At 56.1% G+C, this 57671-nt stretch carries 49 protein-coding genes (2 of these 49 only partly in view); 18 read left to right on the top strand and 31 right to left on the bottom strand.

Annotation, left to right across the window (positions count from 1 at the left end):
- Positions 1-290, top strand: partial view of a sigma-54-dependent Fis family transcriptional regulator gene (locus FCL49_RS02655; RefSeq protein ID WP_174352314.1) — the 3' end only. 1507 nt of this gene lie to the left of the window's left edge; only the last 290 of its 1797 coding nucleotides appear in the window; its start codon lies off the left edge, out of view; the stop codon is at positions 288-290.
- Between the two features lie 43 nt (positions 291-333).
- Here the strand turns inward: FCL49_RS02655 and FCL49_RS02650 are convergent, their stop codons facing one another.
- Positions 334-1260: an ABC transporter substrate-binding protein gene (locus tag FCL49_RS02650; RefSeq protein ID WP_174352313.1), complete on the bottom strand. Its 927-nt coding sequence runs from the start codon at positions 1258-1260 to the stop codon at positions 334-336.
- Between the two features lie 169 nt (positions 1261-1429).
- Here FCL49_RS02650 and FCL49_RS02645 point away from each other — a divergent pair, with 169 nt between their 5' ends.
- Complete coding sequence (locus FCL49_RS02645; protein WP_174352312.1) at positions 1430-2626, top strand: styrene monooxygenase/indole monooxygenase family protein; 1197 nt, start codon at positions 1430-1432, stop codon at positions 2624-2626.
- Between the two features lie 64 nt (positions 2627-2690).
- Here the strand turns inward: FCL49_RS02645 and FCL49_RS02640 are convergent, their stop codons facing one another.
- The 3 genes from FCL49_RS02640 to FCL49_RS02630 all read right to left on the bottom strand — a co-directional run bounded on the left by FCL49_RS02640 (position 2691) and on the right by FCL49_RS02630 (position 10096).
- Positions 2691-5225 carry a heavy metal translocating P-type ATPase gene (locus FCL49_RS02640; protein ID WP_174352311.1) on the bottom strand — a complete coding sequence of 845 codons (2535 nt, stop codon included), beginning with the start codon at positions 5223-5225 and terminating at the stop codon, positions 2691-2693.
- A gap of 60 nt (positions 5226-5285) precedes the next feature.
- The gene (locus FCL49_RS02635; protein ID WP_174352310.1) at positions 5286-7379 is read right to left on the bottom strand and encodes a bifunctional diguanylate cyclase/phosphodiesterase; all 2094 of its coding nucleotides are present in this window, start codon (positions 7377-7379) and stop codon (positions 5286-5288) included.
- 281 nt (positions 7380-7660) lie between these two features.
- Entirely contained in the window at positions 7661-10096 is a 2436-nt protein-coding gene (locus FCL49_RS02630; protein WP_174352309.1) for a glucose/quinate/shikimate family membrane-bound PQQ-dependent dehydrogenase, read from the bottom strand.
- A 319-nt stretch (positions 10097-10415) separates the two neighbouring features.
- On the opposite strand from FCL49_RS02630, the gene FCL49_RS02625 reads away from it, so the two are divergent.
- On the top strand, positions 10416-11957 hold the full coding sequence (locus FCL49_RS02625; RefSeq protein WP_174352308.1) for an alpha/beta hydrolase: 1542 nt from the start codon (positions 10416-10418) through the stop codon (positions 11955-11957).
- 338 nt (positions 11958-12295) lie between these two features.
- On the opposite strand, the gene FCL49_RS02620 is transcribed toward FCL49_RS02625, so the two are convergent.
- Positions 12296-13228, bottom strand: a complete 933-nt coding sequence (locus tag FCL49_RS02620) for a LysR family transcriptional regulator (RefSeq protein ID WP_174352307.1) — start codon at positions 13226-13228, stop codon at positions 12296-12298.
- 137 nt (positions 13229-13365) lie between these two features.
- On the opposite strand from FCL49_RS02620, the gene FCL49_RS02615 reads away from it, so the two are divergent.
- Complete coding sequence (locus FCL49_RS02615; RefSeq protein ID WP_174352306.1) at positions 13366-14073, top strand: SDR family NAD(P)-dependent oxidoreductase; 708 nt, start codon at positions 13366-13368, stop codon at positions 14071-14073.
- A 67-nt stretch (positions 14074-14140) separates the two neighbouring features.
- On the opposite strand, the gene FCL49_RS02610 is transcribed toward FCL49_RS02615, so the two are convergent.
- The 5 genes from FCL49_RS02610 to FCL49_RS02590 all read right to left on the bottom strand — a co-directional run bounded on the left by FCL49_RS02610 (position 14141) and on the right by FCL49_RS02590 (position 21321).
- Positions 14141-15613, bottom strand: a complete 1473-nt coding sequence (locus tag FCL49_RS02610; protein WP_174352305.1) for a pyridoxal phosphate-dependent decarboxylase family protein — start codon at positions 15611-15613, stop codon at positions 14141-14143.
- Between the two features lie 5 nt (positions 15614-15618).
- Complete coding sequence (locus FCL49_RS02605; RefSeq protein WP_174353442.1) at positions 15619-17010, bottom strand: diaminobutyrate--2-oxoglutarate transaminase; 1392 nt, start codon at positions 17008-17010, stop codon at positions 15619-15621.
- Positions 17011-17413: 403 nt separating this feature from the next.
- On the bottom strand, positions 17414-18133 hold the full coding sequence (locus tag FCL49_RS02600; protein WP_174352304.1) for an SDR family oxidoreductase: 720 nt from the start codon (positions 18131-18133) through the stop codon (positions 17414-17416).
- Positions 18134-18135: 2 nt separating this feature from the next.
- Positions 18136-19794, bottom strand: coding sequence for a GMC family oxidoreductase (locus FCL49_RS02595; RefSeq protein ID WP_174352303.1), 1659 nt, complete (start codon positions 19792-19794; stop codon positions 18136-18138).
- 9 nt (positions 19795-19803) lie between these two features.
- Positions 19804-21321, bottom strand: coding sequence for an aldehyde dehydrogenase family protein (locus FCL49_RS02590; protein ID WP_174352302.1), 1518 nt, complete (start codon positions 21319-21321; stop codon positions 19804-19806).
- A gap of 168 nt (positions 21322-21489) precedes the next feature.
- Between FCL49_RS02590 and FCL49_RS02585 the strand changes: the two genes are divergently transcribed.
- Entirely contained in the window at positions 21490-22437 is a 948-nt protein-coding gene (locus FCL49_RS02585; RefSeq protein WP_174352301.1) for a LysR family transcriptional regulator, read from the top strand.
- A 13-nt stretch (positions 22438-22450) separates the two neighbouring features.
- Here the strand turns inward: FCL49_RS02585 and FCL49_RS02580 are convergent, their stop codons facing one another.
- From FCL49_RS02580 to FCL49_RS02565, 4 genes are read right to left on the bottom strand one after another with little or no spacing between them, the layout of a single operon-like run.
- Positions 22451-22639: a hypothetical protein gene (locus FCL49_RS02580; RefSeq protein WP_174352300.1), complete on the bottom strand. Its 189-nt coding sequence runs from the start codon at positions 22637-22639 to the stop codon at positions 22451-22453.
- 4 nt (positions 22640-22643) lie between these two features.
- Positions 22644-24341 carry an FAD-dependent monooxygenase gene (locus FCL49_RS02575; protein ID WP_174352299.1) on the bottom strand — a complete coding sequence of 566 codons (1698 nt, stop codon included), beginning with the start codon at positions 24339-24341 and terminating at the stop codon, positions 22644-22646.
- A 22-nt stretch (positions 24342-24363) separates the two neighbouring features.
- Positions 24364-25020, bottom strand: coding sequence for a polysaccharide deacetylase family protein (locus tag FCL49_RS02570; RefSeq protein WP_174352298.1), 657 nt, complete (start codon positions 25018-25020; stop codon positions 24364-24366).
- On the bottom strand, positions 25013-26635 hold the full coding sequence (locus FCL49_RS02565) for a GMC family oxidoreductase (protein WP_174352297.1): 1623 nt from the start codon (positions 26633-26635) through the stop codon (positions 25013-25015). The genes FCL49_RS02570 and FCL49_RS02565 overlap by 8 nt, the downstream gene beginning before the upstream one ends.
- Positions 26636-26802: 167 nt before the next feature.
- Here FCL49_RS02565 and FCL49_RS02560 point away from each other — a divergent pair, with 167 nt between their 5' ends.
- From FCL49_RS02560 to FCL49_RS02540, 5 genes are all read left to right on the top strand, one after another.
- A complete protein-coding gene (locus FCL49_RS02560) occupies positions 26803-27582 on the top strand; it encodes an SDR family oxidoreductase (protein ID WP_174352296.1) in 780 nt (259 codons plus the stop codon).
- A 23-nt stretch (positions 27583-27605) separates the two neighbouring features.
- Entirely contained in the window at positions 27606-28319 is a 714-nt protein-coding gene (locus FCL49_RS02555) for a GntR family transcriptional regulator (RefSeq protein ID WP_174352295.1), read from the top strand.
- Positions 28316-29167: a fumarylacetoacetate hydrolase family protein gene (locus FCL49_RS02550; protein ID WP_174352294.1), complete on the top strand. Its 852-nt coding sequence runs from the start codon at positions 28316-28318 to the stop codon at positions 29165-29167. Before FCL49_RS02555 ends, FCL49_RS02550 begins: the two co-directional genes overlap by 4 nt.
- Before the next feature lie 34 nt (positions 29168-29201).
- Positions 29202-30203, top strand: a complete 1002-nt coding sequence (locus tag FCL49_RS02545) for a VOC family protein (RefSeq protein WP_174352293.1) — start codon at positions 29202-29204, stop codon at positions 30201-30203.
- Positions 30204-30441: 238 nt separating this feature from the next.
- Positions 30442-32316, top strand: coding sequence for a PAS domain S-box protein (locus FCL49_RS02540; RefSeq protein ID WP_174352292.1), 1875 nt, complete (start codon positions 30442-30444; stop codon positions 32314-32316).
- Between the two features lie 75 nt (positions 32317-32391).
- On the opposite strand, the gene FCL49_RS02535 is transcribed toward FCL49_RS02540, so the two are convergent.
- From FCL49_RS02535 to hycA, 15 genes are all read right to left on the bottom strand, one after another.
- Positions 32392-32898, bottom strand: a complete 507-nt coding sequence (locus FCL49_RS02535; protein WP_174352291.1) for a hypothetical protein — start codon at positions 32896-32898, stop codon at positions 32392-32394.
- Positions 32899-32975: 77 nt separating this feature from the next.
- Entirely contained in the window at positions 32976-33479 is a 504-nt protein-coding gene (locus FCL49_RS02530; RefSeq protein ID WP_174352290.1) for a hypothetical protein, read from the bottom strand.
- A gap of 314 nt (positions 33480-33793) precedes the next feature.
- Positions 33794-34825: a HoxN/HupN/NixA family nickel/cobalt transporter gene (locus tag FCL49_RS02525; RefSeq protein ID WP_174352289.1), complete on the bottom strand. Its 1032-nt coding sequence runs from the start codon at positions 34823-34825 to the stop codon at positions 33794-33796.
- A gap of 1 nt (position 34826) precedes the next feature.
- Positions 34827-37124: a carbamoyltransferase HypF gene (gene hypF / locus FCL49_RS02520; RefSeq protein WP_174352288.1), complete on the bottom strand. Its 2298-nt coding sequence runs from the start codon at positions 37122-37124 to the stop codon at positions 34827-34829.
- Between the two features lie 67 nt (positions 37125-37191).
- Positions 37192-39348 carry a formate dehydrogenase subunit alpha gene (fdhF, locus tag FCL49_RS02515; protein WP_174352287.1) on the bottom strand — a complete coding sequence of 719 codons (2157 nt, stop codon included), beginning with the start codon at positions 39346-39348 and terminating at the stop codon, positions 37192-37194.
- Positions 39349-39359: 11 nt separating this feature from the next.
- Positions 39360-39902 carry an electron transport protein HydN gene (gene hydN, locus FCL49_RS02510; protein WP_174352286.1) on the bottom strand — a complete coding sequence of 181 codons (543 nt, stop codon included), beginning with the start codon at positions 39900-39902 and terminating at the stop codon, positions 39360-39362.
- Positions 39903-40064: 162 nt separating this feature from the next.
- Positions 40065-40535 (bottom strand): hydrogenase maturation peptidase HycI, encoded by a 471-nt coding sequence (gene hycI, locus FCL49_RS02505; protein WP_174352285.1) that lies wholly within the window; start codon positions 40533-40535, stop codon positions 40065-40067.
- Positions 40528-40944 carry a formate hydrogenlyase maturation HycH family protein gene (locus FCL49_RS02500; RefSeq protein WP_174352284.1) on the bottom strand — a complete coding sequence of 139 codons (417 nt, stop codon included), beginning with the start codon at positions 40942-40944 and terminating at the stop codon, positions 40528-40530. Before FCL49_RS02500 ends, hycI begins: the two co-directional genes overlap by 8 nt.
- Complete coding sequence (locus FCL49_RS02495; protein WP_174352283.1) at positions 40941-41738, bottom strand: NADH-quinone oxidoreductase subunit B family protein; 798 nt, start codon at positions 41736-41738, stop codon at positions 40941-40943. The genes FCL49_RS02500 and FCL49_RS02495 overlap by 4 nt, the downstream gene beginning before the upstream one ends.
- Positions 41735-42280, bottom strand: coding sequence for a formate hydrogenlyase complex iron-sulfur subunit (locus FCL49_RS02490; protein ID WP_174352282.1), 546 nt, complete (start codon positions 42278-42280; stop codon positions 41735-41737). The genes FCL49_RS02495 and FCL49_RS02490 overlap by 4 nt, the downstream gene beginning before the upstream one ends.
- Positions 42281-42292: 12 nt before the next feature.
- Positions 42293-43996, bottom strand: a complete 1704-nt coding sequence (locus tag FCL49_RS02485; protein ID WP_174352281.1) for a hydrogenase large subunit — start codon at positions 43994-43996, stop codon at positions 42293-42295.
- A gap of 22 nt (positions 43997-44018) precedes the next feature.
- Positions 44019-44954, bottom strand: coding sequence for a respiratory chain complex I subunit 1 family protein (locus tag FCL49_RS02480; RefSeq protein WP_174352280.1), 936 nt, complete (start codon positions 44952-44954; stop codon positions 44019-44021).
- 10 nt (positions 44955-44964) lie between these two features.
- Positions 44965-46833, bottom strand: a complete 1869-nt coding sequence (locus tag FCL49_RS02475; protein WP_174352279.1) for a proton-conducting transporter transmembrane domain-containing protein — start codon at positions 46831-46833, stop codon at positions 44965-44967.
- A complete protein-coding gene (locus FCL49_RS02470) occupies positions 46833-47447 on the bottom strand; it encodes a 4Fe-4S dicluster domain-containing protein (protein WP_174352278.1) in 615 nt (204 codons plus the stop codon). The genes FCL49_RS02475 and FCL49_RS02470 overlap by 1 nt, the downstream gene beginning before the upstream one ends.
- An 87-nt stretch (positions 47448-47534) precedes the next feature.
- Positions 47535-48002, bottom strand: coding sequence for a formate hydrogenlyase regulator HycA (hycA, locus tag FCL49_RS02465; protein WP_174352277.1), 468 nt, complete (start codon positions 48000-48002; stop codon positions 47535-47537).
- 262 nt (positions 48003-48264) lie between these two features.
- On the opposite strand from hycA, the gene hypA reads away from it, so the two are divergent.
- The 6 genes from hypA (at position 48265) to flhA (ending at position 53984) form a co-directional block, all read left to right on the top strand.
- Positions 48265-48609, top strand: a complete 345-nt coding sequence (hypA, locus tag FCL49_RS02460; RefSeq protein WP_174352276.1) for a hydrogenase maturation nickel metallochaperone HypA — start codon at positions 48265-48267, stop codon at positions 48607-48609.
- A gap of 15 nt (positions 48610-48624) precedes the next feature.
- Positions 48625-49419, top strand: a complete 795-nt coding sequence (gene hypB, locus FCL49_RS02455; RefSeq protein WP_174352275.1) for a hydrogenase nickel incorporation protein HypB — start codon at positions 48625-48627, stop codon at positions 49417-49419.
- Positions 49410-49703, top strand: a complete 294-nt coding sequence (locus FCL49_RS02450; RefSeq protein WP_174352274.1) for a HypC/HybG/HupF family hydrogenase formation chaperone — start codon at positions 49410-49412, stop codon at positions 49701-49703. The genes hypB and FCL49_RS02450 overlap by 10 nt, the downstream gene beginning before the upstream one ends.
- Positions 49690-50817 (top strand): hydrogenase formation protein HypD, encoded by a 1128-nt coding sequence (gene hypD, locus FCL49_RS02445; RefSeq protein WP_174352273.1) that lies wholly within the window; start codon positions 49690-49692, stop codon positions 50815-50817. The genes FCL49_RS02450 and hypD overlap by 14 nt, the downstream gene beginning before the upstream one ends.
- Complete coding sequence (gene hypE / locus FCL49_RS02440) at positions 50814-51827, top strand: hydrogenase expression/formation protein HypE (RefSeq protein ID WP_174352272.1); 1014 nt, start codon at positions 50814-50816, stop codon at positions 51825-51827. The genes hypD and hypE overlap by 4 nt, the downstream gene beginning before the upstream one ends.
- A 90-nt stretch (positions 51828-51917) precedes the next feature.
- Complete coding sequence (gene flhA / locus FCL49_RS02435; RefSeq protein WP_174352271.1) at positions 51918-53984, top strand: formate hydrogenlyase transcriptional activator FlhA; 2067 nt, start codon at positions 51918-51920, stop codon at positions 53982-53984.
- Between the two features lie 64 nt (positions 53985-54048).
- Here flhA and FCL49_RS02430 read toward each other — a convergent pair whose 3' ends face one another.
- Together FCL49_RS02430 and FCL49_RS02425 are read right to left on the bottom strand one after the other, a co-directional pair.
- Positions 54049-54282: a hypothetical protein gene (locus FCL49_RS02430; protein ID WP_254611025.1), complete on the bottom strand. Its 234-nt coding sequence runs from the start codon at positions 54280-54282 to the stop codon at positions 54049-54051.
- Between the two features lie 2 nt (positions 54283-54284).
- Positions 54285-55259 (bottom strand): hypothetical protein, encoded by a 975-nt coding sequence (locus tag FCL49_RS02425; protein WP_174352269.1) that lies wholly within the window; start codon positions 55257-55259, stop codon positions 54285-54287.
- 238 nt (positions 55260-55497) lie between these two features.
- On the opposite strand from FCL49_RS02425, the gene FCL49_RS02420 reads away from it, so the two are divergent.
- Entirely contained in the window at positions 55498-56991 is a 1494-nt protein-coding gene (locus FCL49_RS02420; protein WP_174352268.1) for a PAS domain S-box protein, read from the top strand.
- 172 nt (positions 56992-57163) lie between these two features.
- Positions 57164-57671, top strand: partial view of a Dyp-type peroxidase gene (locus FCL49_RS02415; protein ID WP_174352267.1) — the 5' portion only. It continues 467 nt past the right edge of the window; only the first 508 of its 975 coding nucleotides appear in the window; the start codon lies at positions 57164-57166; its stop codon lies beyond the right edge, outside the window.

Raw genomic sequence — 57671 nt, 5'->3', positions numbered from 1 at the left:
TCGCGGTGCTGGCTCGCTATCCGTGGCCCGGCAACGTTCGGCAGTTGTTGAGCACGCTGAAGGTGCTGTTGGCCCTGGCGGATGATGGCGAGCTGATTACGCCTGACGCACTGCCCGAACAGTTCGGTGTTGTAGCGACCGCTCCTGACTCCTGTGCCGCACCGCAGGAGATGCTGGACGCTATCCGTCACGCTAATGGCAATATCAGCCTGGCGGCGAAACGGCTGGGTGTTTCACGCAGCACGCTTTATCGCAAGATGGAGAAAAACCGGGGGCGGGCGGTAGAATGACAGCTCAATAGCCAAGGCCCATTTCAGGGCCTTGCCCGGAAGGTCAGTTGTCGCCCAGTCCCTGTGGATTAATTTCAGAATGTTCGATTTTCTCGTCGCTTTCCGCCCAACGATCCAACACCTTCAGATAGCTGCCATTGGCGATAGCACTATTGAGCGAAGCCTGCACCGCATCCACCAGACCATTGCCTTTTTTCACCGTAACGGCAATGTTGGCGCTGCGTGGCCAGCCGCCCGGCACGATGCCGACCAAGGTGGTTTTCCCGTTGAGTTTTGCCTGATAAGCACCGGAGACGTTCGGCCCAAAGGTGGCGTCAGCCCGGCCGGACTGAATGGCCAGCGTGGCGGCCGCCTTGTCGGTCACATAGATCGGTTGTAGGGCAGGCAGCCCTTTGGCCTGATTCTCTTTATCCCAGGCCAGCAACACGGCTTCCTGATTGGTGCCGGAGTCGACGATAATCTTCTTGCCGGCAATATCCGGTGCCGATTTTATCGAAGTGATTTTACTGCCGCTCTTGACGTAGAACCCCAGCGTATCCTGGCGATAAGTGGCGAAGTCGAATTTGGTCTTACGCTCCCGGGTAACGGTAATGTTATAAATCGCCGCGTCGTATTTGCCGGAAGTGACACCCAGCGGCCAGTCCTCCCACGAAGTCGGTACCAGCTTGAGTTTCAGCCCCAGGCCATCGGCCACCAGGCGGGCAATATCCGACTCACTGCCAATCACCGTTTTATTATCACGGGCGTAGAGCCCAAACGGCGGGCCACTGCCCAGTATCGACACGGCCACGGTCAGCGTGCCCGGCTCGACAAATTTAAATCCGGCCGGGATCCTGGCCGCCGCTTCAGGGCTTTTTTGCGTATGGATCGGCGTTTCGTTGGCGACCAGGTCTATGCCCGGTGCGGCATGGGCCAGGGCAGAAAGACTAAGGAGTGCCGCCGCTGCGGTGAGTTTTGCGCTATACATCATTATTATTACCTGCATTATTAGGTGGTTGGGGCGGTCGACTCACTATCCTTTATGCCGCCAAAGCTGTGAACGAACAAAATTGGCTAAGTAATTTTAGAAAAGTCACTTTGTGTCCGCCCCGTGGTGCAGGGACGGAAGAGTTACCTTTAACTGGAAAAGAGAAAGCATCATGAGAACTATTGCCATTGTGGGGGCCGGGCAGTCCGGTCTGCAGCTGGCGTTGAGCCTGTTGGCCGCCGACTACCCGGTTACGCTGCTGACTAACCGCGACGCGAAAAGCCTGCGCGGCGGCAGAGTTATGTCCAGCCAGTGCATGTTTCACGATGCGCTGGAGACTGAACGTGAAAAACAGCTCAACTTTTGGGAGGCAGATGCTCCCTGCATCGAAGGTATTAGCCTGACGCTGGCCGATCCGCAACAGGCAGAACAACCGATCTTAAATTGGCGAGGCGGGTTGGACCAGTACGCCCAATCCGTTGATCAACGGCTTAAAATGGCCGGATGGATGGAGGAGTTTGAACGTCTCGGCGGCAAACTGATCATCGCCGAGGCCGGCGTCAGTGAATTGGAACGGCTATCTGCCAGCCATGACTTAGTGCTATTGGCGGCGGGCAAAGGTGACATTATCAGTCAGTTCTCGGTCAATACCCAGCGCAGTCGATTCGACCGGCCACAGCGGGCGCTGGCGCTGACCTATATTCATGGCATGCGCCCGATGGAAAGCGGGGATCAGATCAACTTCAACCTGATCCCCGGTGTGGGGGAGTACTTTACTTTCCCTGCCTATACCCTCAGTGGTGTCTGCGACATCATGGTGTTTGAAGGTATTCCCGGTGGCCCGATGGACTGCTGGGAGAACGTGAACACCGCGGGGCAACATCTGCAAAACAGCCTGAATATCCTTCAACGCTGGCTCCCCTGGGAAGCAGATCGCTGTAGCGATATTGAACTTACCGATGCGCAGGGTTTTATGGCCGGTCGTTTTACACCCTGCGTACGCGAACCTGTGTTGACGTTACCCTCCGGTCGTCGGGTATTGGGTATGGCGGATGCGCTGGTGTTAAACGATCCGATCACCGGTCAGGGTTCCAACAGTGCAGCCAAATGCGCGCATCTTTATCTGCAACAGATCCTGGCCCGCGGCGATGCGGCTTTTGATGAAAATTGGATGGTGCAGACTTTTGAGCATTACTGGGATTATGCCCGTCACGTAGTTAATTGGACCAACAGCATGTTATTGCCGCCGTCACCGCATGTGATGGAGTTGATGTTTAATGCGGCCAATTCCGAAGAGCTCGCCGGTCAGATCGTCAATGGTTTTAACCATCCCGCCCAGTTTGATCCCTGGTGGTTCCAGCAAAAGTAACGACTTGCGCGACAAGAAAAAAACCGACCGCCGGCAGTATTGCCGGGCGGTCGGTTAGGGGGGATTACTGAGTGTCAGCGCTTATCTTTTCTTCAACTGCCATCGGGGCCTGAAAGCCTCTGAGCCGCAGTGCGTTGCCGAGAACGAAGACGCTGGAGAGCGCCATGGCCGCCGCGGCGAAGATCGGTGAAAGCAATGTGCCGTTCAGCGGGTAGAGCACACCGGCCGCGACCGGGATCAGCACCCCGTTGTAGGCGAAGGCCCAGAACAGATTCTGCTTGATGTTACGGATGGTCGCCTGGCTGAGTGCAATGGCATTGGGGACGCCGCGCAGGTCGCCCGACATCAGCACCACGTCAGCGGCCTCAATGGCCACATCGGTTCCGGTGCCGATGGCCAGGCCAACGTCGGCTTCGGCGAGTGCCGGGGCATCGTTGATACCATCGCCCACAAAGGCCACCCGGGCACCGCCGCTGCGGAATTTCTTCAGCGCCGCAACCTTGCCGTCGGGCAGAACCTCGGCGGCGACTTCATCAATTCCCAGCTGTTTGGCGATCGCCGCAGCGGTAGCCGCGTTGTCGCCGGTGATCATCGCCACCTTAAGGCCAAGCGCATGCAGCGCCTTGATGGCTTCTGGCGTACTTTCCTTGATTGGGTCAGCGACCGCGATCACCGCCGCCAGACGGCCGTCGATGGCCGCATAAAGCGGGCTTTTACCCTGTTCACCCAGACGCTGAGCGGACTGCTGGAAGCTGCTTACGTCAAGGCCGAGCTGGGTCATAAAGCGGTCTGCACCGACGGCGATGGTGCGTCCGGCGACGCTGGCAGAGACGCCGAAGCCCGGAGTGGCCTCAAAGCTTTCTATCGCGGCGAGCGCCATGTTCCGCTGCCGGGCCGCCGCCACAATTGCTTCGGCAATCGGGTGTTCGGAGCGAGTTTCCACTGCCGCCACCAGAGCCAGAACCTCATCGTATTCAAAGCCTTCGGCGGGCACCAGGTCAGTCAGTTCAGGGCGACCTTTGGTCAGGGTGCCCGTTTTGTCGAGGGCAATAACGCTGACGTCGCGCAGTGCCTGCAAGGCTTCACCCTTGCGGAACAACACGCCAAGCTCGGCGGCGCGGCCGGTCCCGACCATGATGGAGGTTGGTGTAGCCAATCCCATGGCGCAAGGACAGGCAATAATCAGCACCGCCACCGCATTAATCAGCGCAAAGGTCAGTGCCGGGGAGGGGCCAAACACCAGCCAAACCAGGAAGGTCAGCGCGGCGGCGGCCATTACTGCCGGCACGAACCACATGGTGACCTTGTCAACCAGCGCCTGGATCGGCAGTTTGGAGCCCTGAGCCTCTTCGACCAGACGAATGATTTGCGCAAGCACCGTATTGGCACCGATTTTGGTGACGCGTAAACTGAAAGCCCCGGTTTTGTTAATGGTGCCACCAACAACATCGGCACCCACACCTTTTTGTACCGGCACCGGTTCGCCGGTGATCATGCTCTCGTCTACGTAAGAGGTTCCTTCGACGACTTCGCCGTCAACCGGCACCTTTTCGCCCGGACGAACCAGCACGGTGTCACCGAGGGTCACCTGATCGAGCGGGATTTCGACGGTTTCGCCATTGCGCTCGACGCGGGCAGTCTTGGCCTGCAGGCCGACCAGCCGCTTGATGGCCTGCGAGGTCCGCCCCTTGGCGCGAGCCTCTAACGTTCGGCCAAGCAGGATCAGGGTGACGATGACCGCAGCGGCTTCGTAATAGACGTTGGCGGTGCCCTGTGGCAGCACCTCGGGAATGAAAGTCGTCACCACCGAATAGCCGTACGCCGCCACCGTGCCGACCGACACCAGCGAGTTCATATCGGGAGCGCCGCGCAGTAGCGCCGGGATCCCCTTGCGGAAGAAACGCAGCCCCGGCCCAAACAGCACCAGGGTGGTGAGAACAAATTGCAGATACCAGCTGGTTTGTTCACCCAGCACGCCCAGCACCCAGTGATGCATGGCGGGGATCAGGTGCGACCCCATATCGAGAATAAACACCGGCAAGGTGAGGATGGCAGCAATCAGCAACGAGCGCCGTAGCCCACGGGCCTCATGCTCACGTCGCTCGGTATCCTGATCCTCTGTGCTGACGGTGGCGGTGGACAGGCGCCGTGGCTGGTAGCCGGCTTTTTCAACGGCGGCCTCAAGGTCAGTTATAGAGACGACACCGGCAAGGTGACGCACCCGCGCACGCTCGGTAGCCAGATTGACATTGGCCTCAAGCACGCCGGGTATTTGGTTCAGGGCTTTTTCTACCCGGCCGACGCAGGACGCGCAGGTCATTTCCTCGATTGCCAGCTCGGTGGTCTCTTCACGCACGTTATATCCGGCATTCTCAATAGCGCGAACCGCCGCCTGCGAGTCAGCATTGCCGGTGAAGGTGAGGTCGGCGCGTTCGGTAGCCAAATTGACCGAAGCGCTATCCACGCCGGGTACGGCCTTCAGCGCGCGTTCGACACGGCCAACGCACGAGGCGCAGGTCATGCCGTCGACCGGCAGGCTCAGGCGGGCGACCTTGGGCATCGCCGGGTTGGCGGCGGGTTTGAGAGAAACGGAAGTCATTGAACAATCCCTTTATGATGTCTGTTGGCGGAAAGCTTAAAGCTTCCCACCACGGGAAGGTCAAGCGGTTATTTTGGAGGAAGGGCTCTTTAACAACATGCTGAGCGCGTGGGGCGCCTCTACGGCCTGGCTAAACAGAAAACCCTGGCCCAAATGATATCCGGAATTGCACAGCGTTTGCCGCTGCTGTTCGGTTTCAATCCCTTCGGCAATGATATCGATGGACAACTTTTTCCCCAGAATGCCCATGCTTTCCACAATGCCCAAAATAGCTGCTTCGTGGTTCATGCGGCGGATAAAGTCGCGATCGAGTTTTATGCAGTCCAGTGGGTAGTTCATCAGGTGGGTTAAGGAAGAGTGCCCGGTACCAAAATCATCGAGCGCAATTCGGATCCCCATTTCCTTGAGCATCTGCAAAGCCCGCAGCACATATTTCGAACCGTGCTTATTGAAGGCGTGTTCGGTCACTTCCAGCTCAATCAGATGGTGAGGGATGTTAAACATCTGCAAGCGCTGCAGGAATGTTTCGGCGTAGCTATCGCGTAAAAACTCGATAGGGGAAGCGTTCAGCGACACGGGCAAAACTTCTACGCCAGAGGCAAGCCAGGCCGAGATATCGGCAAACACCTTCATCTGTATGGTTTCACCAATTTTGGTTGCCAATTCGTAGTCGTTAAACGCTTCGCAGACGCTATCCGGCATCTGGATGCCGTTTTGCGGGCAATACCAGCGCAGCAGGGCCTCAAAGCCCACGAGGGTGCCGGTTGTCAGGTTGACCTTGGGCTGATAGCTGGGGCGGATCTGGTTGTTACGCACAATCTGACGGGCGTGATTAAGCTGTGTCGCACGTTCCCTGGCTTTATCCATCATCTGCGGATTAAACATATAAACGCCGCCACGGCCGCCGTCCTTGAGTTCGTACAGGGCGGTATCGGCACATTTCATCAATTCTGACGCGTCGCGAGCATCCTGCGGGTAGAGGGCTCCGCCAATACTCATGCCACAATGAAGTGCTTTACCGCCATGGGTGACCGGTGTTTCAAGCTGCAGCAGAAAGTTATTGGCGATTTTGAAAATATCCTGCTCGTTTTCTACGTCGCTGATCACCACCGCAAACTCATCGCCACCCAGTCGGGAGACAAATGAGTTGGGGTTTAAATCAGCCTTGAGCCGCCGGGCCAATACACGCAACAGATGATCGCCGGCATCGTGTCCCAGGGTATCGTTCACCAGCTTAAAGTGGTCGAGATCCAGCAAAATCAGCCCAAGGGATTTATTATTGGCCAGCGAGCGTTTCATTTCCTGTTTTAATCTTTTCTTGAATAACCGCCGGTTGGGCAGACCGGTCAGTTCGTCATATTCACTGGCGATCAGCAAGCGTTTTTCAGCTATCCGTTGAGAGGTGACATCGCGCGAAACGCACAATATATTTTGTATCCGGGAGTTCTTGTCGATCACCGGAGTGAGGATATTATCCCAATGCTGCAATCTGCCATCCGGGGTGGCGCTAAGGCCGGCGAATCTGGCATTTTTCCCGCTTAAAACTTTGCGTAGCGCTTTTTGGCCTCGCTGGCGAACTTCCGGCTGCAGCAAACCCAACCAGGGCATGCCAAACTGTTGCCGGTTCACATCTACGCCCAAAGCGATGCTACCCGCTTTGTTCATATGCAGTAATGAACCGTCATTATTAATCACTTTGATACAGTCGACGCTGGCATCAAGCATATTTTTTTGCGCCGCCAACGTCTCGGCAATGATTTGTTTTTCCAGCATTTGCTGATGGATGTCGGTGCAGCTGAGAAACCAACGGAATTGTGCGGAATCCGGGGCTTTTTTTACGCCGAACGACAGTAAAAACCAACGATATTCACCGCTGTAATGGCGCAGACGGGCCTGATAAATGAACGAGGTGATGGCGGTTATCGACCGTTGCCACAACGAATCGATGTGCGCGTAGTCATCCGGATGCAGGGCTTTCAACCAGCAGGCGCCCTGGTTATCAAATGAAGCAAGGCCGGTATATTCACACCATAACCTATTGAAATGTCCCCCGAGGCTATTACCTACGCCAATGAGATTCGGCAAGCCGTCAAATATTTCATTAGCCATATCAACAGGATGATTGTCATCACTGCGCTCGGGTAAAACACTCATTTGTCATTTCCTCTGAAAACCGCTCGGCATTCACGCCAAAAATATTTTTTGCCAGCGGAAATCATCATGTAGCCTGGCCTGTGCAATAAAAAACCACCAGAGAGGATGAGATATAATCCCGGGCAACACATTAGGAATACTCTCGTATTTATGTTTTTTAACTCATCCAATTTTCTCCCGCTGTTTTCACTGTTAAATATTATTAAACCGTTATATCGGCAGATATAAAAAAGCCCCCGTGATTAAGCGGGGGCTGGTGTAATTATAGCTTATGGGTGAATTTATTTATCAAGCGCATAGGCAATAACGTAGTCACCACGATCTGGCGACTGGCGTGCGCCACCGGCGGAGATCACAATGTACTGTTTACCAGTGACCGGTGAAACGTAGCTCATTGGCGTGCCGCCGCTGCCGACAGGCAAGCGTGCTTTCCAGACTTCTTCACCGGTGGAAGAGTCAAATGCCCGCAGGTAGTAATCCTGAGTGCCGGCGATGAACACCAGGCCGCCCTGAGTGGCTAGCGTGCCGCCCAGCGTTGGCATGCCCACCGGCATTGGTGCGCGCATTTTGATGCCGAATGGCCCGGTATCCTGCACCGTACCGGCCGGGACTTGCCACACTACCTTCTGCGTTTTCAGATCGATAGCGGACAGGGTGCCGAAAGGCGGTTTCTGGCAGGGAATGCCCAGCGGTGACATAAAGCGGTTCTTGTTCACGCCGTAAGGGGTTCCTTTCAGCGGCACGGCACCCATCCCGGCGTTGACCGACTCACCGCCGTTGCTGGCTGGCGCATTTGCATCGGTTTTCTGCGGGATCATCTGTACCCACAGGCCCAGACGCATATCATTGGCAAAGATATAGTGGTTGTTAGGATCGGTCGACAGACCACCCCAGTTCATGCCACCCAGCGAACCGGGGAAGCTGAGCGAGATATCGGTGTCTGGGGCGGTGAACAGCCCGTCATAACGCATCGATTTAAAGCTGATGCGACACATCAGTTGATCGAACGGCGTTGCCCCCCACATGTCGGATTCGGTGAGTTTCTGATTGCCAATCTGCGGCATGCCGACAGAAAACGGCTGAGTGGCCGAGTATTGCTCGCCAGGGATGGTGCGGGTTTTCACCGGCAGCTCTTTAACTTCGGTCAAAGGTTTACCGGTATGGCGATCCAACACGAAGAGCTGGCCGGTTTTGGCACCAATCACCAGCGCCGGTTTGCTGGTGCCATCCTTCATTGGGAAATCGATCAGGCTCGGCTGCATGGGCAGATCGAAGTCCCACAGGTCGTTATGAACGGTTTGATAAACCCATTTTTCTTTACCGGTGGTGGCGTCCAGCGCCAGGATAGAGGCACCGTATTTGTGATCCAGTGCGTTGCGGTTAGCGCCCCACAGGTCAACCGAAGAGCTGCCCATTGGCAGGAACACGGTATTCATTGCCGGATCGTAGGACATCGGCGCCCAGGAGTTCGGCGTACTGCGCACGAAGGTCTGCCCTGGTTTCAAGGCCGAATTCGGATCTTGATTGCCCGGATCGAACGCCCAGCGCATTTCACCGGTGATCACGTCGAAACCACGCAGTACGCCGCCAGGCATATCGGTTTGCACGTTGTCGGCTACGCGGCCGCCGACCACGATGGTGGTACCGGCCAGCGTAGGGGCAGAGGTCAGTTGGTATTTGGGATCTGACGCGTCACCCAGACCGGCTTTCAGATCGACCACGCCCTGGTTGCCAAAGTTCTGGCAGAATTCACCGTTATCGGCGTTGATCGCCACCAGGCGTGCATCGATGGTGTTCATCAGAATACGGCGCTGGCAACTGTCACCGGCCGCCAAAGCAGCGGGTATGGCAGGGGTTGAACCCGGCACCGTCGGTGCCGGTATTGGCTTGGTGACATCAAAGTAGGCCAGGCCGCGACAACGGTTCCAGACCTGAGATTTCGCGTTGATCTCACGCTTCCAAATCTCTTTACCGCTGTCGGCATCGACGGCGATGACATTGTTATGTGGCGTACACAGGAAGACGCGGTTACCAATTTGCAGCGGCGTTTGTTGATCTTCTGCACCGTTGCCATCCGGGCTTAGCGGAGTATCGCCAGTGTGGAAGGTCCAGGCGACTTTCAGTTCTTTCACATTGTCGCGGGTAATTTGGTCCAGCGCCACGAAGCGGCTGCCGCCTGGGGTGTTGCCGTAGTTGTCCCAGTCTTTTTGCTGTTTGGCTTTATCCACCGGGATCAACGGCAAGGGTTTTCCGCTGAAAGCGACGGTAGGGTGTGGTTGGAACATCTGCACAAAGGTGCCAACCATGCCCACCGCCAGTACCGCGCTGAGCAGGTAGGACAGCTTCGCCAGTGGTGCCTTGCCTTCCGATTTACGCAGTGTCGGCCAGCCAAGCAAGGCCAGCAGCATCAAACCGGCAGGGACCATTAACCGTGAAACCAGTGGCCAGAAATCGAAACCGGCATCGTACACCGACCAAATCAGCGTGCCGATAAACACCAGCAGGAACAACAGCACCGCTGAAGATTTACGGCGGAAGAATTGCACCGCACAAAGCAGGGTGACGATACCGGCAATCAGGAAGTAGCTGCTGCCCCCCAACGAGACCAGTTTGCCACCGGCAATGGCAAAGAATAAGCCGACTGCGGTAAGGATTATCCCCAATAAACAACACCATAGTTTAAGTTTTATACCCGGACGGGTAGTTGATTCAGGCATGGCTGACAGACTCCAAGATAATGTTTTTCTTCATGTTTACCTCGATGACCACGATCATGCGTCCTCCCGATCAAAACGGAGTTGCAAAGCGAGGATCAAACGACGGAATAATCATATTGTACCATTTGATTCGTTAGCAAGTTAAGGATATGTTGCTTTTTGGCGGTAATTGTTAGTCTGGAGTCTCGTTAAGACGAGTTGACGGCATCCATGGTATGAGCTGGCATAAAACGAATCTGTTGACCAAATCTTGAATGTTCACCGACATAATAAGGAGCCTGGAGTTAGGCAATCGTGTTTTTTAAGCTGAGGGTTTACCGTGAGTTTTTTGAAAGTCGCTTTTATAGCCATTATTTTCTCTCCCTATGCAGCTTTGGCCACCAGTCTGGCATCCGTTCCGGTTAAGGCGATAGATTGGCAATCCTGTGATAACGGCCAATTTGGTCAATGGTTTGGTCAGGAAGAGATCCCCGATCGTCTGCAATGTGGTTATCTTGAAGCACCATTGTCTTATGACGATGATAATACTCGTGAAACCGTCAGATTGGCGGTAACGCGTTTACCGGCCACCGGTGAAAAACAGGGTAGTCTGGTGAACGTTGCCGGCGGCCCTGGCTTGCCAGGGATACGGGTTTCCCTGGTAGCAGAAACAGTAAACGAAAACTTCGATATTATTGGCTATGACCCACGAGGTGTCGGGCAGTCCAGACCCGGGATACTTTGTCCGTCACCCGAGTCGGATGTAGACGTTGATAGGGACACTGCTGAAAAGCAAAATGCGGACTGGGTACAGGGCTGCACTATTAATACCGGACTTAAGGTGCTGAAACATATAGGTACCGATGAGGCGGTCAATGATCTTGAGGTACTGCGAAACGCTTTGGGGGGCGACAAATTAAATGTTATTGGTTATTCCTACGGCACCCAGGTAGCGCAAATTTATGCCGAACGATTCCCCAATAAAGTCAGAGCCATGGTATTGGACGGCGTGGTGGACATAACGGAAGACGGCGTCACCAGTGATTATAAACAGGCGCTGTCCTTTCAGCAGTCGTTCGAAAGATTTGCCGGCTACTGCGAAAAGGAGCAGGTCTGTCAGTTAAATAAAAAGAATGCTACTGCGATCTATCACCAACTGCTTAAAAAAGTGGATGCTCTGGGGCTGACCGATAATAACGATGAAGAAATAGGATCAGGCGATATTATTTTGGCCACGACCAATACACTGTATTCATCAGAGGATTGGCCAGCATTGGCGAAACTGTTGCGCTCAATAGATAGCGATAACTTCGATTACCCAACGCTGGCAAAATTGGAAAAAACTGAAGAGGGTGAAGCGGCTCCAGATCAAAACTATAGGCCAAGGGCGCAAAACAGGGTACAGCCAGGCCCACTGGCTTATCATAAGGATGGCTCGGATACCAAAAGTCAGGCCGAGCAAGAGGCTGATAACTTACTGGTGATCGCCTGTGCAGACTCGGCTAATCCAGACGCTGATATTCACCAGAGCCGGCTACTGGCGCAGAGGCAAGTGGAAGCTTCGGGGTTCAGTAATTATCCCGCCAAGACCGAGTCTCCGCGTAATACTTGCGACTTCTGGCCGTTCAAAGGGAAGCTGCATCCCCATGTTCCGGTCGTTTCTCCTGAACTGCCTCCCTTATTATTTGTTGAACAGCTTTATGACCCTGCCACGCCATACGCTGGGGCGGCAAAGATGGCAAAGTATTTTAATAGCCCATTGATTACGGTAAAAGGGGATGGGCATACCATTGCGCTTTACGACGTTAATCAATGTGTGGATGATGAAGTTGTTGATTACCTATTAAACCCTGATGTGGCCAGGGATAATAAGGGTTGCTAACTTTTATGCGCAGGGAATAGTCTATTTTGCGCTTATATTTTGAGTGGCTGTTATTCCGAGTGAATCAATTGTCACCTTTTCGGTTTCTTTAGTTACATAAGGTTAGAGATTTTAATTCAGTACGTTAATATTCGCCTTCCACTTTGCAGTGTTTCGATTGATTGGGCGTCATCGTTTTACCTGCACTGCATAGTGGACGCTAACCCGATTAAGACCCCTTTAAAGCTAAAGGTGAAAAATCTTGGGGTGAGTTTAATAAGCATTTTCCCATTTCACATGGTTAGCCAATCGGCTCAACGTTCCCTCCGGCATTAATGAATGCGCCCGACATCGAATCCTTAAAACTTCCGAATTTCAAAGCGCTGTTTAACCACCCGCAAAACTAACTGTCGCAGCCAGCGATGAGCCGCATCGGCTTCCAAGCGTGGATGCCACATTTGCGAAACGGTAATGCCCTGCGTTTTTACCGGCAGTTCAAAAGCATAAAGTGTGGAAGCATCGTCATTGCCTACGGGGTGGTTGATCAAAAAGGAGGCCGGGACCAATGCCACCAAATCAGAGGCCTGCGCCACCGCCAGCGCGGCGGGGAAGCTCGGCACCACGGCGGCAATCTTGCGCTCCAGTCCCAATTCGGCCAGCGCCTGGTCTACCGGCCCGGTTAATAGTCCACGGCGTGAGGCCACCACATGACCACAGGCGGCATACTGTTGGGCCGTAATCTCGGTCTGTTGTTCAAACGGATGACCTTTGCGGACTACCGCGACAAATCGGTCACGGAACAGGGCCTGCAAACGAATCTCCGGCCCCATTACCCCCAGCACGCCAATCTCAAGATCGACCAGACCTTCGCGCAAATGGGTGGAGCTTTTCTCTGGCTTGGGGGCAAAACACAGGCGTACCGAAGGGGCTTCCTGTGCCGCCGCTGCGATCAGCACGGCACCAAAGGCCTCGACAAAACCTTCGTTGGCGCGCAGGGTAAAGGTTCTCTCCAGGCTGGATAAACTCAGATCTGATACCGCAGGGCGAAGTACCGCACGGGCTTCGAACACCACGTTTTGCGTTCGCTCGCGAATCTCTTCGGCATAGGGTGTCAACACCATCTTGCGGCCGGCACGCACCAATAAAGGATCGCCAGTGACCGCTCGCAGGCGGCTAAGCGTGCGGCTCATCGCAGAAGCACTTAGCTTAAGCCTGCGGGCAGCACCCGCCACGCTGCCCAGGGTAAGCAGGGCATCGAGAGCAATCAGTAAATTGAGATCGGGGTCTGTCATATCGGGCATCCTGAACTATCAATGAAGGCAGGCGTTGGGTGCATGTTATAAGTGCAAATGCTGCGTCTTCCGCAATCTATTCTGCATAGTTATATTTTCTGCATCACAAAACAACTGAAATGCTAAGGAAATGATCCATGCCAACACCTCATTTATCATCAAAGACCGTTCTGCTGATCGGCGCATCCCGGGGGCTGGGCTTTGCGATGGCAGAAGAACTGCTGAAACGTGGCGATAAAGTGGTCGCCACCGGCCGCGAGTCATCTAAAGAGCCGCTTTATCGTCTGGCAGGAAAATACCCTGACAGCCTTGAGGTGGAGACGGCCGATATCACGCTGCCTGAGCAGGTAAAAGCGTTACATAAGCGCCTTTCTGAACGGCATTTTGATCTGTTGTTTGTTAACGCCGGGGTAAAAAATGACGATCGCGAGACCATAGCGGACGTTTCGACCGAAGAGTTCAACCGGGTGATGGTCACTAATGCGCTCAGCCCGATGCGGGTGATTGAGACCTTTAAGGATTTGGTAACGCCAGCCGGGACCCTCGGTGTGATGTCCTCCGGGCAAGGTAGCCTGACTAACAACACCAATGGCAAGTTCGAGGTTTATCGGGCCAGTAAATCTGCACTAAATATGCTGATGCGTAGTTACGCCGCGCGTAATAGTGATGATCCGCGAACCTTGTTGTTGATGGCTCCAGGCTGGGTGCGTACCGAATTGGGCGGTTCAGAAGGGCGTTTGAGCATCGACGAGAGCATTCCGAACCTGCTTAACACCATTGAAACTTATGCCGGGCGTTCGGGACTGCATTACCTCGACTACCTGGGGAAAGTCGTGCCTTGGTGATGGGCAAATAAAAAGCCGATAACCCACAAAGGTTATCGGCTTTTCGCTGCTGGTCAGGGCAGGTGGATTAGGCGGCAGGCAATTGCTGCGCGGTTTTTTCCACCAGTGCCAGCAGGACTTTGATATCGTCCAGGCTGACCGTTGGGTTTAACAACGTCATTTTCAGGCAGGTTACGCCATTAAATTCGGTTACCCCAACGTTGGCGCGACCTGACTCCAGGAGTGCATCGCCAATCCGCTGGTTCAGCAGTGCCACGGCAGCATCGCCGCTGGCGGCTAATGACTGCGGACGGTAGCGGAACAGCACGCTGGCCAACTGTGGCTGCATCACCAGTTCCAACGCCGGTTGGTCGCCGATATAGTGGGCAACCTGTTGCGCCAGCGTCACACCGTGATCGATGATCGCAGCGTATTGCTGTTGACCTAATGCCTCCAGCCCCATCCACAGTTTTAACGCATCAAAACGGCGGGTGGTCTGCAAGGATTTGGACACCAGGTTAGGCACGCCCTGAGCTTCGTCGAATTCGGAGTTCAGGTAGGCCGCCTGATAGCGCATCAGCTCATAGTGACGGGCCTCTTTCAACAGGAAGGCGCCGCAGCTGATTGTCTGGAAGAATTGTTTATGGAAGTCCAGAGTAATGGAATCCACCAATTCAATGCCGTCCAGATAGTCACGGTACTTCTCTGAAAGCAGCAACGCGCCGCCCCAGGCTGCATCAACATGCACCCAAACTTGGTGTTCTGCCGCCAACTGCGCAATCGCACGCAGTGGGTCGATAGCACCGGCATCGGTGGTGCCTGCGGTGGCAACAATCGCCAGGATCTGTTCGCCATTGGCCTTGGCTTGCGCCAGTTTTTCGGCCAGGTCGTTCACATCCATCCGCGCGAACTCATCGGTTTTCACCAGCGTAACGGATTGATAACCCAGACCGAGCAACGCCATGTTCTTTTGCACCGAGAAATGGGCGTTTTCAGAACACAAGACTTTAATCTTGCGCAGGTTACCGACCAGACCATCCTGTTGCACAGAGTGACCCTGCTTGGCGAAGAAGGCATCGCGTGCCAGCATCAGCCCCATCAGGTTGCTCTGGGTACCGCCGCTGGTAAACACACCGGCATCGCCAGGCTGATAACCGACCTGGGTACGCAACCACTCGATCAGCTTCATCTCGATGATGGTGGCTGAAGGGCTTTGGTCCCAGGAGTCCATGCTCTGGTTGGTGGCGTTGATCAGCACTTCCGCCGCCTGGCTAATCACCAGGCTTGGGCAATGCAAATGCGCGACACACTGTGGGTGATGCACCGACAGGCTGTCTTTTAAAAAGTACTCAATCGCGCGTTCGATTGCTGCCTGGTTGCCCAGGCCCTGAGGATTAAAATCCAGCGTAATGCGTTCACGCAGTTCGGCAACGGTTTTCCCCTGATACATCTCGGGTTGTTGCAGCCACTGCACTACCGCCTGGCTGCTTTGCTCGATCGCTTGCTGGTAGGCTTCGGTGCTTTGCGCCGAAGCGGCCAGAATCGGGTTTAACCGGGACATCGAATTCACTCCATACCTACAGGCTTGACGCCGGCGGCTAACAGGGCCTGTTCAAATTTATCCAGGAAAATGCCCAGTTCGTCGTTGGTGATCAACAGGGAAGGCAGCAGACGCAGTACGTTGCCGTTACGGCCGCCACGCTCGAGGATCAACCCGGCTTCGAAACATTTCTTCTGCAGCAGGGCAGACAACTGAGGATCCGCCGGGTAACAACCCATATGATCCTGAGCTTCGTCCGGTTTAACGATTTCCATGCCAATCATCAAGCCCAGGCCGCGCACGTGGCCAATGGCCGGATAACGTTTTTGCAGCTCGGCCAGCTTGGCTTTCAGCCATTCGCCTTGTGCGGCGACCTTACCGGCCACGTTGTTATCTTTAAGGTGCTGCAGGGTGGTCAGGCCGGTGGCCATCGCCAGTTGGTTACCGCGGAAGGTGCCGGTATGGTGGCCAGGTTCCCAGGCATCAAATTCTTTCTTGATGCCCAATACCGCCAGTGGCAAGCCGCCGCCTACCGCTTTGGACATCACGATGATGTCCGGCTCAATACCGGCGTGTTCGAAGGCGAACAGTTTACCCGTACGGGCAAAGCCGGCCTGAACTTCGTCGATAATCAGCAAAATGCCGTGTTCCTGAGTGACTTTGCGAATGCGCTGCAACCATTCGACCGGAGCCGGGTTGACGCCGCCTTCACCCTGAACCGCTTCCAGGATGACCGCCGCAGGTTTGCGCACGCCGCTTTCGACGTCATTAATCAGGTTTTCAAAATAGTAGGTCAGTGCTTTAACGCCGGCTTCGCCACCGATACCCAGCGGGCAGCGGTACTCATGCGGGTAAGGCATAAACTGAACTTCCGGCATCATGCCGTTAATCGCTTCTTTCGGTGACAGGTTGCCTGTGACTGCCAGCGCGCCATGGGTCATGCCATGGTAACCGCCGGAGAAGCTGATCACGCCAGAACGACCGGTGTGCTTTTTCGCCAGTTTCAGTGCGGCCTCAACCGCATCTGCGCCCGAAGGGCCACAGAACTGCAGGCAGTACTCCTGGCCCTGTCCTGGCAATAAAGAGAGCAAATAAGCTGAGAACTGATCTTTCAACGGCGTTGTAAGATCGAGAGTATGTAACGGCAAGCCGCTGGTAATGACATTTTGGATGCTTTGAAGGACGTCAGGATGGTTATGACCCAGAGCCAGCGTACCCGCACCAGCCAGGCAATCAAGATATTGATTATTCTCAACATCGGTGATCCACACGCCTTGGGCTTTCGCAATTGCCAACGGCAATTTACGGGGGTAACTCCTGACATTCGATTCAAATTCGGCTTGTCTCGCCAAATATGTTTCGTTGTTTACATTTTCTAAACTCACACCGAAATTATCAATACGGACTTTATCCGTCATCATATCTCTCCTACAACTGGGGGTATCAGTAACGCCCTAGTTGAATTATTAAATTGAATAAGTAACTACCGTGAAAAAACGCGCCCAATATATGGCTTTTTACCCCCCGGCTCAATAGTTATTTAGCCGGGGGGTATTTAATGTTTTTTCTATTAAAAACAATAAATTGGTGGTTTATTGGCCAATAATGACGCGGTAGAGGCATGACAGGAGAGTTGACAAGGCACATATTGTGCCCGCAATAAAATTAGGGGTACTAAGCCAATGCACTTATTTTGCTGACAATTTTCTGATGGTGGCCAGGTTTACGCCTGAGTGTTTTTTAAGCAACAACTTATTATAAATAAATCGTTGCTTAGAAATTAAGCGAATTTAGCCTGAGGGGCGTTACATTGCTCGGGTCTTACCAGGGGATTTCACCGTGACGGTCAAAGAATCTGCCGGTGGGGCCATCCTTGTCGATAGAAGCCAGTGCCACAATGGCATCCGTGCCTTCGGTCAGCGTTTGATGGCCGGTATGGTGGTTAAGGTCGGTTTTGGTAAAGCCCGGGTTAACGGCATTGATTCTGATCGCCGGCAATGCCTTGGCATACTGGGTGACCAGCATGTTGAGCGCCGCCTTGGAGGACGGATAGGCCAGTTGTAAAAGTCCGGCCTCGAAAGTCGCGCCGCCTTTGCCGGTCATGGTATGTGATGAACCCAGTGAACTGGACACCATCACCACTCTGGGATTTTCTGCCGTCTGCAGCAAGGGCAGAAAAACCTGCATCATGCGCACCACGCCAAAAACATTGGTCTGGTATATCTCCGCCAGTGCGGCGGCACCGGTTTCCGTTGGATGCTCACGTGAACCGCCAACCCCGGCATTATTGATCAACACATCGAGTTGGCCGTAAGTCTTGCTGAAATCAGCCGCAGCCTGCCGGACCGATTCTTCCGAGGTGACATCCAGCACCAGCAGTTCAGCCTTTAATCCCAACAATGCCAGTGCCTCAATCGCCTGCTCGCCGCGCAAAGGGTCACGGGCGCCGAGTACGACGCGCCAGCCACTTTCGGCCAGTCGGCGGGCGGTTTCACAGCCCAGCCCCTTGTTGGCACCGGTAATCAATACGGTTGTGGTCATGATTATATCGCCTTGGTTTGATGGCCCGACAGGATCATATCGGCGGCTTTTTCACCGATCATGATGCTGGGGGCGTTAGTATTACCGGTAGGTATGACCGGCATCACGGAAGCGTCTATTACCCGTAGCCCAGACAGACCACGCACCCGTAATTGCGGATCGACCACCGCCATATTGTCAGTCCCTATGCGGGCGGTGCCGACCTGATGGTGGTATGAGCCTGTCATGCGGCTGATGTAGTCGCGCATTTGCCGACGGTTATCCACACCGTCCATTCCCATTTCCTTGCCGCGCCAGGGCGTGAGCGCCGACTGGTGCATGACTTCGCGCAGCAGCAAGGCTTTGTCGGTCATCACCTCCAGATCTTCACCTGCGGAATATACCTGCGGATCCATTAATGGCGGCTGCAAGGGGTCGCGAGAATTAAGCCACAGGCGGCCACGGCTTTGCGGTCGCACCAGACCCGGCGTGACGGTGTAACCCTGGCTAACCCCAGGCAGGAACGGTATGGTGAACAGCAGCGACTGGGTGTCCGGTGCCGAAAGTTGAGATGCCGACTTATGGAAAATCTGCGCCTCAATACCCGAGGCCAGACCCACAGCCACCGGCTGCGGTGATGACCAGACCATCGGGCACACCAGATGGTCGTGCAGGTTTTCACCCACGCCGGGCAGGTTAACCAAAGGGGGGATGCCCATTTTCTCCAGTTGCTCCGCCGGGCCGATACCGGAGTGCAGCAAAATGGCAGGGCTCATCAGCGAACCGGCGCACAGCAGCACTTCATGACGTGCTTCGATGCGGTAGTCGACACCGCGATGAATAAAGTGCACGCCGGTAATGCGATCGCGCTGATTCAACAGCTTCAGCACGCGCGCCTCGGTGATCACCGACAGGTTGTCGGCCTGTCTGATGGCGTCGCCATAACAGACCCAGGCGCTGGCACGCTTGCCGTCCGGTGTCATGGTGTACTGCGGGAAACTGACGCCGCTCGAGTCCTGGCCGTCGTTGTAGTCCTTCACTAATCGCAGACCGGCCTGTTGCCCGGCTTCGACAAAGGCATGGGCCAGCGGGGTCATGGCCGGGCTGGAGACCTGCAACAAGCCGGCGGTACCGTGCATAGAGGATAATCCAGCGATATTGCAGTGCTCCGCTTTGCGGAAATAAGGCAGAACCTCCTGCCAGCTCCAGCCGGTCGCACCCAGAGCTGCCCAGTTGTCATAATCGGCGGGCAGGCCGCGCACGTACATCATGCCGTTGATCGCACTGGAGCCACCCAGCGTTTTGCCGCGTGGCCAGTAAATGTCCTGTTTACCGGCGTAGATTTGGGGCTGGGTCGAAAAGCCCCAGTCAACCGCAGAATGCCACAGCTCCATGGCCTGCGGGGGGTTGTGGATCGCCGGCATATCATCTCTTGGCCCGGCCTCTAACAGCAGAACCTTTAAACCGGCGTCCACCAGCCTACGGGTGACCACCGAACCGGCCGAACCGGCACCGATAATAATAAAATCATATTTATGGTCATCGTTGCGGCTGGCGGTGGTGTGGGGTGCCGGCTGGCGTGCATGTCCGGCGAAGGGCAGCGCCGCTGCCGCCCCGATGGCCAGGCTGGCGGTGATAAACCGGCGACGACCGCGGTTGGTCAGCTTGTTATCTGGTTTCATGGCGATCCCTTAGTGAGCGTCGATGTCTTTCAGCGCGATCCAGGTGGCTTTCATTTCCCCGTATTGGCGCAGGGCATGAATCGACAAATCTCGGCCAATGCCGGACTGCTTGAAACCGCCAAAAGGCGAGAGAATATCGCGGGTCAGGAAGTGGTTGACCCAGACGGTTCCAGCCTCCAGCCGCCGGGCAATGCGGTGCACTCTGGCAATGTCCGGAGTCCAGAAACCGGCGGTCAGGCCGTATTCGTTGTCGTTGGCCAGCCGGATGGCTTCTTCTTCATCCTCAAAGGTGATGATTGAAGCTACCGGACCGAAAATCTCGTTTTGTGAGGCGGTCATGGTCGGTGTGGCATTATCGATGATGGTTGGCGCAAAGAAATGGCCACCCGTAACGATATCTTTATCGGGGATCCCGCCACAAAGAATGCTGGCACCTTCATCACGCGCAGACTCCACGAAACTTAGAACATTGGCCTGGTGGCGGGCATCAATCAGTGGTCCCATCATGGTGGCAGGATCCAGCGGATGCCCCGGTTGCCAGCGCTTTACCTCTTCCAGCAGATGGGCAAGAAATTGTTGTTTAATCGACGCCTCTACCAGCAAGCGAGTACCGGAAGCACAAACGGCCCCCTGATTGGCGCAAAAACCCAGTGCTGCAAAGCGCGCTGCACGCGCCAGATCCGGCGTATCGGCAAAAATGATATGCGCGTTTTTACCGCCACCTTCAAGGTAAGTGCGTTTCATGTTGGATTGCCCGGAATAAATCAGCAGTTGCTTGGCGACCTGAGTGGAACCGGTAAAGGCCAGCGCCCGCACGCCGGGATGCAGGGCCAGAGCCTGACCCACCTGGGCACCCCCGGTAACAACATTGAATACGCCGTCGGGGATCCCGGCCTGACGGGTCAGCTCTGCCAGACGAATGCCGGTTAACGGGGCTTTTTCCGATGGCTTAAATACCACCGAGTTGCCCATGGCCAACGCTGGCGCGATCTTCCAGCAGGCAATCATCAACGGGTTATTCCAGGGCGTCATCACGGCCACCACCCCTAAAGGCTGATGGGTGACCATGCCGTGGAAACTGTCCCCGGTTGGGGCAATCTCGTCGGAAAGTTTGTCGATGGCCTCGGCGTAATAGCGCAGGGCCTTACCCACGTCCTGAATATCCATATCCAGCGATTCATGAATGGTTTTACCGGTATCCAGGCTTTCCAGCAGCGCCAGTTCTTCCTGGTGAAGAGCCACCAGATCGGCCAGGCGCAGCAGGACATTTTTGCGTTCGGCCGGAGACCTGTCGCGCCAAACCCCGGCGGCGAAGGCCCGGTCCGCAGCGGCAACCGCGTCATCAATGGTGGCAGGGTCGCAGTCGGCAATGGCCGCTAACAGACGACCATCTATCGGGCTGATATCGGCAAAAGTGGCACCGTCGGCCGAGTCCCGGTACTGGCCGTTAATATAGGCACGCCCTTCAATCTGCAGGGCGTTTGCCTGCTGCTGCCATTGTTCGAACGTTTTAGTCTGGCTACTCATGGGAGATCCTTATTTCAGTCTGCGGTGATCCTCATCGAGGGATATAGCTAAACTAGCGGCGCCAAAGCTGAACAACCAGTGGGCTGGCCGTATCACACTGTTGCCATACAGGAACCAATGGAGGGTGTATATTGTGCTAATGACGCAACGGGCTAAAAGGACGTAAATATGGATATGATGAATGCATTGCGCATATTCAATGCGGTGGTCACCGGCGGTACTTTTACGGCGGCGGCAGAGGCGTTAGATCTTTCGCGCCCGAGGGTCAGCAAGACCATTGCCGAGCTGGAGCAGCATTTTGGCGTCCGCTTGTTGCATCGCACCACGCGGTCGATGACCTTGACCGAGGCCGGGCGTGAATGTTTTGAATACAGCCAACGCATTAGCGCCGAATGCCTGGCGCTGGAAGCCTACATGGGCAATCAGGGCCAGCCGGCCGGTACATTGCGTATCAGTGCGCCGCACCCCTATTGCCGGGCAGAACTGGCGACGATTGTCGCCGGCTATCAACGTCGTTACCCTCGCGTATCGGTAGAGTTCTGCCTGAGCGATCAGTTGGTTAATTTGATAGAGCAGGGAATTGATGTGGCGATCCGCGTAGCCAATCTGTCGGACTCGTCTTTGGTGGCGCGCAAGCTGTGCAATATCCCTCGCATACTTTGCGCGTCCCCCGATTATTTAAAGCAGCGGGGCACGCCCGTCACGCCACAGGAATTGCGTGACCATAACTGTCTGGTGTATTCACTGTTGCCGCGGGCGGAACAATGGGAGTATCTGGATGCGGAGGGGCGTCTGGTCGAGGTGCCGGTATTTGGGTCATTGCGTGCCAACAGCGGCGATGCCTTACTGGCCAGCGCGCTGGAGGGCAGAGGCATTATTTTGGAGCCTGAGTTTGTAGTGCGCGAAGCGCTGGCCAGCGGGGCTTTGGTCAGACTGATGAGAGACTGTACCTGGAGCCACCGCTCGCTGTATGTGGTTTACGTTAACCGACGCTATTTGCCGGTTAACATCCGCAGTTTTGTTGATTACCTCGCCGAGTACTATCTGCAGGCCGCCGAGCCGCACGACCCGAAACTTACAGCGAGTCCTCCAGATAACGAAGCATCGCCTGGTTGAATCTGTTTTTAGCTCAGGGCTTAAAGCGCGCGGCTTCGGCAATCAGTTCCCGCGCTGCCGGTTCATCCGCCAACGCATCTAACAGCAACAAATTCAGCCGTGACAGAAATAGCGCCAGGGATTCGCCGGAAAACTGCCCGGCGGTCTGATAAAACTGGCTGTATAGCTCATCGAGCTGTTGTTCGTTCAACTTAACCTTCATTGCATTATTCTCCGTTGTCACTCTGCCAGCCGCAGGCCCGCCGTAATGCCTGTTCAAGCATTGCGACGGGCGCGTAGTCACTTTGGGTCCAGCGCCAACAAACGTGGCCATCCGGTCGCACCAGATACAGCGCCCCAGCGGGGCCACTGTAGGCGGCATGCAACTGGCCGTTTGAGGCTTCAACTTCACCGGCGTCACCGAATTGCGATTGACCGGGGCGGCCGATAGTCACGACACGCAGTAAAGGTTGCCGATCTATTTCCTGGGCGGCCGTCGTGTCGTGGCCCAGGAAGCGCAACAGCGTAAAATGGCGTGCATCCAGCAATTGGGTCAGATGCTGCGGCTTGCCGTTGAGCAACACAGGGAATTCTGGTAACACCGCGCCAGACTGAGGCCCGCAGGCATCGAGATCGGTCGCTTCCGGGGTATTCAAGGGGGAATCGGCGTAGCAAATGCTGTGGGTTTGTCTTGGGTTGATCAACGATGAGAATTGCGGGTGGCGAGCCGCCAGCGACAATACCGCATTGCGCAGCGTGGTGCCGGTCGGCGTGGCAGGGCACATAAACTCCGCACTGCGGCTGGCTTGCCCGGCATTTTCACGCCAGGCGGCCCGGCGTTCGCTGGAATAACTGGCTAACAGTGCCTCTGGTGCCAGACCTTTGAGCACGTAGGCCAGCTTCCAGCCCAGATTGTAGGCATCATCCAGGCCGCCGTTGAGTCCGCGCACGCCGAATATCGGCACCACATGAGCGGCATCGCCGGCGAACAGCACCCGACCCTGATGGTAATGGTCCAGCGACAGCGCCTTGGCGTTGTACATACTGATCCAAATAGGTCGCCATTGTCCCTTTTCGCCGACCATTTCAAGGAACCGCTCCACCACCGGCAGCACGTTTTCCGGTTTCAGCCCGTCCTCGTCGCTGACGCTCTCTTCCAGCAGGTAATCAATACGCCAGATATTGTCCGGCTGGCGGTGCATCCACATCGGGCCGGGGCGCAGGGCGGTTTCAAACCACACCCGTCGCTCGGCCGGGGTGTCGCTTTCCAGCTCGATATCCACGATAGCAAAACGCCCATGATGCACTTCGCCCTGCAAATGCAGCCCCAACTGTTCCCGTACCCGGCTGCGGCCGCCGTCACAGGCAATCAGCCAGTCGGCCTCCAGTTGATAGTCGATGCCGTTCGCTTTGAGTGACAATGTCACGCTATCTTCTTGATGCTCCAGACTTTGCAGCTCGGTTCCCCAACGCATCTCGATCAAATCGTTGTGGCGCAATACTTCGTCGAGTAGAAATTGCTCGATGTAATACTGCTGCAGATTGATCATCGCCGGGAACTGCTGGTTGTCATCCAGCAACATGTCGAACTGCATCACCAACTCGCCCTGGTAAAAACTGCGTCCCCGGGTCCAGGCCAGCCCTTTATCGACGAAGGTGTCGGCCAGCCCCAGTTTGTCGAGGATCTCCAGACTGCGACGAGAGATACAGGCTGCCCGACTGCCGGTACACACCTGGGTGTCATTTTCCACCACCAACGAGGCGATGCCCTGTTTCGCCAATGCCAGCGCCAGCGATAAGCCCACCGGGCCGCCACCAACAATCACCACCTGATGCCGACGTTGTTCACGACCTTCAAGCAGCGGTGGCAGCTGGACCGCATATTGTTGATAACGGAATTCGCCAATCACGTTTTGTTGTTGCATAACCATTCTCCTTGCTGCACGGCTAGTCAGCCACCGGGGCGATCAACGCCGAAAAAGGATGACGGCGCAGGCCGCCCTGGATGGGCATCACCCAGTCGGGGAGTTGCTGGGTGATTTCTACGTCCATCAACACCGCCTGTTCAATGAAATACCCCAGATGCTCCATCGCTTCAGGACGGGCGTCATGCAAGACCATCACCGTCCAGTTGTTATTGGCGAGGTCATCCAGCGCCCGTGCCACCCAGGCGTCGGTCGGCAGTTCCCAGTCGCGCGGCACCGAATTCCACAGCACCAGACTGAACCCCTGTTGTTGCAACACTTCAACCGCCTCCTGATTCAGTACATGTGGCCCGAGGATCCCCTTGCCGGCATAGGGGCGGAACAGCGGCGGGGATTCAGCGTATTGACCGAGCCGGGCCTGTCCTTCGATAATTTCGTGGCGGGCGAAACCCGGCGCCCCCAGGCCCAGCGGCAGTGAGTGGGTCAGGGTATGAATGCCTACCCGGTGCCCGGCCTCCTTTACCGACCGGACCAGGGCTTCACCGCCTGGCGCGGAGATTTTCTCGCCGATAGGGAAAAAGTTGGCCAAAAGCCGATACTCTGCCAGCGTCTTCAACACCAGCGGCGTTCCCTGCGGATGGGGGCCGTTATCAAAGGTCAGCGTTAATTTTTTATGCATGTTCCTGCTCCTGGAAAGCGGCCAGCATCATGTCAACGGCGCGCTCTGCCACCATGATAGTCGGGGCATTGGTATTGCCCGCCGGGATGCATGGGAAAACTGACGCATCAGCAATGCGTACTCCCTCCACACCACGCAACCGCAGTTGTAAATCAACCACCGAAGTTGCCGGATCGGCCCCCATACAGCAGGTACCCGTGGGGTGATACTCTGTTTTACCGTGCTCGCGGACGAACGCCGCCAGTTGTACATCGCTGTTCAAATCCGGAGTGGGTAACAGAACCTGGTCGATCAGCGACGCCAACGTTGGGGTCTGGAACAGTTGCAGACCAAGACGCACCGCTCTGACCTGAGCCGCGACGTCTTCTGGCGTGGCCAGATAATTGAGGCTTATCTGAGGTAACGAACGCGGATGACTGTCGCGCAACCGCACTTCGCCGCGAGCCTGAGGTCGCAGGTGTGCCAGCTTGAGCGATAGCGCATGTTGGTTCTGCGCTTGCTTGCCCTTGTCATCGACGTTATCCGACGCTGCCAGCCCCATTAATTGCACATCAGGCCGGTCGTCATCGCCGGTGGCAAAGAAGCCGCCACACTCGAGCAGGTTGGAGGCGCAAATCCCGCGTTTAAACAGCAGCCATTCCAGACCATTAGCCAGCGCCTTAAGGCCTTTGTCTTGCCCAAGAAGACTGATCGGATTGCGCAGGCTGGCGATAACCGAGAAATGCAGGTGGTCCTGCAGGCGCTGGCCTACCAAAGGACTGTCAACCCGGGGTTTAATTCCCACTTCGCGTAAATGTTCGAGGGGGCCGATGCCGGACAGCATCAACAGTTTGGGGGTGCCTATGGCACCGGCGCATAACACGATTTCCCGCCTGGCCTGAACCTGTCGGCGTTTACCGCCAGCATCGGTGAATTCCACACCGGTAGCGCGATCTTGTTCCAGCAGCAGGCGTTCAACCATAACGCCGGTCAGTACCACGATATTCGACTGATGGCGTACCGGAGCCAGATAGGCCACCGAGGTGCTGCAGCGATGCCCCTGGTAGGTGGTGGTTTGATAGAAGCCAATGCCTTGCTGGCCGGCACCGTTGAAATCATTGACGTAGGGATAACCCAGCTCCTGGCCGGCTTTGACTATTGCGTAACTGAGCGGATGGCGATAGCCAGAGTCACTGACTTTCAGATGGCCACTGTCGCCGTGATAATCGTTGTGCAGGCTTTGGTTGCATTCCGACTTGATAAAGTAGGGCAACACGTCGCGATAGCCCCAACCGGTGCAACCATACTTGTTTTCCCAGTCGTCATAATCCTGCGCGTGGCCTCGCACATAGAGTTGTCCGTTCACCGAACTGCCGCCCCCCAGGACCCGGCCTTGTGGAATAGCCATAGCCCGGTTGCGCATATTGGGTTCGGCGTCGCTTTGATAAGGCCAAATCAGTTTGCCGACGATTTCCGGGAACCCGGCAGGCATGCGAATAAATAACCCTTTGTCTTCCGGTCCGGCTTCCAGCAGCAAAATGCGTGCTGAGCTTCTTTCTGCCAACAGGCCGGCAACCACGCAACCGGCGGATCCACCGCCAACCACAATATAGTCGTACCTCTCATTCTCTTTCATGCTCTCTCCGTAGAGGTGATGGTGAAAATGTCGTGAAGGAATAAAATATATTTTTTATAGTAAAGAATATTTTTTGTTGCTGTCTATATTTTTTATCGATAGCATTACATTTATGCAACATCACCTGCCTGACATGGGCACCATCCGTGATGAAGGAGAGAAGGGTAATGGATACGAGACTGGCTGATAAACGCGCCCTGGTATGCGCCTCCAGCAGTGGTTTGGGTTATGCCTGTGCTGCCGCGCTATTGCGAGAAGGCGTGAGCGTTTGGATTAATGGCCGTGACGAGTCTCGCCTGCTGGCCGCGCAACAGCGCTTGAAGGCTGAAACCGGCGGACGCGTTTTCACCGTTAGCGGCGATATCACCACGGAACAAGGGCGCAATGCCTTGCTGGCGGCCTGTCCGGAGGCCGATATTCTGGTGAATAACAATGCCGGCCCGCCGCCGGGGAATTTCTTTGAGTTTGACGAACAAACCTGGCTGGCGGCGTTGCAAGGGAATCTGTTGGCACCGCTGATGTTGATCCGTGCGCTGGTACCGGGAATGCGGCAGCGGAAATTTGGCCGCATCATTAACATCACCTCGGCGATGGTCAGCACGCCACGTGCCCATATGACACTGTCCGCCGCATCCCGTGCCGGGCTGACTGCCGCCTGTAAAGGCTTGTCCCGCGAGTGCATCGTCGACAATGTCACTATCAATAATCTGCTGCCCGAGCGTTTTGATACTCCTCGCCAGCAACAGATGGCGCAGGTCGCGATGCAACAGAGCGGTATCAGTTTCGAGCAGGCGCGCCAAGGGCAAATTGATTCAATTCCAGCCGGGCGTATGGGGCTACCGGCAGAATTTGGCGCCGCCTGTGTCTATCTGTGCAGTGACTTAAGCGGGTATATTACCGGACAAAACATGCACCTGGATGGCGGTGCCTATCCTGCGTTGTTATAACCGCGTAGCGAGAAATAAAGCGAATGAACAGCAAACAAGAATTACACAACGGTGCCTTTAAAAGTCTGAGCGGTGCGGCGGTGGCGCTGATCCGTCGGCGGATTATTAACGGCGAATATCCGCCGGGCAGCAAACTGGTGATCGGCAATATCGCCGCTGAACTGGACATTAGCCCCGGACTGGTGCGTGAAGCGCTGTCGCGTTTGGTCACGGAAGGGCTGGTAACCGCACATGAACAACGTGGTTTTCGTGCCAGTGAAGTCTCACTCAGCGAATTGAAAGACATTACCGCCAATCGGCAGTTGATCGAAACCCATGCGTTACGGCTGGCGATTGCCAATGGCGATGCGGAATGGGAAGCGGGGATTATTGCCGCCTTTCACCGCCTGACGCGCTGCCCACGTATTGATGATGAAAACCAGCACCATTCCGCCAACTGGAGTCAACTCCATTACAGCTTTCACCGCAGCCTGTTGATGGCCTGCCAATCGCCGTGGATGCTGCGTTTTTCTGATTTACTGTTTGATCAGTCCGAGCGCTATCGTCGCTTGCGGTTTGGTTATGAACTGGAGGGCGTCGACACTCCACGCGACGTCGACGGCGAGCACCAGGCGATCATGGATGCGGTGTTGGCGCGCAACGCCGATCTTGCCGCTGATTTGCTGAGTCAACATTATCAAAGCACCGTACAGCGGATCATCCAGCAGATCGATAACCCAAATCCGGAGGCGCAATGAAAATTGTCAGTTTTATTAGCCAGGGGCGTGCGGGGTATGGCCTGCTGCGCGGAGAGGATGAAATTGTCGACTGCAGCCGGTTATTACCCTATCCGGACCTGCGTAGCGCGTTAGCCGCAGGCAGTTTTAGCGTGTTCCTGCCGTTTCTGTACGCGCCGTCCACTGTGCGGGCAAGCGAGGTCAGTTGGTTACCGCCGGTGCCCCATCCGGACAAGATTATTTGCGTTGGCCTGAATTACCGGCCGCATCTGCTGGAAACCGGCCGTCCAGAGCCGGAGCGTCCGACGCTGTTTCTGCGGCTGCCGACTTCACAAGTAGGCCAGAATCAACCGCTACTGCTCCCGCCAGAGTCGGTTCAGTTTGACTATGAAGGCGAACTGGCGGTGGTGATCGGCAAAGGTGGCAGTCGTATTACCCAGCGTGACGCCATGCCGCACGTGGCGGGTTACGCCTGTTATAACGACGGTAGCGTACGTGACTGGCAGCGACACAGTTCACAATTCACCGCCGGTAAGAATTTTCGTCACACGGCGGCCTTCGGTCCCTGGATGGTCAGCGCGGATGAGATCCCCGATCCCCGGACGCTAACCCTGGAAACTCGCCTTAATGGACAGCTGATGCAGCAAGCCTCGGTCGACGAGCTGATTTTCTCTATCCCAGCGTTGATTGAATACTGCTCAACCTTTACCGATCTGTTGCCAGGCGATGTGCTGGTGACCGGCACACCGGGAGGGGTCGGTGCATTCAGGCAACCACCGGTGTGGATGAAGGCAGGGGACCGGGTTGAGGTCGCCATTGCCGGTATCGGCACCCTCAGCAATCCAGTGATGGAAGATCCCGGTGCCTGAGGGACTCTTCTGACCAAGCAGCCAAGGAACCGCAATGACCAGCATACCCGTGACTCAATACGATCCTCCTTTTGCCATAACCCGTGCCAGTCATCTGGTGTTGACCTCACAGAATCTGGCCGCCAGCGAGCTATTTTATACTCAGGTGGCCGGTATGGTGTTGACCCACAAGGAAGACCACCGGCTGTATCTACGCGGATTGGAAGAAGCCTGCCACCACAGTCTGGTGATCAAGCTGAGCAAGGCGGAACCCCACTGTGAACGCATCGGCTTGCGGGTGTTCAGGGAAAAGGATTTGGAACTGGCCAAACTGTTTTTCGATCAGCGGGGGATGGATAATCACTGGGCCGAAGTGCCTTTTCAGGGGCGCACCCTGCATTTTACCGATCCGACCGGCGCACTGATCGAGCTTTGCGCCTCCATGCCGGTAGTGCCGCGTTTACATCATCAGGTGCATTTGTATCGCGGCGGCAGTGTCCAACGACTGGACCACTTCCAGTTGCACACCCCCCACGTGCAGCGGGCGGCTGAGTTTTATATGACGCAGTTGGGTTTCCGCGCATCGGATATCTATTTTAATCAACAAGGCCTGGGCGCCGCTTTTTTACAACGCAAGGGCAACACTCAGGATCTGGTGTATTTGCATGGCCCGGGGCCACGCCTGCACCATTTCGGTTACACCATTCCCGACTCGCAAGAGATCCTGCGCGCCTGCGATACCGCCGGTAATCTGGGGTTTGGCGACGCCGTTGAACGCGGGCCGGGCAGGCACGGTATGGGGCACGTGCTGTTTGTGTATCTTCGCGACCCCGATGGTCATCGCATCGAATTGCACAACACCCCTTATCAGATGATCGATATCGAGCTGGAAACCAACCTGCTCGCCGCCGATCAGCGCCAGCAACTGTTACCCTGGGGTTTGCCACCACAGCGTAAATGGGTGGCCGAAGCCAGCGCCTTTACGGATGTACCGGTCGAGCAACCCGCTGGTGGTGGTTACCCATTGGTGTTGGAAGAGTATTTATCCCGGATTTAAGGACTCGGAGCCACGGCGTTGATTAGCCTCGCTACAGATTGATGTTTTTCCCCACTTAATGCCCGATAAATTTTCGGGCATTTTTGTCGCCATAAGCAATTATCCGAAAAAAATGAGAAAACCGTCTAAGCTGAATGAAATAAGTCATTTACGGTGCGGTGTTAAGCCATTAAAGGCAACGGCTAGCCATGCAGGTTGTGAATCAGCATCGCCGAGAAAAGATAAGCCGGAGCAACTTATGTACGAACCCTGTTTTCCAGAAAATGAAACCGAACGGCTATCGGTTCTGCATTCACTGAACATACTGGACACGAATTCGGTAGAGAAATTAGACCGCGTCACGCGCCTGGCCGCCAAATATTTTGGCGTCAGTATTGCCCTGATTTCGTTAATCGACCGCGAGCGTCAATGGTTCCTTTCTCGCTCGGGTCTGGAGGCACGAGAGACGCCACGCAACATTTCGTTTTGTGGCCATGCCATTTTGCAGCGAGACGCGTTGGTGGTACCGGATACTGCGGTTGACCCGCGTTTCTTTGACAACCCCCTGGTCACCGGCGGGCCAAAAATCGGTTTCTATGCCGGGCAACCCTTGTTGTCACTGGACGGCCTGCCGTTGGGCACCTTATGCATTATCGACGGTCATCCACAGGCGTTTTCTTCTGAGATGGTGCATGATTTACGCGATTTTGCCGCCGTTATCGAAGAGTATCTGCACAGCATCGAGCGTGATCTCTATACCGAGAGTCTGAAATCAAACCTGCAACGTACCGAAGCCCTGTTTGAACAAACCTTTTCGCAGGCGGCAGTGGGCATGGCCCTGGTCTCGCTGGAGGGATATTGGCTACGGGTGAACCCGCGGATCTGTGAAATGCTGGGATATTCTGAGAGAGAATTGCTGGATCGCACCTTCCAGGACATCACCTATCGCGAAGACCTGCACACCGATCTCGGGCTGTTGAAACAACTGTTAGCCAATGAAATAGACACCTATTCGATGGAAAAGCGTTATATCCGCGCCGATGGTTCAACAATTTGGGTTCAACTGACGGTGTCGCTCAATCGTTTGCCGAATGGCGAGCCTCATCATTTTATCTCGGTCATTGTCGATATCAGCGAGCGTAAAGCGGCCGAGGCCGACCTCTATGCACTGCAACATGAGCTGGAAGACAGGGTAGTGACACGTACCCGTGAGTTGAATTTTGCCGTCAATAAACTCAATCATGAGATTGCCAATCGGGCGCTCACCGAGCTGCAACTGAGTAGTGAGAAAGAACGCCTGCGGGCCATTACCGATAATATGCCGGCCTTGATCAGTCAGATTGACGCCAATGAACGTTATCTGTTCGCCAACAGTGCTTACAAAAGCTGGTTTGGTCTGGATGAATCTCAGCTCAACACCATGACCGTACAGGCATTTATGGGCGACGAGGCTTATGCCGTAGCCAGACCGATGATCGAGCGGGCGTTACAGGGAGAAACCGTCAGTTTTGAGAATGAACTGCAAACGCGCCAGGGGACAGCGATCATTCATACCACCCTGGTACCCAGTGAAACCCAGGGCTTCTATATTCTTTCCATGGATATTACCGAGCTTAAACGTTTGCAGCGGCGGTTAGAATACGACGTCTCGCATGACATGCTGACCGGGCTAACCAATCGGCGGGCTTTCCTGCTTCGGTTAGGCGCAACGCTGCAGGCTTGTTGCCCACAACAGCAGATGGCGTTGTTGTTTATCGATCTTGATGGATTCAAAACGCTGAATGACAGCTTTGGCCATGATTTCGGCGATCTTATCCTGAAAACCTTTGCAGAATTGCTCAATGCCTGTGCCGGGCCTCATCACAGCGTTTCACGCCTCGCCGGCGATGAGTTTACGGTTATCCTCTGGCCTTTGGCGCACCCGCAACTTCAGGTCAGCGCGTTTTGCGAGAGCGTATTGGTCAAGCTGGCGGCAATGGACCAGGTCGGCAATCAAAAAGTGAGTCTTTCCGCCAGTATCGGCGCAGCCATTACTTCTGGCGGTGATATTACCGCCGAGGCCCTGCTGACCAAAGCGGACGATGCCATGTATCGGGCCAAATCCGCAGGTAAGGGGACCTATATTATCCGTTAATCAAGCCCACGCTGGTGGCAGCCCAACCCGGGAATGTTGGGCTGCCGTCAAAGGGATTGAATGTGCCAAGTTGCCTCAAAGTAATTCAGTGATAATAACTTCGACCACATTGGGCAGGTCCACTGGCTTGACTGAAAACAGCGAATTAAAGACTTCGGCATTGCCGCCTTTGGTCTCTGCATATTGATGCCAACGTTGATTTAATACAGCGTGTTCAAATGAGGTGACAATGCGTACGGTGTGGTTAAGGTAGGTCTGAATAACATACGAGGTGTCTGAAGAAAAATAAACGCAGCATGCGTGAGTGTAATCCCAGTTATCATAGTTGAGCAATATATTAACCAGATCGCCATTTTTATATTTTTTAAGTTCATCGCCGGTCAGGTTATTGACTTTGATTCTGTAACTTTTATCCGTATCCTTTCCTCCGGCCTTTTCATAAACGGCTCCGGCGAATTGGGTGCAACCAATTGAGCCGTCAGTGGTTTTATCTGAGTTTAAATTATCGATTCTTATTGCAGAATGAAGTTCAGCTAACGCCGCATTGATGGCATTAGTCATCTGTGTTTTATCAATGGACATAATATCACCTGTATTAATAAGTTATGATTGAATATTGCCTGGATTACGGTGGTGACGAACAGCGCGAGAATGCGATTCTAATCTGGAATACTGACGGCTATTTGACAGTTGGAACCATAAAAATCACCCTCATTATTTTGCAGAACTACCCATCCCTTAACGTCCGTGCGTGGCTCCAGGTGGGCTGCACCGACAACAATGACGTAATAAAGGGCTCCCTTTGTGTCTTTGTTCTTGGTGACGTACTTTTGCAGGGACTTTCTCTGTTGGTTCTGTCGCGCAACGCTAAAGGTAGGGTTGTTATTATCAAAGCCATAAACGTTATTGTCACTATTATTCATTAATGACCTTAGTGTGGCGCTATCTTTTCCTTTAGGTTTCTGATCAAGAATAACCGCCAGCTCAATTTCATAATCAGTTTTCGGAATAAAGCCTTTATCTCCATTGTCTTCCTCTGATTCAAGTAATAAAATATAATTATCTTTTTCAGGATTAAATCCAAACTCTGAAAAAATTAACGTTCCGGCAGTTATTGTGCCATCTTTTTCATGATCATCACCAATGAAAAATATTGTTGTCATGATTATACTCCTGACTGCTGCTTACTACATTGATTTATTGGCGGCCAAATAAAACAGCAATGAACTTGCACTTTATTTGGCCGCGGATGAGTTACAACATTAATAAACATAGTCTGAATTGCCAAGATACGTCGTTTTTTCTTAAGTATTTTTATTGTAATTTGTCGTTATTTAAATAACTTATTGTTATTGGTTAATAAAGATAACATTCTGATCAGGTTGATTAATAACCTGGATTATAATATTAATTGAAAGAATTTAATAACGAATGAAGTGTTTTTTACCGGCAGCCTCGGTGGCTGCCGGTAAGGGGACTAGAGGGGCAGCGAGTCATAGTTTTTGCGCCGGTAATTCAGCGCGGACAATGCCCACAACACCACAAACAGCACGATGGCGGCGTAACCAACGCTGCCCATATGGTCATTGAGGACTTCAACCCCGCGCCACAGGCCGCCTTGTAACCCCAGTTTGTCGACCAACAATCCCAAACCTTCCAGGCCGCCGATCACCAGAGCAATCGCCACGCTGGTGGCGGTAATGGTCATGTTGTAATACAGCTTGCGGATCGGTTTATTGAAGGCCCAGCCATAAGCGCCGACCATCACGAAATTATCCAGCGAGTCAATCAGCGCCATGCCGCTGGCGAACAGCAACGGGAACAGCATGATTGACCAGACCGACAGGCCGGAAGTGGCGCCCGCCGCGGAGATGCCCAACAGGCCGACTTCGGTGGCGGTGTCGAAACCCAGGCCAAATAAAAAGCCGACCAGATACATATGCCAGCTTTTATTCACCAGATTAAAAGCAAAGCGATACAGGCGCGTCATCACGCCGCCGCTACCGTTAACCAGCAGGGCCACATCTTGTTCCACCAGTTTTTCCCCGCGTTTCACCTGGCGGAAAATGCGGTAAACATCGCGGAAAATCAGCCAGTTCAATAGCGCCATCGCCAGCAGGAACAGCGAGGAGATCAGCGTGCCCAGTGTCGCGCCGTACTGATGCAGCCAGCCGATACGGTCGCCAAATGCCAATGAAGTGGCGGCAATGGCAATACAGGCCAGGATCACGATGCTGGAGTGGCCCAAAGAGAAGAATGCACCGACGGACACCGGTCGCTGGCCTTGCTGCATCAGCTTGCGGGTGACGTTATCGATAGCGGCGATATGGTCAGCATCCACCGCATGACGCAGCCCGTAGCCATATGCCAGCAAAGCGGCTGCGATTAACGCCGGGTAGCGATGGAAGGCGGCAAAAGCGGCTCCCCAGGCCAACAGATTTAACGCCACCAGCGCCAGTAATAACCAAAAGGCGCGGGTATTAGTGCGGAAAAACTCGCGGTTTAACATGTCAGGTCCTGTCAAAGGTAGAAGAAGAAGCCGGAGAGTGTTGGGCGCAGGCGACCAGCGCCTGACCCAGCGCCAGCCCGCCGTCACCCGCAGGCAGTTGTTGTGGCAGTAACACCTGCAACGGGGCCAGATGGTGCTGCAGACGTTGTCGCAGCAGGCGGTTATGCAGCACGCCGCCGCTCAATGCCACATGCCCAATGCCATACTGCAGGGCAAAATGCCTGGCCAGACTGGCAAAGCCCTGCGCCAGCGCATCGTGAAATGCCCAGGCCCGTTGCGGGGCGGGCGCTTGCCAGGTCAGCCACCGTTGCCAGAACGCGGCAAGATCAAATTGCTCGTCGACAAGTGACAATGTCACCTGGTGTGGGCAAGGCCCACTTTGGTGCGCCAGCGCTTCAAACCGGCTGGCCGCTTCACCTTCCCAACTTTGTTGCGCCGGGGCACAGCCCAGGGCGGCGGCGGCGGCGTCAAACAAACGGCCGCAGGAGGAAGCCAGCGGGGCATTAATACCCGCGTTAATCGCTTGCAGCAGCGGTCGCCATGGGGAAGCCAACAGCCGTTCGGCCTGAGGGTAGCTTTGCCAGTCCGGCACGAAGCGCGCGAAATGTGCCAACTGATTACGCCAGGGTTGTTGTGCCGCAAGGTCACCGCCGGGCAGCGCCACGGCGGGTAATCCCCCGAGATGACGGCAACGGCGGTAATCGACCAGCAGACACTCGCCGCCCCACAGGGCACCGCCCTGACCGTAGCCGAGACCATCCAGCGCCAGGCCGATGACTGCACCGCCCTCCAGTGGCCAACGGTGCTCGGCCAGACAAGCGGCCAGATGCGCATGATGATGCAGCACCGGGGTCACCGGCAGCGACTGCCGGGCCGCCCATTGATGGCTGACATAACCGGGGTGGGCATCGCTGGCCAACCGCTGCGGCTGGCAATGGTACAAGCCGGTGAAGTGCTTGATGGCCTGTTGCCACTGTTGTTGAATATCCTCTTGCTCCAAATCGCCAAAATGCGCACTGAGCAGGGCCTGATTTCCCTGAACCAGGCAAAAGGTATTTTTGCGATCTCCACCCACCGCCAGTAGCGCCTGCTGAGCAGGGAAACCGGGCGGCAGCGGCAGGGCGTCGGGAACGAACCCGCGCGCCCGGCGCAGCATCTCATGGCCTTCGGGCAGCAAACGCACCAGCGAGTCGTCAGCGCGTTGCAGGATCTCGCGATCGTGCATCAGCCACAGATCGGCAATCTCGGCCAAATCAGCCAATGCCTGGTCATTGGTTAACGCCGGGGCTCGGCCAGCGGCATTGCCTGAGGTCATCACCAGCGGGCGCTGTATTGCCTGCATCAGTAAATGTTGAATCGGGTTAGCCGGCAGCATCAGGCCGACCTCATCCAACCCCGGAGCTACGGCGGCAGACAGCGGCGAGTAAGGGGATTGGGGGACCAATACCACAGGCGCGGCGGGTGAAGTTAACAACGTTTGCAATTGCGGCTGGTCAACGCCATTGGCGCAGCGTACCAGCCAATCCGTGTCCGGCAACATGACCGCCAGAGGTTTACCTGGCCGCCGTTTACGCAGCCGCAGACGCTCGACGGCCTGGGTGTCGGTGGCGTCGCAAGCCAGGTGAAAACCGCCCAGGCCTTTGATCGCCACAATCTGCCCGGCGGCCAACGCGGTAACCGCCTGTTGTAGCGCTTCATTCCCCTGATGCTGCGTCTGTCCTGACGCCAGACAGCTAAACAGCTGTGGGCCACAATGGCTGCAGGCCACCGGTTGGGCATGAAAACGTCGGTCCTGCGCAGAATGGTATTCCCAGGCACAGTGTGGACAGAGGGTGAAGGGCGCCATGCTGGTCGCCGGGCGATCGTAGGGCATGGCGCGAATAATGGTAAAACGGGGCCCGCAATGGGTGCAGTTGATAAAGGGGTAACGGTAGCGTCGATCCTGCGGATCGTTCATTTCCTGCAGGCATTGTGGACAGGTTGCGGCATCCGGCACTATCTGGGTTGCCATAGCACCGTTTTGGCTGGGGCGGATACTGAAATCGGTAGGGGCTTGCAGCCAGGTAAACGAACGCTGCTGAATGCGATCTATTTGTGCCAACGGTGGCGCCTGTTGGTGTAACACGTGCAGGAGCACTTCAAGATCGACGGGTTCTACCAGGCGAATTTCCACCCCGGCGCTGTCGTTCCAGACTTCACCACGCAGGTTGAGCTGTTCGGCCAGTTGCCAGACAAAAGGCCGAAAGCCGACGCCCTGTACCTTGCCGCTGATGCGCAGCAGTAATCCTGAATGGGACACTTTTTATTACTCTCTGTGGGTGAATCGGGGCGAATTCATTCGCCCCCTACAAAGTGACGGTGCAGCTTTACATCACATCTTCAGCCGCGCGACGCAGGCGGGCCTTCATATCGCTGTAGCTCTGCTGTGCATAGTTTTCCGCCCAGTTCTGATCGGCAATGGCCGCCAGTTTTACCGCGCAGTATTTGGTTTCCGGCGTTTTGGAGATCGGGTCCAAATTCTCCTGGGTCAGCTCGTTACAGGCACCGATCCACCACTGGTAGGTCATATACACCGCGCCCAGGTTAATACGTTCGTTATAGTTGGCACGGCTGATCACCTTGCCGCGGCGCGAACTGACCCACACCAGTTGTTGGTCGGCAATACCCAACGCTTCGGCATCCTGCGGATTGATCTGCACAAAACCGGGCTCATCCGCCAGGGTTTGCAGCGCGGCGCAGTTGCCGGTCATCGAACGGCAGGAGTAGTGGCCGACCTCACGCACGGTACAGAGCACCAGCGGATAATCTGCATCCGGCACTTCCGCCGGGGCACGCCAGGTGGTGGCGAACAGTTGGCCTTTACCGGTCGGGGTGGTGAACTGGTTGCCCTGATACAGGTAAGGGGTGCCCTGACTTTCCAGCGTGGTGCAAGGCCATTGCACATGGCCCAGTTCACCCATTTTTTCGTAGGTGGCACCATAAAACAGTGGGCAAAGCTCACGCATTTCATCCCAGATTTGCTGGTTATCGTCGTAATGCATCGGATAACCCATCGCGGTGGCCAGCAGGCTGATAATCTCCCAGTCGCGCTTGACGTTGTACTGCGGTTCAATGGCCTTCTCGAAGCGCTGGAACCCGCGATCGGCGCAGGAGAACACGCCGCCATGCTCACCCCAGGAGGTGGCAGGCAGGATCACATCGGCCTGTTCGGCGGTTTTGGTCATAAAGATGTCTTGTACTACCACAAATTCCAGCGCCTCGAACGCGCCGCGCACCAGGCTCAGATCGGCTTCGGTCTGTAACGGATCTTCCCCCATGATGTAGTAGGCCTTCACTTTGCCTTCATGCACCAAATGTGGGATCTCGGTGATGCGGTAGCCGACTTCCGGGTCCATTTTGGCAGCGTCAATGCCCCAGGCGGCGGCGAACTTGGCGCGTACTGCGGCGTCGGTGACGGCCTGATAACCAGGGAACTCATTGGGCAGTACGCCCATGTCACAGGCACCCTGAACGTTGTTCTGCCCACGTACCGGCCCAACCCCCACGTTGGCCCGGCCCAGGTTACCGGTCAGCAAGGCCAGACTGGCGAGCCCTTTGACCACGTCGACCGCCTGACCGAACTGGGTGACGCCCATGCCCCACATGATGGTGGCCGAAGGGGCGCTGGCGTAGGTGCGCATCGCCTGGCGAATTTGCTGGGCGCTGACGCCGGTCAGCTGTTCTACCGCTTCCGGGGCGTAATCCGCTAACTGCTGGCGGTAGGCCTCGAAACCTTCGGTGTATTTCGCCACGTAGTCGCGGTCATACAGATTTTCTTCAATCAGCGTATAGGCGAAGGCATTGACCAGCGCCATGTTACAGCCGTTTTTGATCTGCAAATGCTGGTCGGCAATGCGCGCGGTTTCGATACGGCGCGGGTCGCAGACGATAATTTGCGCGCCTTTCTCTTTGGCCTTCAGCACCCGGCGAGCCACGATAGGGTGCGAATCGGCACAGTTGTAACCGATGACCAGCAGGCATTTGGAGTTTTCGATATCGCCAATCGAGTTGCTCATTGCGCCGTTGCCCAGCGTGGCCTGCAAACCCGCCACCGACGGGCCGTGGCAGACGCGGGCGCAGCAGTCGACGTTGTTGGTACCGACTACCGCACGGGCAAACTTCTGCATTACGTAGTTGGTTTCATTGCCGGTACCGCGTGAAGAGCCGGTGTGCATGATGGCGCTGGCGCCGTGTTTATCCTTGATCTGCTGTAGCCGCTGCGCGGTGTAGCTAATGGCTTCGTCCCAGCTGACGGCCTCAAACTTGCCGCCTTTTTCACGGCGGATCAGCGGCTGGCTCAGACGTGGCGTCAGCAGTTTGGTATCGTTGAGAAAGTCCCAGCCGTAATAGCCTTTCAGGCACAGCTCGCCCTGATTGGTCACGCCGTCAGCCGCCTCGGCGCGGATGATTTTGCCGTTGTCGACCACCAGTTTCATTTTGCAGCCTGCACCGCAGTAAGGGCAGACGGTTGTGATTTTTTTCATCGGTTCAGTTCCTAAAACAGTGACGACAGGGTGTCGAGCGCGGCGCGACGACGTTTCTCGGCGTTCATTTCCTGCAGCATGTTGCGATCCACACAGTGAAGCGCATTGGTCGGGCAGGTTTCCATACAGGCCGGGCCGCTATCACGGCCGATGCACAGGTCGCATTTATGGGCTTCGGCTTTCTCGGTGGTGGCGCTCATCACGGCGCCGTTCTGGCGGACAACCGGGCGGGTGATCACTTCCATCGCGCCGTAAGGACAGGCCACCACGCAGGTTTTGCAGCCGATGCAGCGTTCCTGCATCACCAACACCATGCCGTTGGTGCGGCTAATCGCGCCATTAGGGCAGACGTTAGAGCAAGGCGCGTCCTCACACTGGCGACACAGCACGGCGGTGCTGACGTTAACGCCTTTGATCACATGCAGACGTGGGGCGAAGCTGGCGGCGTTGAGGGCTGAAATATCCTGGCTTTCGCTGTGTGCCATCACACAGGCGATTTCACAGGTACGGCAGCCGATGCATTTCTTGGGATCGGCGATGATAAACCGGTTCATCAATAACTCCTGAGTTACCCTTCATCCGGGTATGACTATGGATAGGTTGTGCCCTGGGTTAGGCATAAAGCGTGCCAACCCTGAAAATCAAGTAAAAGCAGAGGGTTAGCCTGGTGGTGACGAAGTGACCGACGGCATGTCGACACAAATGACGATACTGCGTCAGACATTCGTCACCACCAGTGGCGGATAACCGCCATTCATTGGCCAGTCATGCAGCCGTTGGTGCAGGGTGGTCACCGCGTGGCGAACCGCCGCGCCGATCGGGTAATAAAACGCCACCACCTCTGGCTGAATGCCGATAAAGGTAATGTCCGCCACCGTTTCACGCAGTTGGTCGATCAGGAAATTGAGCGGCAGGTTATGGGTGGTCATGATGAACATGTCGGCAATGTCTTTTTCATCGATCACCCGGGTTTCCCCCGCGGCCAGCCCCATATCGGTGGCATCGACAATCACCAGCCGCGCAGGACGCAGCTCGCGGATATGACCGATGTCATTTTCCGGTGCGGCACCGCCGTCAATCACCGTCCAGCCGGCGGGTGGATTGCCGGCACAGAGCTCCGCCAACAGCGGCCCGGCGCCGTCATCGCCCATCATGCAGTTGCCCACACACAATAAAACGTCAGTCATCATGCCTCCGGACCATCAGATAAATGGCGGGTTCGTTTTCAATCGACTGCAGCAGGGCGATCAACTGTTGGCTCCAGTCTTGCTGTTGGGGGTTCATTTGCGGGTCGGCAGCGCTCAACGCGGTGGCCAGCAGGTGGGTATGGCTACTGTCGATGCAGATTTCACCGAAGCGATCGACCCCTTCCAGCTTGCGCCGGGCGGTGCTGCCTGCGGGCAATTGGGCGACCCAGGCACGGAACCCGGCCAGCGGGCAGCTGAGTTTGGCTTCCAGGCAGTCGATCACCCCCAGATGGTGGCCAATCGCCAGGCTGTAATAGATCACCTCCTGGGCTTTGGGCGGGGCCTTTTTCTCTTGCACGAATTTGCGGCTCAGGGAGTAGAACACCACCTGGGCATGGGAGTGGCTCATAGTCGCAGCTCCCCCCGCAGTACCCGTTGATAGATCCCCTGCAGGTTGCCGACAATCTCGCTCAGACGCATATCGTCCTGCTGCTGCAGGTAAACGTTAATGCGCTGTTCAACCGGCAATGGGCTGTCTGCGGCCAGCAACTGCATAAACTGGTCGGCTATCTGGCGGCCATAGCGATAGCCGGCCATCCGCCGGGCTTCGCGATCCAGCAATACCCGCAGCGGCTGGGGCAATGTTGGGTGCAACAGGCGGGTGGCTTCGCCCTGAGTTTCGTCATGCTGGCGACCTTTGATTTTCTGATCCAACAGGCCGAGCGCCATGGCAAAGCCATAAATGGTGGCGGCCGGCGTCGGCGGACAACCGGGAATATAGACATCCACCGGTACGATGCGATCGGTGCCGCCCCAGACGCAGTAGAGATCGTGGAAAATGCCGCCGCTGTTGCCGCAGGCACCGTAAGAGATGCTGATTTTCGGATCGGGTGACGCCTGCCAGGCGCGGATCGCCGGGATACGCATGGCGCGGGTGACTGCCCCGGTAAACAGCAAAATATCGGCGTGACGGGGTGAGGGAACCACTTTGATCCCGAAGCGCTCGGCGTCGAACAGCGGGGAAATAGCGGCGAAAATTTCAATTTCGCAGCCGTTGCAACCGCCGCAGTCCACCCGGTAAACATAGGCCGAGCGGCGGATATCCTTCAGCAGGGTAGTTTTCAGCTTGGCAATACTGTCGTCGAGGGTGATCGGCACCGGCAGGCCATTTTCGTCGCGCGGGCCAATCAGTGGCGGATTCATGAGATGACCTCCCGGGTCAGATGGCGGCCAACGTCAATGCGGTCAGCCTGGGTCAGGTTTTGCTGCTGTTTGCAGGCCGGGCAGGTTTCAAACTGCGTGCGGCGCGCGGCGGTTTCTGTACTGCTCAGCCCAAGCAGCGCAATGGCATAGTCAATTTCCTTCTGCGACGCATAGGCTTTGCCACACTGACGGCAATGGCAGATGGCAAAGTCGGCTTGCTCGTACAAGTCTTCTTTGCGCCACACCGCCAGCTCGAACTGCTGTGAAAGCCGGATGGCGGCGGTGGGGCAAACCTCTTCGCAGCGGGCGCAGAAGATGCAGCGCCCGAGAAACAGCTGCCAGCGCACCGTGCCGCCGGTCAGGTCTGTGGTCATACTCAACGCATTGGACGGGCAAGCGTTGGCACAGGCCCCGCAGGCAATACACTGCTGCGGGTTGTATTCGGGTTTGCCACGAAAGTTCGGGTCGACCACCAACGGCTGGGCCGGATAGGCGACGGTGGCCGGCCCGGTTTTCAGCACTTTTTTAATCAGTTTCAGCATGATGGGCTCCGGTTAGAACGGTTTGTTTTTCCGTTCGATGCCATAACGCTCAATTTCTTTGTACGGCACTATGATGGACTGGCGCTTGCGCACGTCGACGATGGTCATCCTGTCGGTACAGGAGTAGCAGGGATCCAGACTGCCGATGATCAGCGGGGCATCGGAAACCGTGTTGCCGCGCAGCATGTAACGCAGGGTTGGCCAATTGGCGTAGGTCGCGGCCCGGCAGCGCCAGCGGAACAGTTTCTGGTTATCGCCGGTCATGCTCCAGTGGATGTCGTCACCGCGCGGGGCTTCGGCAAAGCCCAGGGCAAAGCGGTGCGGGATATAGGTGAAACCGTCCACCGCCAGCGGCCCGCTCGGCAGGCTTTGCAGGCCGAACTCGATGATGCCGAGCGAGTTGAACACTTCGTGAATGCGCACCTTGAGCCGCGAATAGACGTCGCAACCGTCTTCCACACAGAGTTCCACCGGCAGTTTGGCGTAACCGGCAAAGGGGTGATCGAGACGGGTATCACGGCGGTGGCCACTGCCGCGGATCATCGGACCGACGTTGCTGTAGTCACGAGCCACCTGCGGATCGAGACGGCCAACCCCGACGCTGCGCTGTTCGGTATTCGGCGTACTGAGCAAGATATCGACCAGATCCACCAACTCACTGCGCATTTGCGCCGCCAGCCGCAGGGTTTGCAGCATGTCGTCTTTCATAATGTCGCGGCGGATGCCGCCAATCAGGTTCAAACCATAGGTTTTGCGCGCGCCGGTCAGGATCTCAGCCATCTTCATCGACTGTTCACGCACCCGGAAGAACTGCATAAAACCGGAGTCAAAACCGACGAAATGGCAGGCTAACCCCAGATTCAGCAGGTGGCTGTGCAGGCGTTCCACTTCCAGCAGGATTGAGCGGATCATTTGGGCGCGTTCCGGCACCTGAATGCCCATCGCGTTTTCCACCGAACTGGTGTAGGCCACGCTGTGGGTAAAACCGCAAATGCCGCACACCCGGTCCGACAGGAAGGTGACTTCGTTGTAGCCCATACGGGTTTCGGCCAGCTTTTCCATGCCACGGTGCACGTAGAACAGCCGGTAGTCGGCATCGATGATGTCTTCGCCGTCGACGAACAGGCGGAAATGCCCCGGTTCATCCGAGGTGATATGCAACGGGCCGATCGGCACCACGTTGGCTTTGCTACCGGCCAGGCTCTGGAACGGATAGGTTTCCACATCGGTGGTTGGCGCGGGCCGTTGGCGATAATCCATGGCGTCTTTACGCAGCGGGTGGAGATCGTCCGGCCAGTCGTCCGGCAGTACCAGTCGGCGTTCATCCGGCAAACCAATCGGGCGCAGGCCATACATGTCGCGCACTTCACGTTCACCCCAGACGGCAGCGGGCACCCGTGGCGTAACGGAAGGGAACTCCAGCGTTTGGGCGTCAACTTCGGCCCGTACCGTGATCCAGCATTTGGTGCCTTGCTCCATCGACAGCACGTAATACAGCGCGTAATTGCCGCACAGCGTGCGTTCGTCGTTACCAAACAGCACCGACAGCCAGCCGCCCTGTTGGTAATACAGCCATTCCACCACTTCCGGCAGCGCGTTGAGTTTGACGGTCACCGTCAACTGATCGGCCGTTTGCCATTCTGCCGCCAGCATGGCAGCGGGAAATTGTTGCTGCAATGCCGCCAGGTAGTGCTGGCCTTGATGTTCGTTAGTCATTATTGATTGCCTTAATCATTGTTCAGCCGACGACCAGCCAGGAAACCAGCGCCAGAAAAGCCAGTCCAAAACCGGCCCAGGTGGTACGGCCGGTCTTGAGGAAGCGCAAACGTGCCACGCTGTTTTCGAGAACCGCGATCAGCACCACCGCACACAGCAGCTTGAACAGCGCCAGCACCAGTCCGGTCAACAGCTGCGGGGCGGTGAGCTGCGCCGCTTGCCCCCAGGGCAGGAATACGCCGAGGAACAGTTGCAACACCACCAGTTGTTTGAGGCTGATGCCCCATTTGATGATGGCGAGCTCAGCGCCGGAGTATTCCGTCAGCGGGCCTTCCTGCAGCTCTTGTTCGGCTTCCGCCATGTCGAACGGCAGCTTGCCCATTTCGATATAGGTGGCGAACGCGCAGGCCAAACCGGCCAACAGCAGTGGCAGCCAGGCGTGATGCGGCAACCCCAGCAGGCTCTGCACCATGGCACCCAGTTGAGTAGAACCGGCGACCAGCGCCGTTACCCACAAACCCAGCAACAGGATCGGTTCAACCAAAATACCCAGCACCGCTTCGCGGCTGGCACCGATAGCGGTGAAGGGGCTACCGGTATCCAGCCCGGCAATGGCGAACACAAAGCGCACCACGGCGAACAGATAGATCAGGGTGATCACATCACCGATGGCAGGCAGCGGTGAGGCGGTGGTCAGCATCGGCAGCGCGCAGGCGATGGCCAGCAAGGTGCCGGTCAGTAAGTAAGGCATGGCGCGAAAGGCCAGGCCGGAAGCGCCCGGCGCCACGCTTTGGCGCTTAAGCAGTTTGGCGATATCACGGTATTCCTGTAATACGCCGGGGCCGCGTCGGGTATGGATTCGGGCACGCAGCACCCGGCTAATGCCAGCAAACAGCGGGGCAACAGCCAGTAACAGCAGGGCCTGCGCCAAACCAAGTAACACACAGGGATAGGTCATCGTTATCTCCTCAGGCAAAAGCCACGACCAGCAGCACCGCCAACTCTACGGCGGCCAGACCGCGGCAGAAGGCAACGAATGCGTTACGGTGTAACCCATCACTGACCCTTGCAGGAAGCCAGCGGCGCAGTTGATACAGCGGGGCAAACATCACTCGCAGCGGCTGAGCAAAGCCGGTGGCGGTGATCACCATCGCGTCTTCATGGCCGTAACCACAGGCCCAGGCGCTGCCTTGCACCCGATGTGGTTGGCGATGTGTCTGATAGCGCGCCGCGATCAACAGCGGCAGCAGCGGCATCGCCAGCAATAAAATGGCGATCAGTGGGGTAGAAACCATTGAGCCGCTGACAGAAAGCGAATGTTCTGGCGTGATGCCAATCAGGCGGGCAAACAACGGGATTGCCCAGGGCGCTCCCAGGCCACAAACCAGGCACAACAAGGCGGGCAGCGCATGGCTCAGCGTCAGCCAAACATTGGCCTGTACGGCATTCGCCGCGGCGTTGCAGCGTGGCGCCCCCAGACAGGCAACGCCAAAGACCTTGCTGACGCACATGACCGCCAGCGCACCGGTCAGGGCGAGAACCACGGCCAGCAGCGGGCCGAACAAATGGCCAATAAAGCCAGGGGCTGCGCTAAAGCGGAACAGTCCCTGGTAAATCAGCCATTCACTGGCAAAACCGTTCAACGGCGGCAAGGCGGCCATCGCCACCAGGCCAATCAGCAGCGAAACGGCGGTCCAGGGCATCAGCCGTGCCAGGCCGCCCATTTTTTCCATGTCCTTCAGCCCGGTCTGTTGTTCAATGGCCCCGGCTGCCAACAGCAATGCGCTTTTAAACAGGCTGTGGTTCAACAGATGGAACAGGCCGCCAATCAGCGCGAAGGCGGTCAATAGCGGTTGTTGCAGCGCCATGCCGACCATCGCGCCGCCGATGCCCAGCAAAATAATGCCGATATTCTCCAGGGTGTGATAAGCCAGCAAGCGACGCAGGTCGTGCTCCATCAGCGCATACAGCCCGCCGAAAAAAGCCGTACCGGCCGCCAACAGCAGCACCAGTAATCCCCACCACAGCGGCGGCGTGCCCAGCAGATCCAGCCCTATCTTCAGGATGCCCAGCAGGCCGACCTTCATCAGCGCACTGGAAAACAACATGGCCGCGGAGGCGGGCGCACTGCTGTGCGACTGTGGCACCCAGGTATGTAGCGGCATCAGCCCGGCAAAAATGCCAAACCCGGCCAACGCCAGCAGGAATACCGCATTACGCAATGCTTCAGGCAATGACGTAGTGCGGATAGCGCTGAACTGCAGGCTGTGGCTATGGCAATAGATCAGCGCGAAGGCGGCAACCAGCAGCAGGGTGCCCAAGCGCATCAGCAAAAATTGGCTATGACCGGCGCGCAGGCTTTTAGCGCTCGGGGCATGGACTATCAGGAAATAGCCGCACAGCGCCGCCAACTCCAGCAGCAACAGCAGAGCCAGGGCGTTATCGGCCATTACCGCGGCGCTTAATGCCGCCAGCATCAGATTGCTTAACCCAGCCAGCCGGCCACGAGCACGCGGGTTCAGCCGGGATAAGCTGCCTGCGTGATACAGCGCGGCAAAGACTCCGCAGAGAGCTATCACCAGCAGTAACAGGGCGTTGATGCCACTGATTTCCACTGCGTAATGCAGCCACGGCAAACGGGCGCTGTGAAGCGGCGCAAACAGCATCTGTACCGCGGGCAACAGCGAAGCGACAGCGCAGAGCAAGGTGCCGCCGCTCAGCAGAGTGCTGATACGTGACCAGGGGGCCAGTAACCAGCCCAACAGGGCGCAGAGTAAATATCCGACCAGGGCTGATGTCAGCAGCAACAGCGGGTCGGGCAAAAGGGCATACATCATCAATTTGGCTCCTTGTGGGATCCAGGTACGGTCGCAAACGGCAACTCGGAGTTGAGCGCCTGCATTGCATTGCGCCTTTTCTGTTCGCTGGCGTTGCGTACGTCTTGGTCGGTCACCAGCCGGATCGCCTGGGTCGGACAGGTGCGGATACAGGCGGGGCCTTCGGGGCTGAAGTCGCAGAGATCGCACTTCACCGCCACGGCACGGACACCGGGCACACAATCCAGGAAGGGGCTGATCGGGCGCGGTGCTTTGGGCGCAGGTAAGGCCAGCGGGGTGTTGCAGTCCGCAGGGATCGCCAGTGGGGTGCTGCCACCGAAACCAATGGCACCGAACGGGCAGGCGATGCCGCACAGCTTGCAACTGATGCACAGGCTTTCGTTCAGTACGATGGCGTCATCCTGATGGCGGATAGCATTGACCGGACACACCTGCGCGCAGGGGGCATCTTCACACTGGTGGCACATCGCCGGCGCAGAGTCGCGGGCGTTGCGGATCACCTGCAGGCGGGGTAATGCCTGCAATCCATATTGCCGATGTTCCGCAGAACAGCTTGCCATACAGGTATTGCAGCCAATACACAATTTGGGGTCCGCAATAATAAAGCGGTTCATGCACACTCCTTGCTTCGTCATTTATGACGAAATCGTCAGTAAAAAATGACGCTTCGACAGTTTTCTGTCAGTGATTAACGCCGACGGTCAGACGGGTAAGGTTATTTTTTTCAGTGCGTCATGAATGGCGTGGCCATCATGCATGGAATCAAACAGGCATTGATAAATAACGGCGATCTTATCCAGGTAATGCTCAAATACCGCCTGCATGTCGCGGTTGTTTATTACTTCGTCGATATTGCCATTTTCATCCAGCGTGGCATGGGCGAAAGGGGCAAAGTTTTCCGGCTCATGGGCCGTGGCCAGATTAATCCGGTAGCAAATATCCTGGCTGTAAAACCCTTCGCTCAACTGGATGCTGACCGTAAAGTGGTTGAACAGCACAAAGCGAAGATCGTTTTCCTGGCCGTAGGTAAACTGATGATTAATCTTCTTTTTGGTGGTGGTGACCGCTTTGACCAGGGTGCTGTGGTAGGTCTGCCACTGCGCCATCAGACGATTGCTTTTGTTGGCGATATAATCGGCCTGACTGGTTACTTCACTGATTGTACTCATGGTCCTCACTCAAAATTAATGGTCGTTGTCGAAATAGCTCCGGGTCAGCGAGTTAAAGCATAAAGCGTGCCAAACTCCGGTAAATTTCATTATTTCCTTTTAATTCAATGGTCACGATTAAATTAAGTCGCCAATCCTTTAGGGAGTGGCTTATTTAATGACTGACGATGACAGCCGATTCGACAAATATGTCATTGGCGGCTTGGCATCATATTTGCAACGTGAGGGGAATAACGCGTTTATCGCCATTATCGGAGGCCGAATGCACGAAATAACCCTATGCCAACATGCGATGGAAATAATGCAGCAACAGGCTCGCCAAAATAATGCGCAACGGATCACCGCGGTGTGGTTCGAGATTGGCGCGTTTTCCTGCGTCGAGGCCGAATCGCTGCGGTTCTGTTTTGACATGGTGTGTCGCGACACTCTGGCCGAAGGCTGCGAACTGCATCTGGTGGAACAGAAAGCGCAGTGTTGGTGCCATGACTGCCAGAGCGATGTCGAGCTGCTGTTACCGCAGGTGCTGGTCTGTCCGCACTGTAGCGGACGAAATCTGCGGGTACAGGCCGATGATGGCTTGCAAATAAAACGCCTGGAAATTGAATAACAGAGGGGAATGAATATGTGCAGTACCTGCGGTTGTGCCCAGGGTGAATTAACCATTGAAGGGGACGTGAAGGTGCCATTCCGTCCGCAACGCAATGTGCAGGGTGACCTGCATTACGGTTTGGGGCTGGCGGGCACCCATGCACCGGGTATCAGCCAGCGCCGAATGCTGGAAATTGAAACCCGGGTGCTGGACAAGAACGATCGTCTGGCGGAGGGGAATCGCCAGTATTTCGCCGAGCAACATATTCTGGCGCTGAATCTGGTTTCCAGCCCCGGCTCCGGCAAAACTACGCTGCTGACGGAAACGCTGCTGCGGTTGCGTGGTCAGCACCTGTGCGCGGTGGTGGAAGGCGACCAGCAAACTACCAATGACGCGGAACGTATCCGCGCCACCGGCGTGCCGGCGATTCAGGTCAATACCGGTAAAGGCTGCCATCTGGATGCGCAAATGGTTCACGAGGCCGCCCGGCGCCTGGAACTCAAACCCCACAGCCTGCTGTTTATCGAGAACGTCGGCAATCTGGTTTGTCCGGCCAGTTTTGATCTGGGGGAACGCCATAAGGTGGCGGTGCTGTCGGTTACCGAAGGGGAAGACAAGCCACTCAAGTACCCGCATATGTTTGCCGCCGCTCGGGTAATGCTGCTGAACAAAATCGATCTGCTGCCTTATTTGAACTTCGACCTGGCAGCCTGTATCGACAATGCCCGCAAGGTGAACCCGACCATTGAGGTGATTCCCCTTTCGGCGACCAGCGGTGAAGGCATGAGCCAGTGGCTGGCCTGGCTGGAGAAACAGTTATGTGCATAGGCGTTCCGGGGCAGATCGTGGCGCTGGATGAAAAGCAGCCCCAGCACGCCTGGGCCGAGGTCTGTGGTGTACAGCGGGAAGTGAATATTGCGCTGGTACGTCAGGAAGGTGAGCCCAGGGAAGCGATGATCGGCTGCTGGGTGTTGATCCACGTGGGCTTCGCCATGAGTCGACTGGATCAACAAGAGGCCGAGGAGATGCTTTCGGCACTGCAGGCGATGGGGGAAGTGGAACAGGACGTGGCGTTGTTTTTGGCGGGGGAAGGCAACCATGCATTACGTTGATGAGTTCCGCGATCCGCTGCGGGTAAAAACCCTGTTGCAGCATATCCGGCGGCGTGCCGCACAGTTGCCGTTTACCGCCGAGCGGCCGTTGCAAATCATGGAGGTTTGCGGCGGTCATACCCATGCCATTTTCCGCTTTGGCCTGGATAAGCTGCTGCCGCCGCAGATTGAGTTTATTCACGGGCCGGGCTGCCCGGTTTGCGTGTTGCCGATGGGGCGTATTGATGCCTGTTGCGAAATCGCCGCTCACCCGGAGGTGATTTTTTGCACCTTCGGCGACGCGTTGCGGGTACCGGGCAAACAAGGCTCTTTACTGCAGGCCCGCGAGCGCGGCGCAGATGTGCGAGTGGTTTACTCGCCGTTGGATGCTTTGATGCTGGCGCGGCAAAACCCGCAGCGGCAGGTGGTGTTCTTTGCCCTGGGGTTTGAAACCACCATGCCGGTCACCGCCATTACCCTGCAACAGGCCCGGCTGGAAGGGCTGAATAACTTCAGCGTGTTTTGCCAGCACATCAGCCTGATCCCCACCTTGCGCAGCCTGTTGCAACAGCCGGATGTGCGCATCGACGGCTTTCTGGCACCTGGCCATGTCAGCATGGTGATCGGTACCCAGCCTTATGACTTTATCAGTCGGCAATACCATAAACCCCTGGTGGTGACCGGTTTTGAACCGCTGGATATCCTGCAAGGGGTGATGATGCTGGTTGAACAGTTTGTGGGCCGGCAGAGCCGAACCGAAAACCAATACCGCCGGGTGGTGCCGGAACAGGGCAACCTGCTGGCACAGCAGGCAATGAGCGAAGTCTTTGTGCTGGGCGGCGGCAGCGAATGGCGCGGTCTTGGCACTATTGCCGATTCGGGCATTGCCTTAACCCCGGCCTATAGCGCCTTTGATGCGGAACGGCGTTTCCGCCCGCAGCACCGGCAGGTGGCTGACGATCCTCATGCCCGCTGTGGGGAGGTGCTGACCGGGCGTTGCAAACCGCGCGACTGCCCACTATTTGGTGGTGGCTGTACGCCGCAAAACGCTTTTGGCGCTCTAATGGTGTCTTCGGAAGGTGCCTGCGCCGCCTGGTACCAATACCGCCGTGAAACAGAGGAAACCCCGGCATGAATAACGTGATTACTATGGCTCACGGCAGCGGCGGCAGCGCGATGCAACAACTGCTGGATGAGGTTTTCTTACCGGCCTTTGCCAATCCGCTGCTGGATCAGCGTGAAGATCAGGCCCGCCTGAATTTGGCCGAATTAACCCAACTGGGCGATCGATTGGCCTTTACCACCGACAGCTACGTGATTGACCCGATTTTCTTCCCGGGCGGTGATATAGGCAAACTGGCGGTCTGCGGTACGGCTAACGATCTGGCGGTCAGCGGGGCGTTACCGCGCTATCTTTCCTGCGGTTTCATCCTCGAAGAAGGCTTGCCGCTGGCCGATTTACAGCGGGTGGTGACTTCGATGGCTGCCACCGCGCAGCAGGCCGGTATTCGCATTGTGACCGGGGATACCAAGGTGGTGCAGCGCGGTGCGGCCGACAAAGTGTTTATCAATACCGCCGGTATTGGGGTGATCCCAACGGAATTGGATTGGGCGGCGACCCATATCCGCGCCGGTGACGCTGTTATTGTCAGCGGTACGCTCGGCGATCACGGGGCGACTATCCTCAACCTGCGGGAAAAGCTGGGGATGTCGCTGGATGTGATCAGTGATTGCGCGGTGTTGGCACCGTTAATCGCGCCATTGCGGGCCATTAACGGCGTGCGGGCATTACGCGATGCGACCCGTGGCGGGGTGAACGCCATTTTGCATGAGTTTGCTCGTGCGGCGGGCGTGGGGATTGAAGTTGAAGAGAACCTGTTACCGATAGCACCGGCAGTGCGAGGCATTTGCGAGTTGCTGGGGCTGGATGCCATCAACTTTGCCAACGAGGGCAAACTGGTGGTGGTGGCCGCGCCGGAAGCCGAACAGGCGGTACTGGCTGCGTTACAGGTGCATCCGCTGGGCAAGGCCGCTACGCTGATTGGCCGGGTGACTGCCGGGCGGCAAGTGAGACTGCAGGGCGCTTATGGCATCAGCCGCCTGCTGGATTTACCGCATGCCGAGCCTTTGCCGCGCATTTGTTGATCCTGTCGGGGGAGAACCTTGTCGCCCAGCGTTACACTTTGTGACGTGACTCACTAAAATCATCATCGCGACTCAGGCAAGTGATAAACAATGTCGAATGCACAATTAGAAAAACAAGAATTACTGGAAACCACCCGTACGCTGCTCAGTCAGCACAGCTTCGCCGATCTGTTACGGCAACTGCGCCAGGTGCTGCAACGTCAGCAACTGGCAGACCATGTGACGCTGGTGCTGTTTGATATGCACAGTGAGCGGGTCAGTTTTCATGGGCTGGATGCGCAGCGGCAGCCGGTCATCTATCAGGATGAAACTTTGCTGGCTAACGGGCCGGTGAGCCGACTGCGACAAAGCCCGTTGCCACAGCGCTGGCATAGCGAAGATCTGCATGCGCGTTACCCGCAAATCAACGCCCTGGCGCTGTATCTGCCGTTTAACCAATATTGCCTGATGCCGCTGCACGCTGGCGGTAGCCTGATCGGCGGTTGTGAGCTGTTACGCAGTAGCCCGCAACCCTTCAGTGATGCCAGTCTGGTGCAGTTGCAGGCATTGATGGAATTGGTTGCGCTGGCGGTGGAACAGATCAGGCTGCGTGAGCAGGCGGAAAACCGCCAACGGCAGTTGTGCCATGAGCGTGACGATTTCCGCGTTTTGGTCGACGTCACCAACGCCGTGTTATCGAAGCTCGATCTGGATGATTTGATTGGCGAAATATCCACCGAGATCCACCGCTTTTTCAAGATCGATGCCATCAGCATGGTGTTATGCGTCGATAAAACCGATCAGGTGACCATCTATTCCACCCATTATTTGCAAGACGACGTGGTTGAACGTCAACAGTACAGCGTAGCGCTGGCCGGTACCTTATCCGAACAGGTGATGCAGAGTGGGGAAATGCTGCTGCTCAATCTGAAACATTCCGATCGCCTGGCGGCTTACGAACGCCAGCTGTTTGACCTTTGGCATGACCAGATCCAAACGCTGTGCGTCTTGCCGCTGGTGTTTGGCAACAAGACCCTGGGCGTATTAAAGCTGGCGCAGTGCCAGCCGGACAACTTCAATGCCGCCAATCTGCGGGTGTTGCAGCAGATCGCCGAGCGTATCGCCATTGCGGTGGACAACGCGCTGGCCTACCAGGAAATCAGCCGCCTCAAAGAGAGCCTGGTACATGAAAACCTCTATCTGACTGAGCAAATCAACGGCAATAACCCGGACTTTGGCGAGATTGTCGGGCGTAGCGTGGTGATGTCTGCGGTGCTCAAACAGGTTGAAATGGTGGCGAAAAGCGACTGTTCGGTGCTGATCCTCGGTGAAACCGGCACCGGTAAAGAGTTGATTGCCCGCGCTATCCACAACCTGAGCGAGCGACGTGATCAGCGCATGGTGAAAATGAACTGTGCGGTGATGCCGACCGGGCTGTTGGAAAGCGATCTGTTTGGTCATGAAAAAGGCTCTTTCACCGGCGCAACCAACCAGCGGATGGGGCGTTTTGAGCTGGCGGATAAGGGAACGCTGTTTCTGGATGAAGTGGGTGAAATCCCGGTGGAACTGCAGCCTAAACTGCTGCGAGTGCTGCAGGAAAGGGAGTTTGAACGGGTCGGCGGCAACAAGGTGATTTCGGTGGATGTGCGCCTGATTGCTGCTACCAACCGTGACCTGCAGCAAATGGTGGCCGACCGGGAGTTTCGCAGTGACCTTTTTTATCGGCTGAACGTGTTCCCGATCGTCATCCCGCCATTGCGTGAACGGCCGGAAGACATCCCGCAATTGGTGAAGTTTCTCACTTATAAAATTGCACGCAGGATGAAGCGCACCATCGACAGCATTCCGGCGGAAACTCTGCGCCTGCTGAGCCAGATGCCCTGGCCGGGCAACGTGCGCGAGCTGGAAAATGTCATCGAGCGGGCAGTCTTGCTGACGCGTGGCACGGTGCTTAACCTGGAATTGCCGGAACTGCGCTATCCGGTGCCGTCGATGGCTTTACCCTTGCCCACGGCAGAGCCTGTGCAGGCGGGTGAAGACGATCGTCAACGGATTATTCGCGTATTGAAGGAAACCAACGGTGTGGTTGCCGGCCCACGAGGCGCCGCACAGCGTCTGGGTATCAAGCGCACTACGCTGCTGTCGCGCATGAAGAAATGGGGGATTGTGGTCAAGTAGATCATTAAAAGGCCCGAGTCCGGTAGCGTATCCGGCTCGGGCCTGGTGGGTCACTTAATTTGAATCAAGTTGTCGCGTCATCAATCTCCAGCGGTTTCTGCTTGCTCAGCAGATGCAGCAGCAAAGACACCCGTCGCTCTGTCCGTTCCGGCGTGTCCGGCGGCAAGTTATAACGCAGGGTATAGCGCTCGTTTTTTTCATTGTAGAAATCGAGGGTCAGCACCGGTAGCGACGCCCCCACGACTTTACGATAATTTAATGAGATGGATGACAGCTCTCGCTTGGTTGAAAGGTCCATCTTCATTCGCTCACAACTAAAGTACGACGCGTTGACACCGCAATACGTCCGATAGCAAAACTCAGCCCGGCACCCAACAGCAACATCAGCAAGGAGCCCCAGGCGGCACGGGATACCTGTTTGGCCGCAACGTCAGCCGCTTCACGCGCTTTCTGCTCGGCCTGAGCCTTAAGTTGTTCAACTTTTTGTACCGCCTGCTGATAAGCCTGGGCGTAGTTGTCGACAATTTGGGTCGCCTCAGCGTGGCTCTTGCCGGTACGTGCGGCGACAATGTTCACCAGCGCGTCTTTATCCGCGGCATTCAGGGTAGGTTCACCAGATTGCTTAACCCGTTCGAACCATTGCTTAAGCTCCGCGGCCGCCTGCGCAGGATCGCTAGCCGCATCGGTCGCCGACTGCTTGCCATCTGCACCGGCCTGCTCGGTTTTTTGTTGCAGGTTGGACGGATCCAATTCAGCCTTGCCGGTTTGCTTGAGCGTGGTAGCCAACTGATTTTGCAGGTCATCCCAATCCAGGCTGATGCCTTTTTTATCAAGTTGCTGTTTAACGCTGTCACCAATGCCCGGCGCGGCCGCCGCCACACCGTTGCCCGCCAGAGACAACCCTTTGCCAACCGCACTGCCGGCCAGACCGACCACGCCGCTCGCCAATGAAATAACCAGCCAGGTGGTCAGCAAGGTAGTGACTGCCCAACTCAACAGGCCATGCAAGCCACCGCGGTTGGGGGCCGTACGGCCGGCGACAAAGGCCCCTGCGGCCAGTGAAAGCAACGTGGTGACGAACAGCCAGATGCCGGTCCCCACGCCGAAGCCACTCAGGGGATTGCCTGCGTGCAGCGGATCCACGGCCGATGCGCCGACAGCAGTACCCAGTACGCTCAATATCAGATAGGTCACCAGCGCCATGGCACTCCCGGCCAATATTGAGCCCCATGAAACGTTAAACGCCAGGCGATTGGATTCATAGACAGTGGTCATTGTTATTCCTTATATTTACTGGACAAGTGGTTGTACGCGCAGCACTCCGCTGCACCGACAGAATCAGTCTGCCGCTGTGCACCACTCAACGTCCCGGTTCATTTGCACCCATGGAGCTAGTGCATTCACACCCCGCGAATGAACTACTTAAGCACTATGCTGGTTGGGAAGTCGTGTCATTGTCAGGAGTGCCGATCGCCGCCCGGTGGCCTGAGACCTTTTGTCTTATGGAGAAATAATGAGCCAGTCCGTTCTTGCCAGCGAAACCAACCGTAGCCAACTACAACAGATCATCTCAGGACTGACCGAAGGGGTGATCCTGACTGAAGTCGACCGGACCATTCTGTGGGCCAATGAGGCCGCACTGAGCATGCATGGGTTGACCAAACTGAGTGAGTTGGGTGCCAATGCCCAGGAGTATGAAGAGCGTTTTGCCTTGCGTTATCGCAACAATCATCCTTTGAGCTCAGAGCAATATCCGCTTAACCGGGTGGCTGCCGGCGAGGAGTTCAGCGACGTACTGGTCGAGGTACGGCCCGCTGGCGAGCCGGATTTTCTCTGGGTTCACCGTTTACGTAGCCTGATTATCACTGACGCCAAAGGGCAACCCGAGCTGCTGGTATTGATCCTGAGTGACGCCACCGAATGGGCCAGCGCCGAGGAACGCTTTGAAAAAACCTTCAATGCCAATCCGGCGCCTGCGGTGATCTGTAGCCTGAGCGACCTGCGTTACATCAAGGTTAATCAGGGGTTTCTCGATATGACCGGCTATAGCCGCGAACAGGTGATGGGTAATTCGGTCTACGCGCTGGATGTGCTGGAACAAGCGGAGCATAAGGATCTGGCAGTGCAACGACTGAGTGAAGGGGCAACCATTCCGCAGATGCAGGCCGAGTTAAAACTGCCAGCCGGAGGAACCAAGCTGGTGATCGTCGCCGGTCAGCCGCTGGATATTAACGAAGTCGATTGCATGCTGTTTACCTTCACCGATCTTGAACCTCGCCGTAAGGCCGAGTCGGCATTGCGCGAGAGTGAAGAGCGGTTCGCCAAGTCCTTTCGTTTAAGCCCGGTCCCCACGCTGGTGTGCACCGCGGACAAGCAGCAGGTGCTGGATATTAACGAAGCCTTTATGAAAACCACCGGCTATGTCGCTGAGGAGTTGATCGGCAAGAGAGTCGAGGATATCAATTTCATCGATGGACAGGGGGAATGTCGTCGCTTGTTTACCTTACTGGGAAAAACCGGCAACGTAGAAAGCCAGGATCTTAAACTCCGCAAGAAGGGTAACGAAGTGCTCGACTGCGTGGTGTCTGCTGATGCCGTGAGTATTCATGACGCTCCCTGTTATCTGTTGGTCATGATGGACATTACCGAGCGTAAACGTTCGGAACTGGAGTTGGTTTCCGCCATCGAGGAGGTGATGCAGGACGCTTCTTGGTTCAGTCAGACGCTGCTCGAGAAGCTGGCCAATGTGAAAAGCATCAATAAGCCCAACCTGTCCGGATTTTCCTTCACCGATCTTACCGCCCGTGAGCGGGATGTGCTGGGGTTAATCTGTGAGGGGCTGCCAGACAAGAAAATCGCCACGCGACTCAATCTTGCTCCCAATACCGTGCGCAATCATGTGGCGATGGTGTACTCCAAACTCGACGTACACAGCCGCAGCGAAGCCATTGTCTGGGCCAGGGAGCGAGGGCTGTTTGCCGGTGAGCGGCAGTCTAAAAAAGGCTAGCAGGATACCAATGTGCTGGATATCGCCCGTATTCTGCGGGCGTTTTTGCTATTCCCGCCAATCACTTTGTTACTCCATGTCAATGGCATCTGCAGGGATATAGCTTGGCTATGCGGCATCATCGACGCTAAGATAAATACCCTTGATTACTCACCCATTTGGGGAGATTTTCGTGAGCCAAGAATCAACTTCACCACTGTCTTTGGCGCAACGCGCGCTTGAGACCGAACCACAATACATTGATGCACCCATGACGGCCGCTGCCGCCTTTCTTATCCTCAAAGTCAAAGACGATAGTGCATCACTCGCCACTGCCCGAGCCGTAATCGCCAGTACCGAAGACCTGATTAAAAATGTCCAGATACGATCCATTGATGTCAGCTTCACCTGTAACGTCGGCATTGCGCATCGCGTCTGGGAGAGCCTTAGTGGAAAACCCGTACCCAAAGAGCTGACGCCGTTTAAGGAAATTAAAGGTGCAAAGCATACGGCCGTGGCCACCTCCGGCGATTTGCTGTACCACGTCCGTGCAGGCGCGACAGATTTGATCATTGAGTTCGAGAAAATGTTGCTGGAAGCTTTTGGCGATTCGATCACTGTCGTCGATGAGGTCGCGGGATTCCGTTATTTTGACGGACGTGACCTGCTGGAGTTTGTCGATGGTACCGCGAACCCGGTGG

This window comes from Serratia proteamaculans (assembly GCF_013337185.1).
GTDB classification, from domain to species: domain Bacteria; phylum Pseudomonadota; class Gammaproteobacteria; order Enterobacterales; family Enterobacteriaceae; genus Serratia; species Serratia proteamaculans_D.
Note: the sequence above shows the minus strand (reverse complement) of the source record. Positions and strands in the feature narration are given on the sequence as shown.

What these genes read in the sequence shown, in the direction of transcription:
- FCL49_RS02650 (WP_174352313.1), bottom strand. Translation starts at nt 1,260, where the DNA reads ATGATGTATAGCGCAAAACTCACCGCAGCGGCGGCACTCCTTAGTCTT.
- FCL49_RS02645 (WP_174352312.1), top strand. Translation starts at nt 1,430, where the DNA reads ATGAGAACTATTGCCATTGTGGGGGCCGGGCAGTCCGGTCTGCAGCTG.
- FCL49_RS02640 (WP_174352311.1), bottom strand. Translation starts at nt 5,225, where the DNA reads ATGACTTCCGTTTCTCTCAAACCCGCCGCCAACCCGGCGATGCCCAAG.
- FCL49_RS02635 (WP_174352310.1), bottom strand. Translation starts at nt 7,379, where the DNA reads ATGAGTGTTTTACCCGAGCGCAGTGATGACAATCATCCTGTTGATATG.
- FCL49_RS02630 (WP_174352309.1), bottom strand. Translation starts at nt 10,096, where the DNA reads ATGCCTGAATCAACTACCCGTCCGGGTATAAAACTTAAACTATGGTGT.
- FCL49_RS02620 (WP_174352307.1), bottom strand. Translation starts at nt 13,228, where the DNA reads ATGACAGACCCCGATCTCAATTTACTGATTGCTCTCGATGCCCTGCTT.
- FCL49_RS02615 (WP_174352306.1), top strand. Translation starts at nt 13,366, where the DNA reads ATGCCAACACCTCATTTATCATCAAAGACCGTTCTGCTGATCGGCGCA.
- FCL49_RS02610 (WP_174352305.1), bottom strand. Translation starts at nt 15,613, where the DNA reads ATGTCCCGGTTAAACCCGATTCTGGCCGCTTCGGCGCAAAGCACCGAA.
- FCL49_RS02605 (WP_174353442.1), bottom strand. Translation starts at nt 17,010, where the DNA reads ATGACGGATAAAGTCCGTATTGATAATTTCGGTGTGAGTTTAGAAAAT.
- FCL49_RS02600 (WP_174352304.1), bottom strand. Translation starts at nt 18,133, where the DNA reads ATGACCACAACCGTATTGATTACCGGTGCCAACAAGGGGCTGGGCTGT.
- FCL49_RS02595 (WP_174352303.1), bottom strand. Translation starts at nt 19,794, where the DNA reads ATGAAACCAGATAACAAGCTGACCAACCGCGGTCGTCGCCGGTTTATC.
- FCL49_RS02590 (WP_174352302.1), bottom strand. Translation starts at nt 21,321, where the DNA reads ATGAGTAGCCAGACTAAAACGTTCGAACAATGGCAGCAGCAGGCAAAC.
- FCL49_RS02585 (WP_174352301.1), top strand. Translation starts at nt 21,490, where the DNA reads ATGGATATGATGAATGCATTGCGCATATTCAATGCGGTGGTCACCGGC.
- FCL49_RS02580 (WP_174352300.1), bottom strand. Translation starts at nt 22,639, where the DNA reads ATGAAGGTTAAGTTGAACGAACAACAGCTCGATGAGCTATACAGCCAG.
- FCL49_RS02575 (WP_174352299.1), bottom strand. Translation starts at nt 24,341, where the DNA reads ATGCAACAACAAAACGTGATTGGCGAATTCCGTTATCAACAATATGCG.
- FCL49_RS02570 (WP_174352298.1), bottom strand. Translation starts at nt 25,020, where the DNA reads ATGCATAAAAAATTAACGCTGACCTTTGATAACGGCCCCCATCCGCAG.
- FCL49_RS02565 (WP_174352297.1), bottom strand. Translation starts at nt 26,635, where the DNA reads ATGAAAGAGAATGAGAGGTACGACTATATTGTGGTTGGCGGTGGATCC.
- FCL49_RS02560 (WP_174352296.1), top strand. Translation starts at nt 26,803, where the DNA reads ATGGATACGAGACTGGCTGATAAACGCGCCCTGGTATGCGCCTCCAGC.
- FCL49_RS02555 (WP_174352295.1), top strand. Translation starts at nt 27,606, where the DNA reads ATGAACAGCAAACAAGAATTACACAACGGTGCCTTTAAAAGTCTGAGC.
- FCL49_RS02550 (WP_174352294.1), top strand. Translation starts at nt 28,316, where the DNA reads ATGAAAATTGTCAGTTTTATTAGCCAGGGGCGTGCGGGGTATGGCCTG.
- FCL49_RS02545 (WP_174352293.1), top strand. Translation starts at nt 29,202, where the DNA reads ATGACCAGCATACCCGTGACTCAATACGATCCTCCTTTTGCCATAACC.
- FCL49_RS02540 (WP_174352292.1), top strand. Translation starts at nt 30,442, where the DNA reads ATGTACGAACCCTGTTTTCCAGAAAATGAAACCGAACGGCTATCGGTT.
- FCL49_RS02535 (WP_174352291.1), bottom strand. Translation starts at nt 32,898, where the DNA reads ATGTCCATTGATAAAACACAGATGACTAATGCCATCAATGCGGCGTTA.
- FCL49_RS02530 (WP_174352290.1), bottom strand. Translation starts at nt 33,479, where the DNA reads ATGACAACAATATTTTTCATTGGTGATGATCATGAAAAAGATGGCACA.
- FCL49_RS02525 (WP_174352289.1), bottom strand. Translation starts at nt 34,825, where the DNA reads ATGTTAAACCGCGAGTTTTTCCGCACTAATACCCGCGCCTTTTGGTTA.
- fdhF (WP_174352287.1), bottom strand. Translation starts at nt 39,348, where the DNA reads ATGAAAAAAATCACAACCGTCTGCCCTTACTGCGGTGCAGGCTGCAAA.
- hydN (WP_174352286.1), bottom strand. Translation starts at nt 39,902, where the DNA reads ATGAACCGGTTTATCATCGCCGATCCCAAGAAATGCATCGGCTGCCGT.
- hycI (WP_174352285.1), bottom strand. Translation starts at nt 40,535, where the DNA reads ATGACTGACGTTTTATTGTGTGTGGGCAACTGCATGATGGGCGATGAC.
- FCL49_RS02500 (WP_174352284.1), bottom strand. Translation starts at nt 40,944, where the DNA reads ATGAGCCACTCCCATGCCCAGGTGGTGTTCTACTCCCTGAGCCGCAAA.
- FCL49_RS02495 (WP_174352283.1), bottom strand. Translation starts at nt 41,738, where the DNA reads ATGAATCCGCCACTGATTGGCCCGCGCGACGAAAATGGCCTGCCGGTG.
- FCL49_RS02490 (WP_174352282.1), bottom strand. Translation starts at nt 42,280, where the DNA reads ATGCTGAAACTGATTAAAAAAGTGCTGAAAACCGGGCCGGCCACCGTC.
- FCL49_RS02485 (WP_174352281.1), bottom strand. Translation starts at nt 43,996, where the DNA reads ATGACTAACGAACATCAAGGCCAGCACTACCTGGCGGCATTGCAGCAA.
- FCL49_RS02480 (WP_174352280.1), bottom strand. Translation starts at nt 44,954, where the DNA reads ATGACCTATCCCTGTGTGTTACTTGGTTTGGCGCAGGCCCTGCTGTTA.
- FCL49_RS02475 (WP_174352279.1), bottom strand. Translation starts at nt 46,833, where the DNA reads ATGATGTATGCCCTTTTGCCCGACCCGCTGTTGCTGCTGACATCAGCC.
- FCL49_RS02470 (WP_174352278.1), bottom strand. Translation starts at nt 47,447, where the DNA reads ATGAACCGCTTTATTATTGCGGACCCCAAATTGTGTATTGGCTGCAAT.
- hycA (WP_174352277.1), bottom strand. Translation starts at nt 48,002, where the DNA reads ATGAGTACAATCAGTGAAGTAACCAGTCAGGCCGATTATATCGCCAAC.
- hypA (WP_174352276.1), top strand. Translation starts at nt 48,265, where the DNA reads ATGCACGAAATAACCCTATGCCAACATGCGATGGAAATAATGCAGCAA.
- hypB (WP_174352275.1), top strand. Translation starts at nt 48,625, where the DNA reads ATGTGCAGTACCTGCGGTTGTGCCCAGGGTGAATTAACCATTGAAGGG.
- FCL49_RS02450 (WP_174352274.1), top strand. Translation starts at nt 49,410, where the DNA reads ATGTGCATAGGCGTTCCGGGGCAGATCGTGGCGCTGGATGAAAAGCAG.
- hypD (WP_174352273.1), top strand. Translation starts at nt 49,690, where the DNA reads ATGCATTACGTTGATGAGTTCCGCGATCCGCTGCGGGTAAAAACCCTG.
- hypE (WP_174352272.1), top strand. Translation starts at nt 50,814, where the DNA reads ATGAATAACGTGATTACTATGGCTCACGGCAGCGGCGGCAGCGCGATG.
- flhA (WP_174352271.1), top strand. Translation starts at nt 51,918, where the DNA reads ATGTCGAATGCACAATTAGAAAAACAAGAATTACTGGAAACCACCCGT.
- FCL49_RS02430 (WP_254611025.1), bottom strand. Translation starts at nt 54,282, where the DNA reads ATGGACCTTTCAACCAAGCGAGAGCTGTCATCCATCTCATTAAATTAT.
- FCL49_RS02425 (WP_174352269.1), bottom strand. Translation starts at nt 55,259, where the DNA reads ATGACCACTGTCTATGAATCCAATCGCCTGGCGTTTAACGTTTCATGG.
- FCL49_RS02420 (WP_174352268.1), top strand. Translation starts at nt 55,498, where the DNA reads ATGAGCCAGTCCGTTCTTGCCAGCGAAACCAACCGTAGCCAACTACAA.